The sequence below is a fragment of the Streptococcus sp. 27098_8_66 genome, assembly GCF_041431945.1.
Taxonomy (GTDB): domain Bacteria; phylum Bacillota; class Bacilli; order Lactobacillales; family Streptococcaceae; genus Streptococcus; species Streptococcus dentalis.
The window spans coordinates 57672-102214 of the sequence record NZ_JAPVYS010000006.1 but is presented as its reverse complement, the minus strand read 5'-3'; the positions used below and the strand labels follow the sequence as shown (position 1 = coordinate 102214).

Genomic DNA, 44543 nt, shown 5'->3' with positions numbered 1-44543 from the left:
CAGTGACTGTCACGAAAGATGGCCATACTCTTACAGCGACCAAAGCCCTTCCAACGGATACCGAGTTCAATAATACCTTCACACCGACAGCGACAAGCGCACAATTCAATTTCACTAAGAAATTGGAAGGTAAATCCCTTGAAGCTGATGCCTTTACCTTTGAATTGCTTGAAAACGGCAATGTGATCCAAACGAAGAAAAATAAAGCTGACGGAACGATTCAGTTTGATGCTATTTCATATGATAAAGAAGGGACTCACACCTACACTGTTCGTGAAGTAGCAGGAACAGATACAGACATTGACTATGATAGCATGACTACCACAGTTATAGTAACTGTTACGAAAGACGCTACTACAGGCCTTTTAAGTACTAAGACTGAAATGACTTCAACAGGTGGTGAAGCAACTGGAGCTGATGACACAATTTTCAATAATTACTTTGTAGCTCCAGTTAAAGCACAGTTCAACTTCACCAAGAAATTGGAAGGTCGTGAATTGAAGGCTGGTGAATTCAGCTTTGTTCTTAAGGATGAAAAAGGAAATGTGATCGAAACAGTAACGAATAATGCGGATGGTAAAATCCAATTTTCACCTCTTACATTTAAACGTGGTGAAGAAGGTACTTATGTTTATCATGTAGAAGAAGTGAAAGGTACTGAAGCTGGTGTCATTTTTGATCACATGATCGCTACTGTAAGTATCACAGTGAAGAAAGATGGTAAAGTGTTGACAGCGACGACTCAGTTACCAGAAGATACAGAGTTTAACAATACTGTTATTCCGCCAACACCGCCAACACCGCCAACACCGCCAACACCGCCAACACCGCCAACACCGCCAACACCGCCAACACCGCCAACACCACCAACACCACCAACACCGCCAACATCACCAACATCACCAACATCACCAACGCCACCAGCTCCGGCACTCCCTGAAACTGGTGAAGTACAATCAGCATCTGCTGTATTGTTAGGTGCTGCATTTGGTATGGTTGGTCTTGTGGGGATTGTGAAACGCAAAAAAGTTGAAGATTAAAGTTGATATGATCCCTATAAATTAATTAAAGAGTCAAAAATGGATGTTCATATTTGAAAATCTATATTATACAGTTTTCTAATCTTTGATTAATAGAGATATATCAACGTTTATAGACATTCAAGAGAACTCTCTTGGATGTCTTTTTTTGTTTCGCTTAAACATTTTAAAACGATGGAAAACCACATAATAGCAGTACTTATCAGAGTTTCATCGTGTAGTCGTCAAATATCTAAAGCTGCGATATTACTATTTTTGAGAAGGTTTGTATGCATTCTAAATGCACCAAAAATGGTTCGTTTTTTATGCTATAATAGGAAATAATTAAAGCAGTGCTTTTTTCTTGGAGAGGATATTAAAGTATAACATCAATAGATGATCTAACCAAATTTGGGCCTGCAAAGATTGGTGATATTTTACAAAATCGTCAATTTCGATAGACTGAATAGACTGTATCAGAGAGAAGTGTAAGTTTTTATGCAGTGAGGATTTAAGGTACACAGTAAGGGAAATGTATGAGAAAAATTTTAATTGGGCTAACTCCACCTACCTGTTTGATAGCTGATCTAGTAAGTTACCATATAAGCAAAGATGGACTTCTAAATGTCAGAGTCCTACGTCCATTCAATAGAATAACAAACATGACAAAGAACACCCTTCGGGGGTGTTCTTTTTGTATAACTGAATTTGAAGCAAATAAAAAACCACCCTATCTTCCACGGTCAAACATGACTGTAGAAAATAGAGTGGGTCTAGGATGTTAAAGACTATTTGTCGTCTTTATGAAAGATATTTTTAACGCCCTTGATCGCTCCTTCAACAGCTTCTTTTGCATCTTCAGCAACTTCTTTTGCTTTTGAAGCAACTTTTTCAGCAGTGCCTTCAGCTTCTGTTTTTGTATCGCCGGTTAATTTACCAAAGCCTTCTTTAACAGAGCCTTTTACTTGGTTCAATTTTTCTTCTAATGACATAGCGTCACCTCCATGAAGTTAGTCGTTTATTTCTCTGAATACAATACAGTTGATTTAAAAAAATGAAAAATATTCGTCTCAGACTAGAATGAGTATATTCTTTTAAAAATTGAAAGTCAAATTTTTGCTACGGTATTTTGAAAGCAGAATCGCTTTCCGGTCACGAATAATGATCGACTAATAGGTCACGATATTTCGTTTTTCCAGCAAAGATTTGAAACGAAAGCAGCAAAAACTTTTCTGTCTCCATTGAATTAAATGGTATAATGGTCGTGAATGGAGACATCGTAACGCTGTTTTTTGAAAAAGAGAAGATAAATATGAAAAGAATCCTTACAACCTACCCTGTTATCAGTACTTTAGCTCTAATCTGTTTGTTGCTCGGCCTATTGACTTCCTTTTGTGGAGATGCTATGTATGACCTATTGGCCTTTCATTCAAAACCGGTCTATACTTGGCAATATGTCAGTGGGACCCTGATGCACGGTAGTAAAGGAGCCCCTATCTGGTTTTTATGGGTTCATTTATGTTTAAATGGACTCATGATCCTACCCTTCGGAGGACTGCTAGAAAGAAAAAGAGGCTCCAGACAAGTCTTGATCGTTTTTGTGACGGCGACAGTCCTCTCTTCCATCGTTTTTCACTTTTTAACACGCGGGCAGGACATTCAGGCAACAGGGATCTCTGCTGTCGGCTACGCCTTTGTAACTGGAGGGGTTATGCTCCTTCCAAACGTGTGGGAAGAGTTCTCACGCACCGTAAAATGGTTTTATCTATTCTTAATTTTTCTATCTGGCCTCATGCTCTTACCAGCCATCACCGGATGGATCTCAACGCTATTGCATCTTTCAGGGATTGTGAGTTATCTATTGGTCTTTATCGGAAGTAAAGGCTTGAAGAGGAGAAGCAAAGGTTCCTGATATAGTAAACGCGAATAGGGTCATTCCTAACAGACACTCAAGAGAAGAATCTTGGGTGTTTTTTGCTAGGAAAAATTTCTCTGTATTCCTTTAGTCGAACCTATCATTGAATCATGGATAGTTGTATGCTATAATAATCTAAAATTGAGTGATCACTCAATTTTGTAATGGAGGTATGTATTGTATGACTGTGAAAGCTATTCAATTTCATAGGTTTGGTAATATAGATGTTTTAGAATTAGCAGAAGTAGAACCAGAACCACTAAAGGAAAATCAAGTGAGGGTCAAGGTAGCTGCCGTAGGATTAAATCCGGTAGATTATAAGATTTTTAAGGGTGTTAAACAGCTTCGAATGCTATCCCTTTTCATGAAACTCAGGCATCCTAGTAGATGGTTTGAGAAAGCTTCTTCTTTATTCCCTAGAGGCGTTGCACGTGATTTTGCTGGGACGATCATTGAAGTAGGTAAGAATGTGACTCAGTTTTCGGTAGGTGATAGAGTCTTTGGGACGATTATAAGTGCACCTGGTCTTGGTTCAAAAAGAGGAGCATTAGCAACTGAGATTTGTGTGAAGGAGACGGAGATCGCTTCTATGCCATCTAATATTGATTTTTTGCATGGCTCAGTCTTGGGGGTTAGTTCCTTAACGGTAGGAGGAGCTTTTCGAAAAATTAATATTGGAACTAAGGATACAATTGTCATTTCAGGTGCATCTGGAGGAATTGGATCGATTGCAGTACAATATGCTGTTTCAAAAGGTGCCAGAGTTATTGGAATAGCTAGTGCTGGTAATGCGGACTACCTCAGATCGATCGGTGCCATCCCGATTTCCTATCATGAATCGATCAAAGAAAAAATTCAAGAACTTTCAGGAGTAACTGTTACCAAGATGTTGGATTGTTATGGGGGAGACTACGTAAAATTAGGATTCCAATTGGGTTTGCGAGGTGATCAAATTGCTACCCTGGTTCCATCTCCTTCTGCTATCTTGAAAGGAGCTCAATTTACAGGCCCACGGCATTCACAATATGATGACTTCCTATCACTTGCAGAGCTTGTTTCCAAAGGGGAAATTTCAGTTCGTTTGGATAAAATCTATCCATTTTCATTACCCGAAATAAAAGAAGCATACAAAGATCTTGAAATAGGGCATACCAGAGGAAAACGTGTGATTGTGATTCAAGAGGAGTGAGGAGGAAAGGAAAATGGTTGATCTAAATCAAGCTTGTGTTCGTCATATTCAACTCATGAGATTGAGTGATAAACAAAAACGTGTTCTAATTGCCAGTTTAACCTTGTTTTCTGAAATCGGTTTTGAAAAAACTACATCGCTTGACATTGCACGCCGAGCGGAAGTATCAGAAGGGACTGTTTTTAGCTATTTTAAAACAAAAGAAGGCATACTCAATACGCTTCTTCTCTTGTTTTTTGATCAGGTCATACCTGAAACAATTGAATTGTTTACTGATCAAAAAGTTCTGTGTAACGATGAAAGTGTTACAGTTTTTTTTCGGAGTATGATCGAAGATCGACTAAATTTTCTGATCAACAATAGAGATATTATTAAAATTCTCTTTTCAAGGTGTTTAATTGATTCATCTTGGTTTGAAAAAACAGAGAGCATTGTTCAGAACAATATTGTAACGCCACTCAATCCTATTTTAGATAACTATAAGGGGAAAGGGGAGCTGGTTAATTGGCCTAACGAACGAATCATTCGTAATATTATCTCCTTAATGCTATCTTATGCTGTGCCATCCATACTAAATAGTAAAGCAATTGATGTGGGAAAAGTTTCAGATGAGATGATTGAAATTCTAGCGAATAGGATAGTCTTGTGATTCCTATTTTATACTAACGATGTTACAGTGAGAGAATTCTGATTTTAGTTCAATAAGGAGCTCAAAAAATGAAATGAACTCCTCTTCCTTGACTCTTCTTCTACCGGGCCGTATAATATTCTATATCAATGAAGAAATCACCTTTTGTCATTGTGCAAAGGGTGATTTTATAACGAAAAAAAGGAGACACAATGGGGTATATCTCTACAATTAAAACAGCTGTTCAGCTCTTTCCTTTCCTGGCATTTTTGCTGACCTTGCCCTACATGATTTTGAATTATCGAAAATATGGTTCGGTCAATAAATTGCGGGTGCTGATTTTCTATTCTTTTATGCTTTACTTGATGACGGTCTATCTGCTGGTGATCTTGCCTCTGCCGGATCCAAGTAAGATTCATACTAGCTACTCGGAAATGGTCAATCTCCATCCCTTTGCTTTTGTAGTGGATTTTTTCAAGGAGAGCCCCTTTGATCTAGCGCAGACTGGTACATGGATTCAAGCCCTTAAGCATCCAACTTTTTATGTGCCTGCCTTTAATGTCCTGATGTTGATTCCTTTTGGGATGTATCTACGCTATTATTTCAAGTGTGGTTTTAAGAAAACGATTCTTCTGACAGCCCTCTTTAGTCTCTTTTTGGAGCTGACCCAGTTATCAGGTCTCTATTTTCTGTATCCGGGTCCTTACCGCCTAGCAGATGTCGATGATATTATTCAAAATACCACTGGTGGTGGAGTGGGTTATCTGCTCGGTTGGTTCCTGGTATGGTTATTGCCAACACGAGACGAAATTGACGAGCATTCTTTCCGAGTAGGGACCAGAGTATCTGGTTTTCGGATGGGTCTTGCCTTCTTGATCGACTTTGTGATGCTTTCCTTGCTTTACGCGGTAATCGAGCGTTTAGAGATGATTCCTTATGTAGCGGTTTTGGCTGTCTATTTTGGCTTGATTCCCTTGTGGCGTGGCAAAACCTTGGGAATGGCTTTGTTGAAATTCCGCTTGCATTTTGACAAGCAAAAATGGCTTCGCACCATCTGGCGGGGGATTCTAGTAGTAGGTTATTTCTATCTGATTCCTCAAGGGTTGTTCTATTTGATTTCGCTCTTGAATAGCGATTTGACGGACAATTCCCTCTTAACCCTGTCTATGATTTTATTGCTCTTCTTTATGCTTTTATTGTACCTGATTCTCACTCTTGCTATCGTCTTGCTCAATCGTCAATTTCCCTTTGACCGTCTAGCTGGAGCTGAGTATGAGAGTACGGTGCGCGTGAAGAAAGAGCTCTTAAAGGATGAAACTGAATCGTCAAAATAGAGAGAGTGGGACAGAAATTGGTAATTCGTTAGAATTCGATTTCGTCGTCTCACCTCCGCACAGTTGAGTAGGGCTGTAAAAGCTGATGAAATCAGCGTAGTAGAGCCCACTCAACCACTGCGTCTTGCTCGACAATCCAAAAACAATTAAGAAGCTAGGACTTTTGTCCCAGCCTCTTTATTTTTTATACACGCGGAAAATATCCGAACGTTCCCAGTTGAGAAGGGTGATTTTAAGGGGATTGTGCTACAATGGAAGTAAATAGATAGAATGGAGCAGTGAAATGAAAGCAATTATTACAGTCGTTGGTAAAGACCAAAAAGGAATCGTAGCGGGTGTTGCAACGAAAGTAGCAGAATTAGGACTCAATATCGATGATATCTCTCAAACTGTATTGGATGAGTACTTCACCATGATGGCGGTCGTATCGTCAGATGAGAAAAAAGATTTCACACAGCTTCGTTCAGAGTTAGAAGAATTCGGTCAGTCTCTGCATGTGAAAATCAATATCCAAAGTGCAGCGATTTTTGATGCTATGCACAATTTGTAAGATAGGGGTTGAGAATTTATGGACATTAGACAGGTAACAGAAACCATTGCCATGATTGAGGAGCAGAACTTCGATGTTCGGACCATCACCATGGGGATCTCCCTTCTAGATTGTATTGATCCGGATATCGATAAGGCAGCGGAAAAAGTCTACAATAAGATTGTGACAAAGGCTAAAGACTTAGTGGCTGTGGGGGATGAGATTGCGGCAGAACTTGGTATTCCCATTGTGAATAAGCGGGTTTCAGTCACTCCAATTTCCATTATCGGGGCAGCAACCAATGCGACAGACTATGTGCCCTTTGCTAAGGCACTGGATCATGCGGCTAAGGAAGTTGGGGTCAACTTTATCGGTGGCTTCTCAGCCCTGGTTCAAAAAGGCTACCAAAAGGGGGATGAAATCCTCATTAATTCCATTCCTCGTGCCCTTGCAGAGACGGATTTTGTCTGCTCTTCAGTCAATATCGGATCGACCAAGACAGGGATCAATATGACAGCTGTTCGAGATATGGGCCGTATCATTAAAGAAGCATCCCAAGCAGATCCAATGGGGCCAGGTAAGCTCGTGGTCTTTGCCAATGCAGTAGAAGATAACCCCTTCATGGCAGGAGCTTTCCACGGTGTTGGTGAAGCGGATGTCGTCATCAACGTTGGGGTTTCAGGACCTGGTGTCGTCCAACGGGCGATCGAAAAAGTTCCAGGCGCTAGCTTTGATGTATTGGCGGAAACAGTCAAGAAGACAGCTTTCAAGATTACCCGTGTTGGCCAATTAGTGGGTCAAATGGCTAGTGAACGTCTCGGTGTTGAGTTTGGGATTGTAGACTTGTCTCTCGCACCAACGCCAGCTGTTGGGGATTCGGTTGCCCGTGTCCTTGAAGCCATGGGGCTTGAAGTAGTAGGAACCCACGGGACAACAGCAGCACTAGCTTTGCTCAATGACCAAGTGAAAAAAGGCGGGATCATGGCTTGTAACCAAGTCGGTGGGTTGTCAGGTGCTTTCATTCCGGTCTCAGAAGATGAAGGGATGATTGCGGCGGTCCAATCAGGCCATATCAACCTGGAAAAATTGGAAGCCATGACAGCCATCTGCTCGGTTGGTCTGGATATGATTGCTATCCCAGCTGATACTCCAGATACGACCATTGCGGCCATGATCGCCGATGAAGCAGCTATCGGGGTGATCAACCAAAAGACAACAGCCGTTCGGATCATTCCTTATGGCAAGGAAGGCGATATGTTAGAGCTTGGTGGACTTCTTGGGTCTGCTCCGGTAATGAAGGTCAACAAGGCTTCGTCAGCTGACTTTATTGCCCGTGGTGGCCAAATTCCAGCTCCAGTTCATAGCTTTAAAAACTAAGAGAAATCTAGTATAATAGAAGAAAATAGAAAAGTCTGTGATAATGAAACTCCAGACTTTTTTCTTGCAAAAGGAGACAAGATGGCTAAAACAAGATTATTTGTGATTCGTCATGGGAGAACCATGTTTAATACCATTGGCCGTGCTCAAGGTTGGTCCGATACGCCCTTGACAGCAGAAGGAGAACGAGGGATTCAAGCTCTAGGAATCGGCTTGCGTGAGTCCGGTTTGGAGTTTACTCGAGCTTATTCCAGTGATTCAGGCCGTGCCATTCAGACCATGGGGATCATTCTTGATGAATTGGGCTTGAAAGACCAGATTCCTTATCGCTTTGACAAACGGATCCGCGAGTGGTGTTTTGGTAGCTTTGATGGGGCCTACGGTGGGGAGCTCTTTCACGGTGTCGTGCCACGCGTGCTAGATGTAGAAGACTATAAGACTTTGACCTTGGAAGACTTGGCCAATGGAATTTGCCAAGTGGACACAGCAAATTGGGCTGAACCATGGGAAGTCTTGAAAAACCGAATCCTAGAAGGTTTTGAAGCCATTGCCAAAGAAGTAGAAGAAAATGGTGGAGGCAATGCCTTGGTGGTCAGCCATAGTTGGACCATTCAGACCTTAGTCTGCTTGGTCGAAGGAAAACCAAATCTCAATCTGCCTCTTTCAAATGGTAGTGTTACCCTTGTAGAATATGAAGATGGAGTATTGACGGTTAAGGGGTTCGGAGATAGCAGTTACCGTGAGGTCGGTGAAAGCTTGCAAGAATCCTAGTCTGCCCTGAAAGGCTGACCCTTTGGTCATGGCCTTTTCTTTTTCTCAAAACTTGTAAGAGCTTTCCTACTTTCTTTTTGCAAAAAATGATATAATGAAAGAGACACATACGGAGGTAATACAATGACAAAAACCAGATTATATATTGCTCGTCATGGAAAAACCATGTTTAATACCATTGGGCGGGCACAGGGCTGGTCAGACACTCCGCTGACAGAAGCAGGAGAGCGTGGAATTCGAGAATTAGGACTTGGTCTCAAGGAAGCTGGGCTTTCTTTTGAAGAGGCTGTTTCGAGTGATTCTGGACGTACCATTCAAACCATGGGAATTATTCTTCAAGAACTTGGTCTGACAGGAAAAATCCCTTATCGTTATGACAAACGGATCCGCGAGTGGTGTTTTGGTAGTTTTGACGGTGCTTATGATGGCGATCTCTTCATGGGGGTCTTACCTCGTGTCTTTAAGGTCGATGATTTCCATCAGTTGAGCCTGATGGAGTTAGCAGAAGGAATCGTCGAAGTGGATACCACGGGTTGGGCTGAATCCTGGGGAACCTTGAGTAGTCGGATAAAAGAAGGTTTTGAAGCCATCGCAAAAGAGGTCGAAGCAGCCGGTGGTGGTAATGCTATTGTAGTCAGCCACGGCATGACGATTACGACCTTGATTTATCTCATCGATCCTAAGGCTGTCGAAGAATTGGTCTTGGATAACGGAAGCGTGACGGTTTTGGCTTATGAAGATGGTGCCTTTCGCATTGAAAAGATTGGGGTTATGTCCTATCGTAAGGTTGGAGCAAAACTTCTAGAGGGTGGCCATGACGAATAAGTATAGACGCGCAAGAAAAAAACGTAAGAAATGGTGGCCTTACCTATTGAGTTTCTTTCTTCTTGTGGTCCTTGGATCAGGAATTGGTGCTTACTTAGCGAAACCAAGCTTGTTTTCAGGACTTCAGTTTTGGAAGGCTAAAAAAACAGCTGTAACGACTCCCTCTTCTTCTAAGAAAAAGAAAGAAAAATCAGATTTACCAGCCGTTTCGACCAAAGACTGGCAGTTGATCTTGGTCAATCGTGACAATGTGAAGCCTGAGCTGAACCCACAATTGACAGATGTGGATGCTATCAAAGTGGATAGTCGGATTGTAGAACCAACTCGTCAATTTTTAGAAGCGGCTCGAAAAATTGCCCCAGAAGAAACCTTGATATCAGGCTATCGAAGTGTGGCCGAGCAAACAGAGCTCTATAATGAACGTGTTGCGCAACTAGAGGCTAGCGGTCTTTCGCACGAAGAAGCTGAAAAGCAGGTACAGACTCAGGTGCAGGTCCCTGGTGCGAGTGAACACCAGACAGGGCTTGCGATTGATATGAGTGTCGAAGCTGGTCAAAGTGATGAGCTGGGCATGCAGCTGGCTGCCATCGCACCGCAATATGGCTTTGTTCTTCGCTACCCAGATGGGAAGAGTAACATCACGGGTGTGAATTTTGAGAATTGGCATTTCCGTTATGTTGGCGTAGAAAATGCTCAGTATATGGCCAAGCATCAGCTAGTATTGGAAGAATATATTCAGCTATTGAAAAAGGCTGGCAAATAAGAGGAGATTCACTTCTCTAGGTCTTGAGAATGATTTTTAGCACTCTTGAAAAAAGAGTGCTAATTTTTTGGATTTTTCTCTTGACTTTCTTTTGGATGGGTGTATAATAGAATCAAGGTTTAGCACTTGAGTGTTTAGAGTGCTAAAAAATGAAAGAGAGGTGAGGTCATGGTTACAGAACGTCAAAATGAGATTCTCAATCTTGTCGTCGATATCTTTACCAAGACCCACGAACCAGTCGGTTCAAAAGCGCTACAAGATGTGATTCAATCCAGTAGCGCGACCATTCGAAACGACATGGCTGCCCTCGAAAAACAAGGCTTACTAGAAAAGGCCCACACTTCGAGTGGCCGCATGCCTAGTCGAGCTGGTTTTCAATATTTTGTTCAGAACTCGCTTGATCTAGAGTTAATTGATGAGCAAGATGTCTACCAGGTGGTGAAAGCCTTTGATTTCGAAGCCTTTAAGTTAGACGATATCTTGGATGCTACAGCTAAGTTACTAGCCCAGATGACGGGTTACACCGCAGTGATTCAGGATGTTGAACCGACACGTCAGCGCTTGACTGGTTTTGAGATTGTTCCATTATCCAATCACGATGCCTTAGCGGTTCTAACCTTGGATGAATCAAAGCCCGTCACCGTCCAGTTTGCCATTCCAAAGAATTTCTTAACCAGTGACTTGGAAATCTTCCATCAGCTGGTTCAAGAGCGTTTCATTGGAAATACAGTCTTGGATATCCACTACCGCTTGCGGACGGAGATTCCACAGATTGTACAGCGCTATTTCAAGACGACAGACAATGTGCTGGATCTCTTTGATTACGTCTTCTCGCAACTGTTTCAAGAACTGGTTTTTGTGGAAGGAAAGGTTTCATCACTAACCTACGCCGATCTTCAGACCTATCAGTTCTTAGACAATCCCCAACATGTGGCCTTGGAGTTGCGAGGGGGAATGCCAGAAGACCAAATGACCCAGATCCTGGTTGCGGAATCCCAAGAGAAGGCCTTGAAAAATGTGACAGTGATTAGTCACAAGTTCTTAGTTCCTTATCGTGGGATGGCCCTCATGCATGTGATCGGTCCCGTAGAGATGGACTACAGGCGTGTGATAAGCCTGGTCAATGTTATCGGCCGAGTACTGGTCATGAAGTTGACGGATTACTACCGTTACCTCAATAGCAACCATTATGAAGTAAATTAAGACCAAATGAAAGGGGTGTATGCCTTGACAGAAGATATCAAAAAAGAAGACGTGAAAGAAGAGGAAGTTGCCCAAACAACTGAAGAAGTTGTAGAGGAAAGCAACCAACCTTCTGAGTTAGAAGAAGCACAAGCGCGTGCCGAAGAATTTGAAAACAAATACCTTCGTGCTCATGCAGAAATGCAAAATATTCAGCGCCGTGCTAATGAAGAACGTCAACAATTACAAAAATACCGTAGCCAAGATTTGGCAAAAGCGATCTTACCATCACTGGACAACCTCGAACGTGCCCTTGCCGTCGAAGGATTGACAGATGATGTGAAGAAGGGCTTAGAAATGGTCCAAGAAAGTTTGGTACATGCTCTGAAAGAAGAAGGAATTGAAGAAATTCCAGCGGACGGAGCCTTTGACCATAACTACCACATGGCCATCCAAACCTTGCCTGCAGATGACGAACATCCAGCAGACACCATCGCACAAGTCTTCCAAAAAGGCTACAAACTCCATGACCGCATCCTTCGCCCAGCCATGGTAGTGGTTTATAACTAGTCTGCCTTGTCCGAAACGACACTAAACTATGAAAGAAAGATAAGATGCAAGCCGGAGGCTTGCAAGGAAGATATTTCCCGCCGTGGTGAAAGTTTCAGTAGCTTGTGCTACTGAAACAGGGGATTTTTGAGACAGTAGGCTCAAAAATAAGTGATGAAATCCCGAAGGGAGTTGCTCACGTCCCCACCACTTAAGGGAAATATCAAAAAGAAAAAAAGAGAAAAAACAACGAGGAGAAAAACATATGTCTAAAATTATCGGTATTGACTTAGGTACAACAAACTCAGCAGTAGCAGTTCTTGAAGGAACTGAATCAAAAATCATCGCAAACCCAGAAGGTAACCGCACAACTCCATCTGTAGTTTCATTCAAAAACGGTGAAATCATCGTTGGTGACGCTGCAAAACGTCAAGCAGTTACAAACCCAGATACCATCATCTCTATCAAATCTAAGATGGGTACTTCTGAAAAAGTTTCTGCTAACGGTAAAGAATACACACCACAAGAGATTTCAGCTATGATTCTTCAATACTTGAAAGGTTATGCTGAAGATTATCTTGGTGAAAAAGTAACCAAAGCTGTTATCACAGTTCCAGCTTACTTCAACGATGCACAACGTCAAGCAACAAAAGACGCTGGTAAAATCGCTGGTCTTGAAGTAGAACGTATCGTCAACGAACCAACAGCAGCAGCCCTTGCTTATGGTTTGGATAAGACTGACAAAGAAGAAAAAATCTTGGTATTCGACCTTGGTGGTGGTACATTCGACGTATCTATCCTTGAATTGGGTGATGGTGTCTTTGATGTATTGGCAACTGCAGGGGATAACAAACTCGGTGGTGACGACTTTGACCAAAAAATCATCGACTACATGGTTGAAGAATTCAAGAAAGAAAATGGTATTGACTTGTCAACAGACAAGATGGCGCTTCAACGTTTGAAAGACGCAGCTGAAAAAGCGAAGAAAGACCTTTCTGGTGTGACTTCAACTCAAATCAGCTTGCCATTCATCACTGCAGGCGCTGCTGGACCTCTTCACTTGGAAATGACCTTGACTCGTGCAAAATTCGACGATTTGACTCGTGACCTTGTAGAACGTACGAAAACTCCAGTTCGCCAAGCCCTTTCAGATGCAGGTTTGAGCTTGTCAGATATCGACGAAGTGATCCTTGTCGGTGGTTCAACTCGTATTCCTGCCGTTGTTGAAGCAGTTAAGGCTGAAACTGGTAAAGAACCAAACAAATCAGTGAACCCTGACGAAGTTGTGGCTATGGGTGCTGCGATCCAAGGTGGTGTGATCACTGGTGATGTGAAAGACGTTGTCCTTCTTGACGTAACACCATTGTCACTTGGTATCGAAACAATGGGTGGAGTCTTCACAAAACTCATCGACCGCAACACAACCATTCCAACATCTAAATCACAAGTCTTCTCAACTGCAGCAGACAACCAACCAGCCGTTGATATCCACGTTCTTCAAGGGGAACGCCCAATGGCAGCAGATAACAAGACTCTTGGACGCTTCCAATTGACTGATATCCCAGCTGCACCTCGTGGTATCCCACAAATCGAAGTAACATTCGACATCGACAAGAACGGTATCGTATCTGTTAAGGCGAAAGATCTTGGAACTCAAAAAGAACAAACAATTGTTATCCAATCAAACTCAGGTTTGACAGACGAAGAAATCGATCGCATGATGAAAGATGCAGAAGCAAACGCTGAAGCAGATAAGAAACGTAAAGAAGAAGTTGACCTTCGTAACGAAGTAGACCAAGCTATCTTTGCGACTGAAAAGACAATCAAAGAAACTGAAGGCAAAGGCTTTGATGCAGAACGTGACGCAGCTCAAGCAGGACTTGATGATCTTAAGAAAGCTCAAGAATCAGGTAACCTTGAAGAAATGAAAGCAAAACTTGAAGCCTTGAACGAAAAAGCACAAGCATTGGCTGTTAAACTCTACGAACAAGCCGCAGCAGCGCAACAAGCCCAAGCAGGAGCAGAAGGCGCACAAGCATCAGGAAACGCAGGTGATGACGTCGTAGACGGAGAGTTTACGGAAAAGTAAAACAATCCAGTGGATTGTTTTAGCGGAACCTCCTGAAATAAAGAAAGGTTCCGAGATTTGAGGATTCCTTTAAGCCGAAACTCAATTCAGCCTAACTAGTAAATGATAAAAAGAAATCCAGAGGTTGCAACCCAGCCTCTGTTTTTCGGTAAAATAGAGGATGTTGCCTATGAAAAAAGTACTTTGTATCATTTATCCTAATTTTTCTCTTTATGAGATAACCGCTTTAACAAGTACTTTAGCTCTGTCTTTTGATAGTACGATTGATTATGCCGCTTCAGATCATTCGATGGTGGTCTCTGAGGATGGCTTGCCCTGTCAACCGACCAAAACACTAGATCAAATCTGTATAGAAGAGTATTCTTGTGTGATTTTGCCAGGAATGGTCAATATAGGGCCTGCCCTACAAGATGAGAAATTGATTTCGTTCTTGAGGGACCTTGGTGAGCAAGATATCCTCATTGCAGCCATTTCTTCAGCACCTCTTTTATTAGCGAAAGCAGGTCTGTTGAAGGACACGAAATTTACAGGTGGAATTTGGCAAAACTTCTTTGACTATTTTGAATTTCTTCCACGTGAGAATTTCCAACCGAAAGTGCTTGTGCAAGATAAACAGATCATTACGGCTATCGGTTTTGCCCATCAAGAGTTTGCAAGAAGAGTGATTCTAAGTTTAGGCTTGGAAGAGAATACGGACAACTATTTTAAAGAACAAAACGACTACTCAGAAGAGGATTTGATATTTACTCTATCGGACAAAGAGTTTGATCAAGTAAAGCGAAGCATAGAAAATGCCCTCTAAAGATTACATGAAAATTATAGAAAGGAACAAAGAGTGTTCGGGGAATTGAACCCGAGCGGAAAGCTTGGAAATTAGATAAACCGCCTAAGAAATCAGGATTTCTTGTCGGTTTCCTAAATTTCAGTCGCTTTCTGTTCGCTCTTAGTATCTTGTATGAACAATACTGAATTTTATGACCGTTTGGGCGTTTCAAAGAATGCATCTCAAGATGAGATCAAGAAAGCCTATCGGAAATTATCTAAAAAATATCACCCAGATATCAACAAGGAGCCTGGTGCTGAGGTAAAGTACAAGGAAGTTCAAGAAGCTTATGAGACTTTGAGTGACGAGCAAAAACGGGCTGCTTATGACCAATATGGTGCTGCGGGTGCCAATGGTGGCTTCGGTGGCGGAGCAGGTGGTTTTGGTGGCTTTGATGGTGCTGGTTTTGGTGGCTTTGAAGATATCTTCTCTAGTTTCTTTGGAGGTGGTGCAAGTCGTAATCCGAATGCACCTCGTCAAGGGGATGACCTCCAATACCGCGTCAATCTCAAGTTTGAAGAAGCGATTTTTGGTGCAGAAAAAGAAGTCAAGTACCATCGGGAAGCTAGCTGTCATACCTGTCATGGTTCTGGGGCTAAGCCAGGGACTAGTCCGGTAACCTGTGGACGCTGTCATGGTTCTGGGGTCATCAATGTGGATACGCAAACCCCTCTTGGGATGATGCGCCGTCAAGTGACCTGTGATGTCTGTCATGGTCGTGGTCAAGAAATCAAAGATCCATGTACGACTTGTCGTGGAACAGGTCATGAAAAACAAGCCCATAGCGTGAACGTCAAGATTCCTGCAGGAGTTGAAACGGGTCAACAAATCCGCTTAGCTGGTCAAGGAGAAGCTGGCTTTAACGGTGGACCATACGGGGACTTGTATGTTGTTGTCAATGTTGAGCCGAGCGACCGCTTCGAACGAGATGGCTCAACCATCTACTATAAGTTAGATTTGAACTTTGTCCAAGCAGCTCTTGGAGATACGGTCCATGTGCCAACTGTTCATGGAGATGTCGATTTGGTCATTCCTGAAGGAACCCAAACCGGTAAGAAATTCCGCCTCCGTGGAAAAGGGGCTCCAAGCTTACGTGGTGGTGCCATGGGAGATCAATATGTATCTGTCAATGTCGTCACCCCAACTGGTTTAAATGACAAGCAAAAAGAAGCCCTTCAAGCCTTTGCGGAAGCAAGTGATTTGAAGGTCAACCCAAAGAAAAAAGGGTTCTTTGACAAGGTCAAAGATGCTTTAGATGATTTATAAAAATGAACGAGTTTCCTTTTGAGTAAGGAGCTCGTTTTATTTTGGATCGAATCCAAGGACTTCCTCTCCTAATTAAAGAATAATGAGAAGCCTCATTGAATTTATTAAGATATCGTGGTAAATTTAAGAAAACGATTACAATGACAATTTAGGAGGTCCTGATGAAATCACATCAACCACGTTATGCGATCCGCAAGTATGCAGTAGGAGCAGCTTCGGTGCTCATAGGATTTTTTGCTGGTGCTCAGGTTGTAGCGGCCGATACGCCGACGACTACTGAAAGTCCTGCAACGACAGTTCCAACTCAGCCAAACGAGGGTGAGTCAACTATTTCCCTTAATGAGGAAGCTTCTCAGCCAACAGTAGAAAAACCAACGGCTCCTGCCCCAATCGTCGATCAAAGTCAACAGACACTGCCTGATCGTGAATTTCGGGTATCAGATCTTGACCGTTTGATTCGCGAAGAAGCAAGTTCTGTCGCAGAGTCGGATGTGGCAGCTCAACCAGCGACGGAAACGCCTGCTAAAGATCCTGATCAGGAAGAAAAATTAGCCAAGAAAAAGATTGTTTCGATCGATGCCGGTCGCAAGTACTTCTCACCAGACCAAATCAAGGAAATCATTGATGAAGCAAGTAAGACGGGTTATACAGACTTGCATCTTCTAGTTGGAAATGATGGTTTGCGCTTTGTGCTGGATGATATGTCTTTGAAAGTGGGAGATACTTCTTATTCTAGCCAAGCCGTGACAGATGCGGTTGAAAAAGGGACAAAAGCTTATTACGATGATCCGAACGGGACAGCCTTGACCCAGGCTCAAATGGATGATATTTTGACCTACGCCAAATCGAAGAAAGTGGGCGTCATCCCAACCATTAATAGTCCAGGTCACATGGATGCGATTCTGACAGCCATGGAACAATTGGGGATCAAAAATCCTCACTTTAATTATTTTGGTACAAAGAAATCAGCTCGGACAGTTGATTTGGACAACCAAAAAGCCTTAGACTTTACCAAAGCCTTGGTAGACAAGTATGCGGCTTATTTCAGCGGCAAGGCAGATATTTTCAATATTGGTTTGGATGAATATGCTAACGATGCCACAGATGCCCATGGTTGGCAGGTTCTCCAAGCCAGCAAGCATTGGCCAGGTGAAGGGTACCCAGAAAAAGGCTATGAAAAATTCATCCAATATGCTAATGATCTAGCAGCTATTGTGAAAAAACACAAGATGAAACCAATGGCCTTCAATGATGGAATCTACTACAATGGCGATACTTCCTATGGCACTTTTGATAAGGATATCATTGTCTCCTACTGGACAGGTGGCTGGAATGGCTATGATGTCGCTTCTTCAAAACTCTTGTCTGAACTAGGTCATCAGATTCTTAATACCAATGATGCTTGGTATTATGTGCTTGGACGGGACAAGGCTGGATCTGGTTGGTACAACCTTGATCAAGGTCTCGAAGGAATTTCCAAGTCAGCGATTGATGTGGTTCAAAAAAATGATGGAGCTAAGGTACCTTTCATCGGTGGCATGGTAGCTGCCTGGGCAGATACGCCATCTGCAACCTACAAAAAAGACCTTCTCTTTAAGCTCATGCATGCCTTCGCGGACAAGAATGCGGACTACTTTGTAGCAGATCCTGAAGTGGTCGAAAAAGCTCTTTCGGAAGCTCCAACTGATTTGGATCACTATACACCGGAATCTCTAGTAGCCTTTACGGCAGCTAAAAAAGCTTTAGAAGGGGCAGGAGCAAATACCACTCGAGCAGAGGCCAAAACCTTGATCGATCATCTCAAAGCAGCTCAAGATGCTTTGGTGTATACGGAAAGCTACGCGAAAGAAGTTGCTGCAAAAGAAGCAGCAGAAAAACTAGCCATGAAGAAGGTCATCTCGATCGATGCAGGCCGCAAATACTTCTCACTGGATCAGTTGAAACGAATCGTAGATAAGGCCAGTGAGTTGGGTTATTCTGACTTGCACCTCCTTGTCGGAAATGATGGCATGCGCTTCGTCCTCGATGATATGACGGTGGAAGCCAATGGCAAGACTTATGCTAGTGACGATGTGAAAAAGGCCATTTTAGAAGGTACCAAGGCCTATTACGATGATCCAAATGGCCAAGCCTTGACCCAAGCGGAAATGGATGAACTCCATGCTTATGCGACTGCTAAAGGAATCGGCTTGATTGCGGCAGTCAATAGTCCTGGACACATGGATGCTTTGTTGGTAGCCATGGAAAAATTGGGCATTGAAAATCCACAAGCCAGCTTTGATACGGTTTCAAAAACAACCATGGATTTGACCAATGAAGCAGCAGTCAACTTTACCAAAGCCTTGATTGGCAAGTACATGGACTACTTCAAAGACAAGTCTAAGATCTTTAACTACGGAACAGATGAATATGCCAATGACGCTACCAGTGCGCAAGGCTGGTACTACCTCAAGTGGTATGACCTCTATGGTAAATTTGCGGAGTATTCCAATAGTCTTGCAGCTATGGCGCGTGAAAAAGGCTTGCAGCCAATGGCCTTTAACGATGGCTTCTATTATGGAGATGAAGATGATGTTGCCTTTGACAAGGACGTCTTGATTTCATACTGGTCTAAAGGATGGTGGGGCTATAACCTTGCGTCACCACAGTATTTGGCAGATAAGGGGTATAAATTCCTTAATACCAACGGGGACTGGTACTATGTTTTGGGCCACAAAGGTGACCAAAGTTATCCGCTCGAAAAAGCTATTCAAAATACAGAAACTGTTCCGTTTGAACAGTTAGCTTCAACCAAGTACCCTGATGTCAAATTACCGACATCCGGAAGTATGTTGGGAATTTGGGCTGATGAGCCGGCCAATGAATACAAGGAAGAAGAAGTCTTCCAGGTCATGGAAGCTTTTGCCAACCATAACAAGGACTATTTCAAGGCGGACTTCACTGCTCTTAGAAAAGCAGTTGCTACGGTACCAACAGATCTAGCCATTTACACACCAGAATCGCGCGCAGCCCTTGCGAAAGTCTTAGATAGCTTGAATTGGAATGTGAGCCGTGCTCATCAAGATCAGGTGGATCAAGAAGTGGTTGCTCTGACTCAAGCCCTTGCGGGGCTCAAGCCAATTACGCAAGTAGGTAGCTTGGCTGAAAATGACGTCAAAGCCCTAGTGGAAGACAAACCAAGTCTTGAAATCGTAGAAAAAGAACTTGATTTTGACCTTGTGGAACGGACCAATCCAGATCTCGCTAAAGGAGAACGCAGAGTGATCCAGGCTGGGGTTAAAGGGCAAGGTCTTGAGTATGTAGAGGTTTCAGCGCTTGATCAAAGTCGAAAAGTGATTGCTACAGAAGTTGCAACAGAGCCTGTTGCAGAAATTGTTGAAGTCGGTACCAAAGAAGTCGTGATCCCAACAAGCCCTTCAGTAGAAGCACCAGTGAAACCAGACGTGCTTGTAAACAAAATGGTTTCAGATCCTTCAACACCTCAAGTGATCTCGAAGAATCAGCCAGTAGCACCAGAAAATACCCCAACGCCAATTCCAGCAGCTGTGGAAGAAACGGTTCGTTCAGAAGCAGTATCTTCTAACAAGCAACTTCCAGAAACAGGAGTGGAATCTGCTCTGGGGCTCTCTTTACTAGGAGCGATCTTAGGAGCAGCAGGAATGGACTTGAAAAATAAAAAAAGAGACTAAGACCTAGTAGATTTGTAACAGGTCGAAGTTAGGAGAGTGGGACAGAAATCGGTCATTCGTTAGAATTCGATTTCGTCGTCCCACCTCCGCACAGTTGAGTAGGGCTGTAAAAGCTGATGAAATCAGCGTAGTAGAGCCCACTCAACCACTGCGTCTTGCTCGACAATCCAAAAATAATTGAGAGGCTAGGACTTTTGTCCCAGTCTCTTTTTGTGCTCGTAAAACTGTACCCGGACAGTTTGATTTTTTCACTCTTGTAACCCCTTCTATATCCTGCTAAAATAAAACCATGACACGATACAAAGCAACCATTTCATATGACGGGACCTTGTTTGCAGGGTTTCAACGCCAACCTCATGCCCGTAGTGTGCAAGAGGAAATCGAGAAGACCTTGACGCGCCTCAATCAAGGAACCCCTGTTACCGTTCATGGAGCGGGGCGAACGGATTCCGGTGTCCATGCTCTTGGCCAGGTGATTCATTTTGATCTCCCCCAAGCGCGGGACGAGGAAAAGCTCCGCTTTGCCCTCGATACCCAAACCCCAGAGGATATTGATTTCATCCGAGTAGAGCAAGTAGCAGATGACTTTCACTCACGCTACAAGAAGCACAGCAAGACCTATGAATTTATTGTGGATTATGGTCGTCCCAAGAACCCCATGATGCGCCACTATGCCACCCACTATCCTTATCCTTTGGATGTGGAAAAGATGCAAGCAGCCATCCAAAAGTTGGAGGGAACCCATGATTTCACCGGTTTTACGGCTTCAGGAACCAGTGTGGAAGATAAGGTTCGTACGATTACAGAGGCTCGCTTGGTCGAGGATGCAGAGCATCATCGCCTGGTCTTTACCTTTTCGGGCAATGGTTTTCTCTACAAGCAAATCCGCAATATGGTGGGAACTTTGTTGAAGATCGGAAATGATCGGATGCCGATCGAGCAGATCGATCTGATTTTGGATAAGAAGGACCGCAATTTAGCAGGTCCTACAGCAGCGCCAAATGGCTTATATTTAAAGGAGATCCGTTATGAGTAATGAATTGATTCTAGCTATTTCAGGAAATGATATTTTTAGTGGAGGAGGTCTTCATGCAGACCTTGCAACTTATACGACTAATAAACAGCATGGCTTTGTAGCGGTGACTTGTTTGACGGCTATGACGGAGCACGGTTTCGAAGTGATTCCGGTGGATCCGACGACCTTTGCTCAACAGCTCAACTCTCTCAAGGATGTTCCTTTCTCTGCTATTAAACTCGGCCTCTTGCCAAATGTTGAAGTGGCAGACTTAGCCTTGGACTATGTCAAAGCCCATGCGGAGATCCCTGTGGTACTAGATCCTGTTTTGGTCTGCAAGGAAAGCCATGATGTGGAAGTTTCAGTTCTTCGAGACGAATTGATCAAGTTCTTCCCTTATGTGACGATCATTACGCCAAACTTACCAGAAGCTGAGATCTTGACCCAAAGCAAGATTCAATCGCTCGACGATATGAAGGAGGCAGCACGCAAGCTCCACGGATTAGGAGCAGCGAATGTCGTGGTCAAAGGGGGCAATCGTCTCAATAAAGAAAAGGCCATCGATGTCTTTTATGATGGGACAGACTTCACCGTCATTGAAGAGCCAGTCTTAGAAAAGAACAATACAGGAGCAGGTTGTACCTTTGCGTCTAGTATTTCCAGCCAGTTGGTGAAAGGGAAATCACCGCTTGAAGCTGTTAAAGCCTCTAAAGACTTTGTTTTCCAAGCGATTCAACATTCAGACCAGTATGGAGTAGTACAATATGACATCTAATCGAACTCAACTCATTGCCCGCCTCTCTATTTTGACAGCCTTGACAGTTGTACTTGGCTACTATACCAAACTTCCAACTCCTACAGGGATCGTCACCCTGCTAGATCTTGGTGCCTATTTCACAGCCTTCTATTTTGGACGCAAGGAAGGTGCAATTGTAGGCGGTGTCGGAGCCTTCTTATTGGATCTGATTTCAGGCTATCCTCAGTGGATGTTCTTTAGCCTCCTCTTTCACGGGGGACAAGGCTATTTCGCTGGCTTCAAGGGCAAAGCTCGTTACCTAGGCTTGCTCCTTGCGACAGTCGTGATGGTAGGCGGTTACGCACTAGCGTCTGCTCTCTTTTTAGGCAATGGTTGGGGTGCTGCTATCTCGGACATTCCGAATAACCTTGCTCAGAATTTTGTTGGAATGGCTTTAGGCTATGTGGTCTATTATGCATTTCAAAAGAAAGGAAGCTAATTCATGGATCTGGAGCAACTGAAGAAGGATACAAAAGAAATCCTGGTAGATGTCTTGGAAAAAAGCCGTCTCCGCCAAGGACAAATCCTCGTCCTCGGGATGTCTTCAAGTGAAGTTGCAGGAGGGCAAATTGGAAAGGCCTCCAACATCGACATTGCTGAAGCTATTGTCCAGACCTTGCTAGATGAGTTGAATCCAAGAGGGATTTATCTGGCGGTACAAGGATGTGAGCATCTCAATCGCGCCTTGGTGGTTGAAAGAGAATTGGCAGACAAGAAGGAGCTAGAAATCGTCAATGTCCTTCCGAGTCTCCATGCAGGAGGTGCTGGACAACTCGCAGCTTTCAAGTATTTTAAGGATCCTGTTGAAGTGGAATTCATCACAGCTCAAGCAGGGTTAGACATCGGAGATACCTCGGTGGGGATGCACGTCAAACATGTGCAAGTTCCAATTCGCCCTATCTTGCGTGAACTAGGTGGAGCCCATGTCACAGCCCTCGCCAGTCGGCCAAAATTGATCGGCGGTGCCCGTGCTCTCTACCTCGATGATCCCATCCGAAAATCATAATCAGAACTAGCTTTTAAGGGCTAGTTTTTTTGGATGAAAAGAGAGGCAAAAACGTTTTAAAACTTGCAATTTCAAAGTTTTGTGGTAAAATTATAAGGAATGACTATATTATTTTAAGGAGAGACAGAATGTCTGTATCATTTGAAAACAAAGAAACTAACCACGGTGTATTGACTTTCACAATCAGCCAAGAGCAAATCAAACCTGCTTTGGACCGTGTGTTTGAGTCAGTTAAGAAAACTTTGAACGTACCTGGATTCCGTAAAGGTCATATTCCACGTCCAATCTTCAACCAACGTTTTGGTGAAGAAGCTCTTTACCAAGATGCTTTGAACGATCTTCTTCCAGCAACATACGAAGCAGCTGTTAAAGAAGCTGGAATCGAAGTTGTTGCACAACCAACTTTCGATGTTGTATCTATGGAAAAAGGTCAAGACTGGACATTGACAGCAGCTGTTGTCACAAAACCTGAAGTAAAATTGGGTGCTTACAAAGACCTTGAAGTATCAGTAGAAGTTTCTAAAGAAGTAACAGACGCTGATGTGGATGCTCGTATCGAACGCGAACGCAACAACTTGGCTGAATTGGTTGTTAAAGAAGGTGCTGCAGCAGAAGGTGACACAGTTGTGATCGACTTCGTAGGTTCTATCGACGGTGTTGAATTCGACGGTGGTAAAGGTGACAACTTCTCACTTGGACTTGGTTCAGGTCAATTCATCCCAGGTTTCGAAGACCAATTGGTTGGACACTCTGCTGGTGAAACAGTTGATGTGATCGTAACATTCCCAGAAGACTACCAAGCAGCTGACCTTGCAGGTAAAGAAGCGAAATTCGTGACAACGATCCACGAAGTAAAAGCAAAAGAAGTACCAGCTCTTGACGATGAATTGGCAAAAGACATCGACGAAGAAGTTGAAACTCTTGACGAATTGAAAGAAAAATACCGCAAAGAATTGGCAGCAGCTAAAGAAGAAGCATACAACGATGCAGTAGAAGCAGCAGCAATCGATCTTGCCGTTGAAAACGCTGAAATCGTTGACCTTCCAGAAGAAATGATCCACGAAGAAGTATACCGTTCAATCAACGAGTTCCTTGGAAACATGCAACGTCAAGGTATCTCACCTGAAATGTACTTCCAAATCACTGGAACAACTCAAGAAGATCTTCACAAACAATACGAAGCAGAAGCTGAAAGCCGTACGAAGACAAACCTTGTGGTTGAAGCAGTAGCGAAAGCAGAAGGCTTCGAAGCAACTGAAGAAGAAATCAACGCTGAAATCGAACAATTGGCAGCAGATTACAACATGCCAGTTGAACAAGTTCGCAACCTTCTTTCACCAGAAATGTTGAAACATGACATCACAGTGAAGAAAGCAGTGAACGTAATCACAAGCACAGCAAAAGTAAAATAATTGAGATAAAAAAGAAGAGCCGTGAGGCTCTTCTTTTTTTTGATTTCATGGAGAATCCTGGAATTTTCCTTTGACGAAAGGGGAAATTTATCGTACAATAGAGTGTAATGATAAAATGCGTGATAGATTTAGTGACGAGAAGTTTCCAATCTATCATTGAGGATAGGATGAGGTTGAAGACCGGATCCTTCTCCATTTAGGAAATGAAACATAAGGAGATTTACCCTTGGAATTAGAAGTATTTGCTGGACAAGAAAAAAGTGAACTTTCTATGATTGAAGTGGCGCGTGCGATTTTGGAATTACGCGGACGTGACCATGAAATGTACTTTAGCGATCTTGTAAATGAAATTCAAAATTACCTTGAAAAATCAAACAGCGAGATCTGTGAAGCTCTTCCATTGTTCTACACAGAATTGAATGTAGATGGAAGCTTTATCCCACTTGGAGATAACAAATGGGGTCTTCGTTCATGGTATGCCATCGATGAAGTTGACGAAGAAATCATCGCTATTGAAGAAACAGACGAAGATGAAACTCCTAAGAAACGGAAGAAAAAACGTGTCAATGCCTTCATGGATGGAGACGAAGATGCGATCGACTACAACGACGATGATCCAGAAGATGAAGAAGTTTACGAAGCAGATCCAGCTCTTTCATACGATGAAGAAAATCCAGATGATGAAAAGAGTGAAGTCGAAGCTTACGATGCTGAAATCAATGAAATCGTACCAGATGATTTGGGTGAGGAAGTTGAATTAAGCGAAGAAGACGACGAAGAAGAGGATTCTGAAGACGAGGAAGAAGAATAAATCATAAGAAGAGGCTGGGACAAAAGTCCTAGCCTCTCAATTGTTTTTGGATTGTCGAGCAAGACGCAGTGGTTGAGTGGGCTCTACTACGCTGATTTCATCAGCTTTTACAGCCCTACTCAACTGTGCGGAGGTGGGACGACGAAATCGAATTCTAACGAATTACCGATTTCTGTCCCACTCTCTTTTTATTTGCATTGAAAAAAGTGGCGAAATGGCGTATGATAAACGTGTAAGGTTTCCCAATAGGAGGTGTTCAGATGGACTTTCGTTTAGATCAAAGTTTAGTAGCTCTTGGTATTGATACAGTTGTGGTCGGAATTGCTAGAAATGTGGATCCTCAAGCAGTTTTGCCCCCTTCTTTTCTTGAAAAGAAGAAAGAGCTTGAACAATGGGCGCTCCAGTGTCAGACAGAAGAAGTAGTGGCATCTTCTGTCATTAAAGGGTATACAGACCTCTTGCAAAAAGTAGGGCGTAGCATCAAGAAAAATCCACCAACAGTCCTAGCTCTTATCCGAAACATCCAGCATCGAGGAGCTCTTCCTCAGATCAATAGCATCATCGATATCTATAATGCCGAATCGCTGAAGTCTTTTCTCGCGATCGGAGGACATGACCTAGATAAGATTGAGGGACCGATTGAATTTACAGTGAGCCAAAGAGAAGATCTCTTCCTCCCGATCCTTTCTAGTGAAAAACATGTAGCACCGACAGATCCTGTCTACCGGGATCAAAATGGAGTTCTGGCTTGGTTGGATGTACGCGATAGTGACCATTACAAATTTGAGGAGACTACGCAAAACGCCCTCTTTGTCATCCAAGGAAATGCTGAGACGTCAGTCGAGATGCGTTTAGAAGCGCTGGAACGAATCCACAAGGACCTTGCTTCTTGCATGCCTGGGCTTCAATTTGAGAAATTTCTCGTTACACAAAATGGAGTGGAAAAGGTTGTGTAAACAGCGAACATCATTTTCATGAAATTTTCAATTTGACAAAGTAGACCATTTGCGGTAAGATATTGTTCGGGCACCTCATTTTGAGGTCGGAGCTCCCTAAGGATTAGGGAGCTATTTTTGTTTTTTCTGCAAAGAGGAATGGCCTCTACAACATTAGAAGAAGAGGAAAGCACATGTCAACAAAATATATTTTTGTCACGGGTGGTGTCGTATCATCCATCGGGAAAGGGATTGTCGCAGCAAGTCTTGGTCGCTTGCTCAAAAATCGTGGATTGAAAGTGACGATCCAAAAATTTGACCCTTATATCAATATCGACCCAGGGACGATGAGTCCTTACCAACACGGGGAAGTATTTGTCACAGACGATGGCGCAGAGACAGACTTGGACCTTGGTCACTATGAACGCTTCATTGATATCAATCTGAATAAGTACTCAAATGTGACAACAGGGAAAATTTATAGCGAAGTCCTTCGAAAGGAACGTCGTGGAGAATACTTGGGCGCGACTGTACAGGTGATTCCTCATATTACAGATGCCTTGAAAGAAAAGATCAAACGAGCAGCGACGACGACGGATTCAGATGTCATCATCACAGAAGTCGGAGGAACAGTTGGAGACATTGAATCCCTTCCATTCCTTGAAGCTCTTCGTCAAATGAAGGCAGATGTTGGTGCTGAAAACGTTATGTACATCCACACCACTCTTCTACCTTACTTGAAGGCTGCGGGAGAAATGAAAACCAAGCCGACCCAACACTCTGTGAAAGAATTGCGTGGTCTTGGAATTCAACCAAATATGTTGGTCATCCGTACAGAAAAACCAGCTGGTCAAGGAATTAAGAACAAGTTGGCTCAATTCTGTGATGTGGCACCAGAAGCTGTCATCGAATCACTTGATGTGGAACATTTGTACCAAATCCCATTGAACTTGCAAGCACAAAATATGGACCAAATCGTTTGTGACCATTTGAAATTGGATATTCCTGCAGCAGATATGACAGAATGGTCTGCGATGGTCGACAAGGTCATGAACCTCAAGAAGCAGGTCAAGATTTCCTTAGTTGGAAAATATGTAGAATTGCAAGATGCCTACATTTCTGTCGTTGAGGCCTTGAAGCACTCAGGTTATGCCAACGATGCAGAAGTCAAGATTAATTGGGTCAATGCCAATGATGTGACAGCTGAAAATGTGGCAGAACTCCTTGGAGATGCGGATGGAATCATCGTCCCAGGTGGTTTTGGTCAACGGGGAACAGAAGGAAAAATTCAAGCCATCAAGTATGCGCGTGAACAAGACGTACCAATGTTGGGTGTCTGCTTGGGTATGCAGTTAACCTGTATCGAATTTGCCCGTCACGTTTTAGGATTGGAAGGGGCCAATTCATCCGAATTGGATCCAGAAACCAAGTATCCGATTATCGATATCATGCGGGACCAAATCGATGTGGAAGACATGGGAGGAACGCTCCGCCTCGGTCTTTACCCATCTAAACTCAAACGAGGATCAAAAGCAGCCGCTGCCTATGACAATCAAGAAGTGGTACAACGTCGCCACCGTCACCGTTATGAGTTTAACAATGCTTTCCGTGAACAATTCGAAGAAGCAGGATTTGTCTTCTCAGGCGTTTCACCAGACAACCGTTTGGTCGAAATCGTTGAAATCCCAGAAAACAAATTCTTTGTCGCTTGCCAATACCACCCAGAATTGTCAAGCCGTCCAAACCGCCCAGAAGGACTTTACACAGCCTTTATCACAGCGGCAGTTGAAAACCACGATAGCAAATAAAAATCAAGGCTGGGCAATAAGTGTCCAGCCTTTGGACTATAATAGTAATAACTACATGACGCAGTGGTTGATTGGCATCTTTGTTCGCTTTTCAAGCTCCAAAGATGACCTAATCAACTGTGCGGGGGTGGGAAGACGAACTCTTTTTAATTAGTCGGAGTTCTTTCCCACTCCCTTTTGTGAAAAAATGACAAACTCTGAAAAAAGTTTGAAAAAAATCTTGACAAAAAAGTCGTTGATTGATATACTAGTAAAGTACTCAATCGCGGGGATGGCGGAATTGGCAGACGCGCAGGACTAAGGATCCTGTGACCGCTTTAGGTCGTGAGGGTTCAAGTCCCTCTCTCCGCATCGGATCAAGATAGCTTCGGCTATCTTTTTTTGTTTTCAAATTTCTTTGTGGTAGAATAGGTGTGAGATGAGGTGAGAACATGAAGAAGAAGTATCTGGTTTTGGCCGATGGCCTCTTTGCACTATTGGGAAGTGCCATTAATTTTTTCGGTCCTATCCTGATTTTAGCTATGGCGATAGGCGCATACAAGGATACTTTTAGATATTTTATCGCCTTAAACATATGGAATGTTTTCATTTTTTTAGTGACGATTGCTTCTAAGTATCTGCTCAGAGATGAAAAAAGGCTGAAAAGATGGATTCCCAATCTCTTTCTGATAGCAGGCTTTATTCTCTTTCTTGCCTCAATCCTTGCTGTGTGTGAGAATATTCCCTTTCTTGAGGGATTGGTGAACGGACTTCTTGGGAAAATGTTTACTGACAGTCAGTTATTTGCTGCTTATTTCTATTCTCAATGGGTTGCAGCGGTATCCTTTGTGATTTGCGGGATTGCTTTTCTCCTTTCGTTAAAAAATTTTAAAGAGAAAGATTGAAAGGGGCTTAAGCTCCTTTTTTGCTTTTTGAATAGGATGGAAGTCTTAGGAGATAGGAGATTCCGTCCTATTTATCGGAAGAAATCGCTTAAAGCTACAGGAAAAGCTAGCAATTTCATCTAAAAAGTGATAAAATAAACAATGTAAGTGGGATTAACCCCACAAAAATTTATAGGAGGCCTATAACAAATGGCAATCGTTTCAGCAGAAAAATTTGTCCAAGCAGCTCGTGACAATGGTTATGCAGTTGGTGGATTTAACACAAACAACCTTGAGTGGACTCAAGCTATCTTGCGTGCAGCAGAAGCTAAGAAAGCTCCAGTACTTATCCAAACTTCTATGGGTGCTGCTAAATACATGGGTGGTTACAAAGTATGTAAAGCCCTTATTGAAAACCTTGTAGAATCAATGGGTATTACTGTACCAGTTGCTATTCACCTTGACCATGGTCACTACGACGATGCTCTTGAATGTATCGAAGCTGGTTACACTTCAATCATGTTTGACGGTTCACACCTTCCAGTTGAAGAAAACCTTAAATTGGCGAAAGATGTCGTTGAAAAAGCTCATGCTAAAGGTATCTCAGTAGAAGCTGAAGTTGGTACTATCGGTGGTGAAGAAGACGGTATCATCGGTGACGGTGAATTGGCACCAATCGAAGACGCTAAAGCAATGGTTGCTACAGGAATCGACTTCTTGGCGGCAGGTATCGGTAACATCCACGGTCCTTACCCAGCAAACTGGAAAGGTCTTCACCTTGACCACTTGCAAAAATTGACTGAAGCTGTTCCAGGATTCCCAATCGTATTGCACGGTGGATCAGGTATCCCTGATGATCAAATCCAAGCAGCTATCAAACTTGGTGTTGCAAAAGTTAACGTGAACACTGAATGCCAAATCGCATTTGCAAATGCTACTCGTCAATTCGTACGTGAATACGATGCAAACGAAGCAGAATACGACAAGAAGAAACTCTTCGACCCACGTAAATTCTTGAAACCAGGTTTCGAAGCAATTACTGCAGCTGTTGAAGAACGTATCGACGTATTCGGTTCAGAAGGCAAAGCTTAATTAAAAACAGGAAAGCAAGGTCCCATGTGGATCTTGTTTTTTTGTTTGGGAAAGGTTGCTTCCAGGGGTTAATTTTTGTACAATATGCCTATGAAAAAATTCAAACTGTGGAGCTGGATCGTTTGTGGATTTCTCCTGCTCTTTTTAGGTGCTACATTTGTTTTTCATCAATTTAGTTTACGAAATGAAAGTAAGCTTCTCACACCCATTGGTAAACAAGTTACAGTCAATGGACATCGAATGAATGTCTCTGTTAAAGGAGAAGGACCTCAAACAATCGTTTTTCTTTCCGGTGCAGGTATCGCCTCTCCTATCCTAGACTTTAAGAATCTATCAGATCCCCTATCCAAAAAATACAAGGTTGTTGTCGTGGAGCGAGCAGGATATGGTTTTAGTGAAGATAGTGATCGTTCAAGAGATGTGATGGAGGTCCTTTCTGAGACCCGTCAAGCTTTGGCGCAAGCTCATGTTTCAGGTCCTTATGTGATTATTTCGCATTCTATGGCTAGTTTAGAGAGTCTTGCTTGGCAGGAGAAGTTTCCTGATGAAGTGAAAGCTTTGATTGGTTTAGATTGGGCATTGCCATCAAGTTATGAAGATTTAAAGGAGAATCAGACCTTGCTCACTGTGGCATATTGGAGCAGCAAGATTGGCTTATTACGCTACTTTCCTGAGTCCTTATATATAAAAAATCAAACTCTGATCGAAAGTGAACGAAAACAATATAAACTTCTAGCTTATAAGCAGTTGATGTCACAAGCTATGTTTCATGAATCGCGTTTGGCAAAGGAAAATGCCAAGAAAGTTCCATCTAGCATTAATCCGAAAATTCCAGCCTTACTCCTGGTTTCTAACGGTGAAGGCACGACCTTTAGCCAATCAGAGTGGCAACGTTATGCAGAGAGATTTGCAAGCGACCAGTCTAATGTTCAAGTCGACTATATGGATGCGCCTCACGACCTCTATCATTATCAAAGCGATGCTATTGTTTCTCGCATTAAAGAATTTTTAGAGAATAATTGAGGGCTTAAAAATCCATTGAGACTGATGATAATAATTGAAAGGTAATGACTTATGAATAATTCTTATATTTTACTTAGACATGCTCATTCAAGATTTTCAAGTGATGATTTTAATAGAACTTTGTCAGAAAAAGGATTTTCATCTCTTAATCAGTTAGATTTTTTGAATTCTTTTAATATTGATTATTATTTTTCTAGTCCTTATAAACGAGCATTTGAAACGATTAATAGCTCGCCAATTCAATTTGATAAAATAGTTCTTGATAATCGGTTACGAGAGCGAAAATTATCCTCAAGATTTATTGAAGATACTGAGTTTGAAAAAACAATTCAATATTTATGGCAAAATCCAGATAAATCTCTTATTGGAGGAGAGTCCAATCGAGAAGCATTAAATAGAATTTTAGATTTATTTGAGGACTTGGAAGAAAGGTACTCAGATAAAACCATTTTACTGAGTTCTCATGGAAATTTGCTAGGAATCTTAATCAATCATTTTGATTCAAGTTTTGATTATAAAAAATGGGGACAGATGACTTTTCCAGATTGCTTTCTAGTTGACAAAGATAAGAGTGTGAAAAGAATTATGAAAGTTACATCTAGGTAATCATTTAGTTCAATCTATGTGATTTTATTTTCTGTTATTACAAATAGAATTGAAGGAAAAATAGCCATGATATTCGATCAGTCCTTGCAAGCCTACCTACATGAAGTAGATGATGTTCTTGTAGCTTGGGAAGAAAAACCAAGTGGAAACTTTGAGATGGAAGCTCAGTTGCTTGCAGCCAATTACCATAAAAATCTTTACCGTATTCTTGCATTTATACTGCCTCATTTACAAGAATTTTATGGGTATTTCACAGATGAAGAAGCTACTGAAAAATTGGGTAAACCCATCATCGAGCCAGAAAGACAAACCGTTACTTTCTGCGATCAAACTTTTGATGATATTCATATCTTTTCTTTTGACTATCAGGGGCAGGCATTTGAGAGTCTGGAGAATTTTGCCATTGATGGTTAAGGTCTGTTTTCAGTTTTAAAAAGAAGGAGAGAGACTGATGAGTACTGCTGATTTTGTCTTTATTGAGAGTAAAGACCCCATATTCCTAGATTTACAAGCCTTTTGTACTGCTTTGAGAGAAAAATTTCCAGGTATTTTGATCAGAGAAAGGACGAATCCTGAAAAAGCTTACTCGCTTTCTTGGGATTATCAAAGTCCTCAGCTTACTTTGGAAAGTTCACTGAGTAGCAAGAAAAATGTTTTTGTGATTGATTACTTTGATTCAACGAACAGGTTACAAGATTATGCCTCCTATATCATCTGGCTTCGGAAATGGTTTCCACCTGAAGAGAAAGTTTCCTTTTGTGATGAAGGTTATGAGTATGTGTTTGAACTTCCTAGTGATTTATCCCAAAAGGAGTTGGAAAACTACTTACGAACAAGGTTTGATGAGTGAAGAAGAAGTTCAAAAACGAATAATGATATGGAAAAGTTGAAAAGGAGAATCAGATGCTTACTAAAGATGATATGTTAGTTGCTTTGCATGATGCAATTACTGAAGACCAAGAATTTGAGTTGGCAGACGAGATTGTAGATGCCATGGAGGCTTACCCTCAACCCTTTGATTTGGTTGACCCCGTCTTAGACTTTATTTCCAAGCATCCAGAAGTAGATTTTGGAGCTCCAGGTGAGTTGGTTCACTTTGTGGAGCGATTTTATCATCAAGGCTATGAGGAATTATTGATGGAGTCAGTTCTAAAAAGTCCAACTGTGCATAACATCTGGATGCTTCATCGATGCTATAATGACAATGATCCAAATCTAGTCCGGCAGATTCAGACTTTGGTTGGAGAACTGAAGAAGGATAAGACTCTTGATTCACAAGTAAGAAGCATGATTGAAGACTTAACTTGGTAGAGGGAGGTAATGCAGCATCACCTTTTTATCTTTTCTTAGGGATAAAAATTTTCGATATAAATTAACACTTGTTTTCCGTAGACATTTGCACTATAAAAGGGTGTTATTAGGGCTTTCTTTCCTTATGTTGAAAAAGAAGGCAGTTTTTTTGGTATTTTAAGGAAACGATGAAACCAGAATTTTTGCTTAAAAGTATTATTTTAAGAGAAAAATTTCTCATTTCATAATCAATAAGCAAACGCTTGCATTCCTTTTTTTATTGGATTATAATAGGTTGGTATAAAGCCTTCTGTAATAATATTGAGAAGGTGTAGAAAGTAAGGATTTAGAATTTTTGTAATCAAAAATACAATGTTGCTTCTTACGATAGGGAGATAGATATGGCAATGATAGAAGTGGAACATCTTCAGAAAAATTTTGTAAAGACAGTTAAGGAGCCGGGATTAAAGGGAGCTTTGCGCTCCTTTATTCATCCTGAAAAGCAGACCTTTGAAGCGGTCAAGGATTTAACTTTTGAAGTTCCAAAAGGGCAGATTTTAGGATTTATCGGGGCAAATGGTGCTGGGAAGTCAACCACCATCAAAATGCTGACAGGGATTTTAAAACCGACATCTGGTTTTTGTCGGATTAACGGCAAGATTCCGCAGGACAATCGCCAAGATTATGTCAAGGATATTGGAGTCGTTTTCGGACAACGCACCCAGCTATGGTGGGATTTGGCACTGCAAGAGACCTACACGGTCTTGAAGGAGATTTACGATGTGCCAGACTCGCTTTTCCATAAGCGCATGGACTTTTTGAATGAAGTTTTGGATTTGAAGGAATTTATCAAGGATCCTGTGCGGACTCTTTCACTTGGGCAACGGATGCGGGCGGATATTGCGGCTTCCTTGCTTCACAATCCCAAAGTTCTCTTTTTAGATGAACCGACTATTGGTTTGGATGTGTCGGTCAAGGACAACATTCGCCGTGCTATCACCCAGATCAATCAGGAGGAAGAGACAACTATTCTCTTGACTACTCATGATTTGAGTGATATTGAGCAACTCTGTGATCGGATTTTTATGATTGATAAGGGGCAAGAGATTTTTGATGGAACGGTTAGCCAGCTCAAGGAGACCTTTGGCAAGATGAAGACTCTTTCCTTTGAACTGGTGCCAGGTCAAAGTCATCTCCTTTCTCACTATGAAGGCCTGCCTGATATGTCCATTGATAGACAAGGAAATACTCTCAATATTGAATTCGATAGTTCCCGCTACCAGTCGGCCGATATTATCAAGCAAACCTTATCTGATTTTGAAGTCCGTGATTTGAAGATGGTAGATACAGATATTGAAGATATTATCCGTCGCTTCTATCGAAAGGAGCTCTAAGATGGTCAAATTGTGGAGACGTTATAAACCCTTTATCAATGCAGGAATTCAGGAGTTGATTTCCTATCGAGTCAACTTTATTCTCTATCGGATTGGTGATGTCATGGGGGCTTTTGTGGCCTTTTATCTCTGGAAGGCAGTCTTTGACTCCTCCCAGGAGCCTTTGATTCAGGGCTTCAGTATGGCAGATATCACTTTCTACATCATCATGAGTTTTGTGACCAATCTTTTGACCAGGTCTGATAGCTCCTTTATGATTGGAGATGAGGTTAAGGATGGCTCCATTATCATGCGTTTGCTGAGACCAGTACATTTTGCGGCCTCTTACCTTTTCACCGAACTTGGCTCCAAGTGGTTGATTTTTATCTCTGTTGGACTGCCATTTTTAAGTGTCATTGTTTTGATGAAAATCTTATCTGGGCAAGATATTGTAGAAGTGCTGGGATTAACTGTCCTTTATCTCTTTAGCTTAACTCTGGCTTATCTGATTAATTTTTTCTTTAATATCTGCTTTGGATTTTCAGCATTTGTCTTTAAAAATCTTTGGGGTTCCAATCTACTCAAGACTTCCATAGTGGCCTTTATGTCTGGAAGTTTGATTCCCTTGGCTTTCTTTCCAAAGGTCATTTCAGATATTCTGTCCTTCTTACCTTTCTCATCCTTAATTTACACTCCGGTCATGATTATTGTTGGGAAATACGATGCTAGTCAGATTCTTCAAGCACTTTTGCTTCAGCTTTTCTGGCTTATAGTGATGGTGGGCTTGTCTCAGTTGATTTGGAAACGAGTCCAGTCATTTATCACCATTCAGGGAGGTTAGTATGAAAAAATATCAACGCATGCATCTGATTTTTATCAGACAGTACATCAAGCAAATCATGGAATACAAGGTAGATTTTGTGGTTGGTGTGTTGGGAGTCTTTCTGACTCAAGGCCTGAACCTCTTGTTTCTCAATGTCATCTTTCAACACATTCCCTCCCTAGAAGGTTGGACTTTTCAAGAAATTGCCTTTATCTATGGATTTTCCTTAATTCCAAAGGGACTAGATCATCTCTTTTTTGACAATCTCTGGGCTTTAGGTCAACGACTAGTTCGAAAAGGGGAGTTTGACAAGTATCTGACTCGTCCTATCAATCCTCTCTTTCACATCCTCGTTGAGACCTTTCAGATTGATGCCTTGGGTGAACTTTTGGTCGGTGGAATTTTACTAGCGACAACGGCGACTAGCATTGCTTGGACTCTTCCAAAATTCCTGATTTTTCTAGTTTGTATTCCTTTTGCGACCTTGATTTATACTTCCTTGAAAATTGCTACAGCCAGCATCGCTTTTTGGACCAAGCAGTCAGGTGCCATGATTTACATTTTCTATATGTTTAATGATTTTGCCAAGTATCCTATTTCTATTTACAATTCGCTCCTTCGTTGGTTAATTAGCTTTATTGTACCTTTCGCCTTTACGGCCTACTATCCTGCCAGCTATTTCTTGCAGGACAAGGATGGACTCTTTAATATTGGTGGTTTGATTCTGATTTCCCTTGTTTTCTTTGTTATTTCCCTCAAACTTTGGGACAGGGGATTGGATGCCTACGAAAGTGCTGGTTCGTAAGAGGTAAAGTAAGACTAAAATCAAGAAAGGAACTTATGATGTTTGTAATTAAAGAAGTCAAGGGTGAAGATCAAAAAATGGCAGTTGTCGCTGAGATTTTAAGGGATTTGCCAGAATGGTTTGGAATACCAGAAAGCACGCAAGCCTACATTGAAGGAGCTAAGGATTTACGAGTTTGAGCTGCTTATCAAGAAAGTGATGTAGTAGGGTTTATAAGTTTATCATATTCGAGTGAAGATTGTGCTGAAATTGACTGTCTAGGCGTGAAAAAATCATTCCAAGGTCAAGGAATTGGAAGGGAATTAGTTACGACTATAGAAAGAGAAGCAGTCAAACAAGTGGCCTACCTACAGGTCAAAACAGTCGCAGAAGGTTCAAATAAAGATTATGACCGAACAAATGTCTTTTATCGCAGTCTTGGTTTTAAAAAATTAGAGATTTTTCCGCAACTATGGGATCCACAGAATCCATGTCAGATTCTGATTAAAAAGATCAACTAAAAGTGCTTGACATCCGCTATCAGAGTGCTATACTAAGAAGGTAATCGCCGATTTAGCTCAGTTGGTAGAGCAACGCACTCGTAACGCGTAGGTCACAGGTTCGATCCCTGCAATCGGCATCAAATGATACATTAAAAAGCCTGTTGTGACGGGCTTTTTTTGATGTTGAATTACTTTTTGTACCAAAATTTGTACCAAATTATTATAAAAGTTTTCGGATATTATCAAATTCATCGTTAATTTTTTCTTGTAACGTATGACCATATACTTCAACTAACATGGAAATGTCTTTATGACCCAAGATTTTAGCAATTACACCTAAATCGATTTGACTATGCCATAAGTAACTGCCGTAGGTATGACGTGCCCCTTTGGTAGTAATGATAGGTGAGATATTTAGTCTCATTAAAACATTCTTTAATTCTTTGTTAACAGTAGCATTATTTGGAATATCCTGGACATACCCATAATGTTGAAAAATAAAGTTGTTCTTGTTAATAATTCCAAGTTCTTTATTCAATCTCATTTGTGATTTTTTTATATTCATCAGTATATCTATTTCTTCGTCAGAAATAGGAATAGTTCGTATCGATGTTTTATTCTTTGGTGGAACAAATTGACGAGTCGATGTGTTGTATCTTCTATATGTCTTAATTACTTTTTCTTCAAAATTCACATCTTCCCAAGTTAAAGCAATTAGCTCACCGAAGCGCATTCCAGTTTTGAAAAGCGAATAAATGACATAGGGTACAACAGATTTTCTATAATCCATCTTTTGTTTTATATGTTCGAGGATATCATTTAAATCCTTTTCGCTATGAATATATTTTTCTTCAACAGGTTGAGAATCTTTTGAAGAAAATAACTCAGCAAAAAAAGTAAAATCATCAATAAAAACTTTATCTGCTTGAGCTGTTTTAATACATTCTTTAATACTTGTATGTAGCCTTGATAATGTATCCCTGGTTACTGTTTTACCATAATCGTTCATTATTCGCTGATATTTACTTGGTTTTATTTGAGATACAGGTGTGTCTCCAAATAATTTTTTAATGACCTTCTTTCTAATAATGTACTTATTTTTTGTGGTTTGACTGCGCTTGCTTGGAAATATTTTTAGATTAAGCCACTCTTGATATAGTTGGTGTAACGTCATTTTGCCATCAATTGAAAAACCTCTATTCAATTTTCTTAACAATTTTTCTGCTTCGATTTGAGCTTTTTTCTTAGTCTCAAAACCACTTTTATAAGCTAGTGTTTTGCTCGTTTCATCTCGTATAGTATAAGTCCAAAGATTTTTCTTACCCCTTTTTAAGTATCTTACGCTTGCCATTTTATAACTCCATTCCTAGAACTTCCGAGACAGCACTTTTAGGTACAACCATAAGTCGTTTTCGATCGTAGAAGCTATACCCTTTATTCACCATTAGTTCTCTTGCTTGGTGGATAATTTGAATAGCAGTATATTGTTTATAACCCATGTTGACTAAATCTTTTTGTGATATCGTATTATTTGTCATTTTTGATTATCCTTTCTAATGTCCTAAAACATATGTAAATTGTTTTGCGGTTTCCGCATCAAATGTACGGTAACTAATGATCCCTAATCCTTTCACATTACATTCTGAGACGAGAATTGAGCCGTCTGATTTAACTTGCTCCACAAATGAAATATGTCCGTATATTGGATCAGCTCCAGCTTGTCCAGGGCTGAATGATAGAGCAGAGTGTTCTGTTGGTGTATGGGTTGTTGTGAATCCTGGCTTATTCATCCATTGACCACCATTTCCCATAAATGGATCAAAGTTGACCCCGACTTGTTTTCCTCGGTTGAAGACATACCAGGTACATTGTCCCCAAGGATAGGTACTAGTGATATATCCTGTGGTATCAATAGCAGTTGTCAGACTGTAACCTAACGGTATATCATTTGAAGTGACTCCTCCACCATCTCTAGTTTTTCCTGTAGTTTGTTCAGGAGCTTTTGGTGTTCCTCCATGTTCATCAATGAAGACATCCAGTTTTTGCATGGTTTCTGCACGTCTTTTCCCTGTTCCTGTAGTATCTGTGAAATAGACTCCACCATCAGTTGCTGGATTGAGTGTTCCATTCGCAAACTTTTTAGCTTTGTCATCTTGAATTTTGAAGGTTTGGTTTTTATTTCCAATGATGGTTTGTTGGGTTAGCCCGACAACAGCAACCTCATCATTAAAGTTATTGGCATATTCTGGATTGGAGTCATAAGCTCCAAAACCAAACATATTAGCTCCAGGATTGGTGGCTACCCCAGCAGTTCCAAGGGAACTTTCATTCAGTGCGATCGCAACGATTCCACGGACATCAAGATTAGATTTAGCTTCCCATTCGAGGAGTTTCTTTCCATTAATTCGATTCTTATCATAGGAGATTCCTAACGTATCTAAAAAGCCGTCTAATTGCTCTGCTGTGATACCGAAGCGATGAACCAGTAGATTGTGAGTATAGGGATCTCCATCTGACCAGTGATCCGCATAAATCACTCCATTTTGGGATTGGGGTGAGCCATTCGTTCCACCACCTCCGACAGCCCCCATAAGGATAATGATAATGAGGACCGGTAGAAAGAGAGGAATGAGACCAGCTAATAGAAACCAATTTAGTTTTTTCATCGAATCTCCTTTCTAGTTAATGTCTTATATAAGCAGTGAACAAAACAGTCCCAAAACGCCATTTTGCATCTAAAACGACTGAATAGGACTTAGTTTGTAGGATGATTTGGTCTCTTTCTTGTTCTGAGACTGGAAACAAAAGAAGGAAATCGACTGAGCGTTTTCCTTCTTGGTAGGCTTGATAAAGAGTTTCTTCAAGAACTCTTGGAAAAGAAGTTCTTGAGCGTATCTTGGTATTCATATCATTCTCCTCTAAGTTGTTTTAAGCGTTCTGTTAATCGGTCTCTTCGTTCAATATTGGCTCTCAATTTATCGTCTCGTGTCATAGTCTTTCTATAAGCACGAGTGAAGGCATTCGATCCTTGAGCTTTGTACATAGCTTGAGGGTCTTTATATCCCTCTAATTTGCGCTCAATACTATTCATGCGGAGTTGTTTAAATGGAGAAATCCATTCTTCTTTAAGAGTTTGGAATTCCTCGTTTGAACTTGGTGTTGACTCCGCTGTGATTGGGGATTCCATTGAAGGAGTTGGTGTTTTTTCTTCAACTGGTTTAATCTTCTTAGGAGTTTCCTTTGTTTTCGGAATGTTTGGTTCTGGAGTATCTGGACTTGTTGGCGTCTCAAGCGTTTCTGTTGGGAGCACTTCATCGGTTTGGTGCTCTGATTCCTTATTGGTAAAGAAAGAACCAACATTTTGGAAGTGACTCTTAGCATTCATCATCATTCCAGCTCCAAAACCAGCACCTGCTAGGGCAAAGTTTCCAAGGTGTTGAGCAGATGAAAGACTTCTTGATGGTACTTGTGAAGCCACCTCTCTAGTCTTTGTGACCCCTTTTTCAACTTTGTTTCCAATATCACTCGCCACCATTCGTGCTTTAGAGCCAAGAATGAATTGAATCAGCTCAGCTTTGTATTTCCATAGAAGGAAATATACGAGTCCTTTTGAGACAACTGAAATGAGTAGTTTGAAGACAAGACCAAAGATGATCAAGGATGGAAGAGTTTTAAGGATACCATCAAAGCCAGTAATGACGATATTTTCAATCATTTTCTCAATGTAGAAGACCAAAAGAGTTAATAGACTCGTGATAGCTGGGAAAAGCAGCCCTCCAAACATAACTTTCAAGACTCCAAAAATCAGATCCTGCATTCTTGGTACAAAGGACATCAATAGCACAATTGGAAAAAGCAGGATCATCATCAGGACGAGTGTCTGAGCAATAACGTTTAACATTTGAATCAAAATAACCGGTATGGCTAATACGAAGGCTTCACAGATTTTGAAGATGACGTAAAACATACGGGTAAAGATGAAGTCAGGCATAGCTGAAACCCACCGGTTCTTTTCACCATCATCATTGGCCCCATTTCCTAGTTCATCTAGATATTTATTGCGATCTTTCGATTTAACTGCTTTAAAGTTTCCATTTTTATCGCCTGTTCCTAGTACCTTACTATCGTCAAAAGTTTCTTGTTTCCCATCTTGGCTATTCTTATATTTCCCATTTTCTTGTCCCGTATTGACGAAGACGTAAGCTTTATAAGAGGTTTCTGCAATATAGCTATCTGCCATGGAATCGCCAATTTTAATGGATTTATTATTTCCATACTCCACCTTGATATTCGTGATATTTTTAGTGACATCTTGAGAGACATGGTTGATAGTATCAAGTAGATATAGACCACCTGATGTTCCAGCGATTGTTCCAAAATAACCAAAACCAAGGATGAGAACTAGAAAGACATGAAGGAGTGTTCTTGAAAAAGCTCCTTTCGAAAAGAAAAACTGATAAAAGAGATAAAACGCTAGAATCAGAAGCAACATTGAAACGAGTGATTGCTTTGCGACTCCACCAGAACTTGAACCGATGAATCCTTTCCAGATATTCATCGCTCCATTAAATACATAGTTCTTGTAGTTAGAGTAGAGATCAATCTTTTCAAGAATTCGTATCAGCAAAGAAAAGAAGCCCACCACTGCGTTTAGAATGAAAAAGAAGAAGTTGACGAAAAGCTCATTAATCAGAACCCAAGCCCCGTTAAAGGAAGCGAATCCAGTTGGCTCCATGTAGGACTTGAGAGAGAAGATATCGACTCCCCTTAGTTTGTCAAAAGCTTCTTGCATGGATTCACCTCCTAACTAGCGTATTTATTTTCAAGGCTTGATGATACTGTAGCTTTCATTGGTTTTAGAAGCATATCAATATCTTCAAAGATGTTGTGTACAGAGATCATATTGAGATTGCCATACACGTCATAGTACAGGCATTGACCAGAGATCATATTGTCAATCCATTCAAGATTACTTTCAGTGACTTCTAGATTGACGTGTTTTAGGATATCTTCTCGTTCAGATTTTTCATAAAAGGCAAAGATGGTCCCGAACCCAGTTGTATCATCGTCATTTTCTGCATCATGTACAGATTGAGTAATCAGTGCCAAGGTATTGTTTTTGGAGCGTCCAATCCGACGCATATTTTTGATAACGGCTTTTCCTTCTGCCGACTTCATAAGAATCCATGCTTCATCAAAGAACTCAATGGTATCTTCATTTTCATTTCGTTCTCCAAAGTGGGTACAGAAGGCACCAAGCGCAAACATGAGGGCAATAGAGTTGCGTTCATGATCTGAAATTTTTGTGGAATCGTCCTTTGGTAGTTTGAGGTTATTGACCTCTAGGATGGTCACCCGTGATTCATAGTTAAGTCCTTGAGTGGTTCCATCTGAAAAGGCTAGTTCCAAGATAGAGTTTGTGACAATTGAAGTCAGATAACGACCAACCGAAGCAATTTCAGAGGAAGTAGAGTCTCTCAGAACTTTTAGGACGTGTTTAAATCCGACCTTCTCACCAGCGACTCGTTTCTCCACAATCGCATTAATAGCTTCTGTGATCGCTGTTTTTTGATCCATCGTGACATCATCTACAGCTTGTAGTAGAAACTCAAGCATGTTTTTTGCGACCTCTACAGCTTGTTCTTTATCTAGAACGACAATAGGATCTAAAACTCCGTGGTTGGATGGTAGTGAGCTGTCCAGTGTTACAAAGTTAAAGTTCTCAATCTGTTTCTTGCGTTCAGGATAGAGCCGTGCAAATTCAGGTGAGTTGATCACTTCTTGATAGTGATTTCTAAGTTCACGTTTAGGGTCGATATAAAGGGTTTTAACATTTTGTAAAGCTACACTTAAAAAGATGATCTGAGCAAGGAAAGATTTTCCTTGACCTGTTGCCCCCGTAATAATGATGTGTGGGTTCTTGGTGATCTTTCCAGCGATATCTTCTTTATTTCCGACTGTCGCATTATAGAGGACGATGTTCTTTGAGGAATCAATAGCTTTCGCAATATTGTCCCAACGACCTGTCCAGTTATCTACTCGACCGATATACCAACCGATACGGTTTCCAGAAGAGGTATTGGTGAAGGGCATGAGTTCTGAAAATCCGCGAGCTGTGACCATATGCGTCCAGGTGCGAGTTTTCTTTTGAAGATTTTCTCCATAGAGTAGCGCTTGAAAGAGATAAGGTCCGTCTTGAGAGGCTTCACTAATTTCAACCCCCATATCGTCAAAGTAGTTTAAAACCACTTGCCGTCTTTGTCGGAGTTGGTTTACGCTAGAAGCAGAGACGATCAGATAGGCTCCGTATTCGATGATATCCTCCTTGTTTCCGACTTTCTTCATTAAGTCTTTTAGGGAGATGGAACCCATGATGATCTCGTCTTGTTGGACAGTATCGGTATTTTCTGCCTCTTCCATAATGTTTCTGTAACGTGTATTCGAACGTCCCATTCGACCCTTAATTTTACCAGTATCAATAAATTCTGCTTTGATTCGTAGCTCAACAGGAAAGTTCAAACGTTGGATAAATTCTCCCAAGTGAAAACCATTGAATTGAACAGGAAATTTACCTACAGGAAGAATTGTCACAAAAGAAGATCCATAAGGGCTTTCTAGCTTGAGAAAGCCACCTTTTAGTACTTTGATCAAGGTGTCTGTGATATTGAATTGAGCACGATTGGCGAGTACCTCCTTCTTGTAGTGAGGGATATAGCGGAGGTATTGCATACGCTGGTAATAAAAGAGTTCTTCATTGGATAACCGTTTTGCCCGAAGGACGGAGAAGGCTTGAAAAATAGTGAATTCATCACTTTTATAGTCTTCATACCAAGTGGGACTTAATTCATATTCATAGCCAAGACCCTTTGCGATCTTTTCAGTGAACTCATTAAAGCTCTCATAGGCCAAGTCTTTTACTGTAGCTCCATGATTTTGTTTGCGTAAGGTTACTCCGACGACCCAATCAAACTGATAAGGAATTTCCATTTCATCTGTTAGACGATCTACTGTGTAAAGAAGCAGTTCTTCTCCTAGTTCACGACTATCATCTGCTAGAGCATCTGAAAAGTCCCGCATTTTCTCTTCTAAGAGATAGTCTTTAGGAATCAGAGATATTTCAAAGAACTTGTTTTTCTGGAGCTTCTTCATCATTTGAGCAACCGTAATTTTGTGTTTGCCCTTTTTTTCATCATCCGTAATCGTGATAGGAGTGTTTGGAATACGATAATAAGCAACGACTGTTTGATCTTTTTTGAGAGCTAGATTTTCATGTGTTTCCCTAATAGGATAGGTTAAAGTAATACTCATAGTTCCTCCTTTTCTATAGATTTGTTTTTTCAAAGACAATTTCTTCTACAGGCTCTATTCGATCTTCATGGTAGATTGATTTTTTATTGAGCTTGAAATCCCAGAAGTAAATCAGGTAATCTCCAATAAAAACGTGCATCTTTTTTCCATGAGGCTCATATTCAGTATAGAACTTGGCCAATTTGTAAGGGAGATACCAATAGAGTAGCAATGAAATTGAGTGAGTGATTTTTGCGAGTGGCACAAAGATAAATCCTCCAAAGAGTAACATGGCCACAAAGACGATGATAAAAACAATGAAAAAGGACAACTGCATCGGTGTCGCAAAGTACCATAGTCGAGTGCCCTTTTTTGTCTTGATTTCTTGGATCCAATAAGGAGCATTTAGGCCCTTACTGTAATCATAAAGTCTTTCTTCATTCATACTTAGAGTCCTGATTCAATACCGAAGAGTCGCAGGAACCAGCCGACTGCTTTTAGGATATCTTGTCCTTTCGCAATAGAAACAATAACGGCATAGAAACCAACGACAGAGAAGAGTTGAAGCCAGGAGCTGTTCCGCCAAGCCTTGATCGCTAAGAGCACGGCAATAGCTGTCAGGATCCAAATTCCATCGCCCTGGAGGAAGGTTCGTAGATTGTCTGTATTCATAGAGTTCTCCTATTCTTTATCATTTGCATAGTTTAGTGGAATGGTGTGTTCTAGTTTTGTGACATAGTAGGTCTTTTCTTTTTCTGAGAGGGTAAAGGTGAAGTTTTCGGAGTGAGTGGTTCCTCCGACCTCAAAGGTTGCTTGGACATAAGCGATTAGATTCTGACCATCTTTTTTAAGATAAGTATAATCAATTGTTTTGAAGGTGGTATTGGCTATAATATCCACATCCTTAGCAATCAGATTAAGATTATCTTGGCTTGTGGTGTAGTTGGTAAAGAAGACCTTGAGGAATTTCTCTACTTTCTTTCGCTCACTGTCTGAAAAATGATCATTGGCAGTGAGTTGGAGCTTATCATCTTCGCTAAAGTGTCCAGCTTGTGAGGATTCAATGGCAGAAAACCAAGGAAGGCCAGAAATATAATATTTCCCATCTTTTTCATCAAATGGAATATTGAAACCTGTCACAATTTCTTTTTCTTCCGTGTTATTATCC

The 44543-nt window shown here is 41.4% G+C and carries 44 protein-coding genes, 2 tRNA genes and 1 pseudogene (1 of these 47 only partly in view); 37 read left to right on the top strand and 10 right to left on the bottom strand.

The genetic code is table 11. The annotated features are described in order from the left end of the window. Positions 1–1040: Spy0128 family protein (locus O3642_RS06330; RefSeq protein WP_371605620.1), on the top strand; the 1040-nt coding region annotated here is incomplete at its 5' end. Between the two features lie 767 nt (positions 1041–1807). Here O3642_RS06330 and O3642_RS06325 read toward each other — a convergent pair. Further along, positions 1808–2011: a CsbD family protein gene (locus tag O3642_RS06325; RefSeq protein WP_003014014.1), complete on the bottom strand. Its 204-nt coding sequence runs from the start codon at positions 2009–2011 to the stop codon at positions 1808–1810. Positions 2012–2331: 320 nt separating this feature from the next. On the opposite strand from O3642_RS06325, the gene O3642_RS06320 reads away from it, so the two are divergent. From O3642_RS06320 to O3642_RS06145, 36 genes and pseudogenes are all read left to right on the top strand, one after another. Further along, entirely contained in the window at positions 2332–2931 is a 600-nt protein-coding gene (locus O3642_RS06320; protein WP_371605619.1) for a rhomboid family intramembrane serine protease, read from the top strand. Between the two features lie 184 nt (positions 2932–3115). After that, a complete protein-coding gene (locus O3642_RS06315; protein ID WP_003004264.1) occupies positions 3116–4123 on the top strand; it encodes an NADP-dependent oxidoreductase in 1008 nt (335 codons plus the stop codon). A 13-nt stretch (positions 4124–4136) separates the two neighbouring features. After that, positions 4137–4772 carry a TetR/AcrR family transcriptional regulator gene (locus O3642_RS06310; RefSeq protein ID WP_003004505.1) on the top strand — a complete coding sequence of 212 codons (636 nt, stop codon included), beginning with the start codon at positions 4137–4139 and terminating at the stop codon, positions 4770–4772. A gap of 191 nt (positions 4773–4963) precedes the next feature. Further along, positions 4964–6085, top strand: a complete 1122-nt coding sequence (locus O3642_RS06305) for a VanZ family protein (RefSeq protein WP_342987040.1) — start codon at positions 4964–4966, stop codon at positions 6083–6085. 283 nt (positions 6086–6368) lie between these two features. Beyond that, positions 6369–6635: an ACT domain-containing protein gene (locus tag O3642_RS06300; RefSeq protein WP_003004214.1), complete on the top strand. Its 267-nt coding sequence runs from the start codon at positions 6369–6371 to the stop codon at positions 6633–6635. 18 nt (positions 6636–6653) lie between these two features. Further along, on the top strand, positions 6654–7991 hold the full coding sequence (locus O3642_RS06295; RefSeq protein WP_003004489.1) for a PFL family protein: 1338 nt from the start codon (positions 6654–6656) through the stop codon (positions 7989–7991). 81 nt (positions 7992–8072) lie between these two features. Continuing rightward, complete coding sequence (locus tag O3642_RS06290; RefSeq protein ID WP_003004248.1) at positions 8073–8762, top strand: histidine phosphatase family protein; 690 nt, start codon at positions 8073–8075, stop codon at positions 8760–8762. A gap of 123 nt (positions 8763–8885) precedes the next feature. Then, positions 8886–9587: a histidine phosphatase family protein gene (locus O3642_RS06285; protein ID WP_003004407.1), complete on the top strand. Its 702-nt coding sequence runs from the start codon at positions 8886–8888 to the stop codon at positions 9585–9587. After that, positions 9577–10350, top strand: coding sequence for a M15 family metallopeptidase (locus O3642_RS06280; RefSeq protein ID WP_037607303.1), 774 nt, complete (start codon positions 9577–9579; stop codon positions 10348–10350). The genes O3642_RS06285 and O3642_RS06280 overlap by 11 nt, the downstream gene beginning before the upstream one ends. A 168-nt stretch (positions 10351–10518) precedes the next feature. Next, positions 10519–11553 carry a heat-inducible transcriptional repressor HrcA gene (gene hrcA, locus O3642_RS06275; protein ID WP_003004578.1) on the top strand — a complete coding sequence of 345 codons (1035 nt, stop codon included), beginning with the start codon at positions 10519–10521 and terminating at the stop codon, positions 11551–11553. Positions 11554–11577: 24 nt separating this feature from the next. Continuing rightward, positions 11578–12102, top strand: coding sequence for a nucleotide exchange factor GrpE (gene grpE / locus O3642_RS06270; RefSeq protein ID WP_301355021.1), 525 nt, complete (start codon positions 11578–11580; stop codon positions 12100–12102). Positions 12103–12346: 244 nt separating this feature from the next. Further along, a complete protein-coding gene (dnaK, locus tag O3642_RS06265; protein ID WP_003014055.1) occupies positions 12347–14170 on the top strand; it encodes a molecular chaperone DnaK in 1824 nt (607 codons plus the stop codon). 169 nt (positions 14171–14339) lie between these two features. Then, positions 14340–14972 (top strand): DJ-1/PfpI family protein, encoded by a 633-nt coding sequence (locus O3642_RS06260; RefSeq protein ID WP_303470137.1) that lies wholly within the window; start codon positions 14340–14342, stop codon positions 14970–14972. A gap of 153 nt (positions 14973–15125) precedes the next feature. Continuing rightward, entirely contained in the window at positions 15126–16259 is a 1134-nt protein-coding gene (gene dnaJ, locus O3642_RS06255) for a molecular chaperone DnaJ (protein WP_320910931.1), read from the top strand. 161 nt (positions 16260–16420) lie between these two features. Beyond that, on the top strand, positions 16421–19948 hold the full coding sequence (locus O3642_RS06250) for a family 20 glycosylhydrolase (RefSeq protein WP_371605618.1): 3528 nt from the start codon (positions 16421–16423) through the stop codon (positions 19946–19948). Between the two features lie 289 nt (positions 19949–20237). Then, a complete protein-coding gene (gene truA / locus O3642_RS06245) occupies positions 20238–20984 on the top strand; it encodes a tRNA pseudouridine(38-40) synthase TruA (RefSeq protein ID WP_320910929.1) in 747 nt (248 codons plus the stop codon). Beyond that, positions 20977–21738 (top strand): bifunctional hydroxymethylpyrimidine kinase/phosphomethylpyrimidine kinase, encoded by a 762-nt coding sequence (locus O3642_RS06240; RefSeq protein ID WP_371605617.1) that lies wholly within the window; start codon positions 20977–20979, stop codon positions 21736–21738. Before truA ends, O3642_RS06240 begins: the two co-directional genes overlap by 8 nt. Then, complete coding sequence (locus O3642_RS06235; RefSeq protein ID WP_003017988.1) at positions 21728–22198, top strand: ECF transporter S component; 471 nt, start codon at positions 21728–21730, stop codon at positions 22196–22198. The genes O3642_RS06240 and O3642_RS06235 overlap by 11 nt, the downstream gene beginning before the upstream one ends. A 3-nt stretch (positions 22199–22201) precedes the next feature. Further along, positions 22202–22765 (top strand): TIGR01440 family protein, encoded by a 564-nt coding sequence (locus O3642_RS06230; protein WP_049497648.1) that lies wholly within the window; start codon positions 22202–22204, stop codon positions 22763–22765. Positions 22766–22893: 128 nt separating this feature from the next. Further along, the gene (gene tig / locus O3642_RS06225; protein WP_371605616.1) at positions 22894–24177 is read left to right on the top strand and encodes a trigger factor; all 1284 of its coding nucleotides are present in this window, start codon (positions 22894–22896) and stop codon (positions 24175–24177) included. 226 nt (positions 24178–24403) lie between these two features. Continuing rightward, complete coding sequence (gene rpoE, locus O3642_RS06220; protein WP_371605615.1) at positions 24404–24988, top strand: DNA-directed RNA polymerase subunit delta; 585 nt, start codon at positions 24404–24406, stop codon at positions 24986–24988. Between the two features lie 260 nt (positions 24989–25248). Then, positions 25249–25944 (top strand): B3/4 domain-containing protein, encoded by a 696-nt coding sequence (locus tag O3642_RS06215; protein ID WP_371605614.1) that lies wholly within the window; start codon positions 25249–25251, stop codon positions 25942–25944. Between the two features lie 173 nt (positions 25945–26117). After that, positions 26118–27731, top strand: coding sequence for a CTP synthase (locus tag O3642_RS06210; protein ID WP_155127024.1), 1614 nt, complete (start codon positions 26118–26120; stop codon positions 27729–27731). Between the two features lie 265 nt (positions 27732–27996). After that, positions 27997–28082, top strand: a tRNA-Leu gene (locus tag O3642_RS06205). Between the two features lie 80 nt (positions 28083–28162). Further along, a complete protein-coding gene (locus O3642_RS06200; RefSeq protein WP_155127027.1) occupies positions 28163–28615 on the top strand; it encodes a hypothetical protein in 453 nt (150 codons plus the stop codon). A gap of 189 nt (positions 28616–28804) precedes the next feature. Continuing rightward, positions 28805–29686, top strand: a complete 882-nt coding sequence (locus O3642_RS06195) for a class II fructose-bisphosphate aldolase (RefSeq protein ID WP_003004573.1) — start codon at positions 28805–28807, stop codon at positions 29684–29686. Positions 29687–29770: 84 nt separating this feature from the next. After that, positions 29771–30709: an alpha/beta fold hydrolase gene (locus O3642_RS06190; protein ID WP_049486083.1), complete on the top strand. Its 939-nt coding sequence runs from the start codon at positions 29771–29773 to the stop codon at positions 30707–30709. 51 nt (positions 30710–30760) lie between these two features. Beyond that, positions 30761–31315, top strand: coding sequence for a histidine phosphatase family protein (locus tag O3642_RS06185; RefSeq protein ID WP_024055415.1), 555 nt, complete (start codon positions 30761–30763; stop codon positions 31313–31315). 66 nt (positions 31316–31381) lie between these two features. Then, complete coding sequence (locus O3642_RS06180; RefSeq protein WP_024055414.1) at positions 31382–31729, top strand: hypothetical protein; 348 nt, start codon at positions 31382–31384, stop codon at positions 31727–31729. A 37-nt stretch (positions 31730–31766) separates the two neighbouring features. Next, positions 31767–32165 carry a hypothetical protein gene (locus tag O3642_RS06175; protein WP_021154464.1) on the top strand — a complete coding sequence of 133 codons (399 nt, stop codon included), beginning with the start codon at positions 31767–31769 and terminating at the stop codon, positions 32163–32165. Between the two features lie 53 nt (positions 32166–32218). Further along, positions 32219–32626, top strand: coding sequence for a hypothetical protein (locus tag O3642_RS06170; protein WP_014712923.1), 408 nt, complete (start codon positions 32219–32221; stop codon positions 32624–32626). A gap of 380 nt (positions 32627–33006) precedes the next feature. Beyond that, positions 33007–33999, top strand: coding sequence for an ATP-binding cassette domain-containing protein (locus O3642_RS06165; RefSeq protein ID WP_155127030.1), 993 nt, complete (start codon positions 33007–33009; stop codon positions 33997–33999). A gap of 1 nt (position 34000) precedes the next feature. Then, the gene (locus O3642_RS06160; RefSeq protein WP_070587478.1) at positions 34001–34819 is read left to right on the top strand and encodes an ABC-2 family transporter protein; all 819 of its coding nucleotides are present in this window, start codon (positions 34001–34003) and stop codon (positions 34817–34819) included. 1 nt (position 34820) lies between these two features. Then, on the top strand, positions 34821–35606 hold the full coding sequence (locus O3642_RS06155) for an ABC transporter permease (protein WP_003017328.1): 786 nt from the start codon (positions 34821–34823) through the stop codon (positions 35604–35606). 38 nt (positions 35607–35644) lie between these two features. Continuing rightward, positions 35645–36106, top strand: a pseudogene (locus tag O3642_RS06150) (GNAT family N-acetyltransferase). 46 nt (positions 36107–36152) lie between these two features. Further along, a tRNA-Thr gene (locus O3642_RS06145) sits at positions 36153–36225 on the top strand. A gap of 83 nt (positions 36226–36308) precedes the next feature. Here the strand turns inward: O3642_RS06145 and O3642_RS06140 are convergent. The 9 genes in view from O3642_RS06140 to O3642_RS06100 are tightly spaced (at most 16 nt apart) and all read right to left on the bottom strand, a layout consistent with a single transcriptional unit that may run on beyond the window. Beyond that, positions 36309–37439, bottom strand: coding sequence for a site-specific integrase (locus tag O3642_RS06140; RefSeq protein WP_371605613.1), 1131 nt, complete (start codon positions 37437–37439; stop codon positions 36309–36311). A 1-nt stretch (position 37440) separates the two neighbouring features. Further along, entirely contained in the window at positions 37441–37626 is a 186-nt protein-coding gene (locus O3642_RS06135; RefSeq protein WP_049522773.1) for a DUF3173 domain-containing protein, read from the bottom strand. Positions 37627–37641: 15 nt separating this feature from the next. Beyond that, on the bottom strand, positions 37642–38754 hold the full coding sequence (locus tag O3642_RS06130) for a CHAP domain-containing protein (RefSeq protein ID WP_371605612.1): 1113 nt from the start codon (positions 38752–38754) through the stop codon (positions 37642–37644). A 16-nt stretch (positions 38755–38770) separates the two neighbouring features. Then, positions 38771–38995 carry a hypothetical protein gene (locus O3642_RS06125; RefSeq protein WP_070659392.1) on the bottom strand — a complete coding sequence of 75 codons (225 nt, stop codon included), beginning with the start codon at positions 38993–38995 and terminating at the stop codon, positions 38771–38773. Between the two features lies 1 nt (position 38996). After that, positions 38997–40880, bottom strand: a complete 1884-nt coding sequence (locus O3642_RS06120) for a conjugal transfer protein (RefSeq protein ID WP_371605611.1) — start codon at positions 40878–40880, stop codon at positions 38997–38999. A gap of 11 nt (positions 40881–40891) precedes the next feature. Next, complete coding sequence (locus tag O3642_RS06115) at positions 40892–43396, bottom strand: ATP-binding protein (RefSeq protein WP_075565686.1); 2505 nt, start codon at positions 43394–43396, stop codon at positions 40892–40894. Positions 43397–43409: 13 nt separating this feature from the next. Then, on the bottom strand, positions 43410–43820 hold the full coding sequence (locus tag O3642_RS06110) for a conjugal transfer protein (protein WP_371605610.1): 411 nt from the start codon (positions 43818–43820) through the stop codon (positions 43410–43412). A gap of 2 nt (positions 43821–43822) precedes the next feature. After that, a complete protein-coding gene (locus O3642_RS06105) occupies positions 43823–44047 on the bottom strand; it encodes a TcpD family membrane protein (RefSeq protein WP_003005585.1) in 225 nt (74 codons plus the stop codon). A gap of 9 nt (positions 44048–44056) precedes the next feature. After that, positions 44057–44543 carry the 3' portion of a conjugal transfer protein gene (locus tag O3642_RS06100; protein ID WP_371605609.1) on the bottom strand. Its footprint extends 509 nt past the window's final position, so the window shows 487 of its 996 coding nt (coding positions 510–996); the start codon falls outside the window, past its right edge — the gene reads right to left on this strand; its stop codon occupies positions 44057–44059.

Coding starts and splice junctions, on each gene's coding strand:
- O3642_RS06325 (WP_003014014.1), bottom strand. CDS start 2,011: ATGTCATTAGAAGAAAAATTGAACCAAGTAAAAGGCTCTGTTAAAGAA.
- O3642_RS06320 (WP_371605619.1), top strand. CDS start 2,332: ATGAAAAGAATCCTTACAACCTACCCTGTTATCAGTACTTTAGCTCTA.
- O3642_RS06315 (WP_003004264.1), top strand. CDS start 3,116: ATGACTGTGAAAGCTATTCAATTTCATAGGTTTGGTAATATAGATGTT.
- O3642_RS06310 (WP_003004505.1), top strand. CDS start 4,137: ATGGTTGATCTAAATCAAGCTTGTGTTCGTCATATTCAACTCATGAGA.
- O3642_RS06305 (WP_342987040.1), top strand. CDS start 4,964: ATGGGGTATATCTCTACAATTAAAACAGCTGTTCAGCTCTTTCCTTTC.
- O3642_RS06300 (WP_003004214.1), top strand. CDS start 6,369: ATGAAAGCAATTATTACAGTCGTTGGTAAAGACCAAAAAGGAATCGTA.
- O3642_RS06295 (WP_003004489.1), top strand. CDS start 6,654: ATGGACATTAGACAGGTAACAGAAACCATTGCCATGATTGAGGAGCAG.
- O3642_RS06290 (WP_003004248.1), top strand. CDS start 8,073: ATGGCTAAAACAAGATTATTTGTGATTCGTCATGGGAGAACCATGTTT.
- O3642_RS06285 (WP_003004407.1), top strand. CDS start 8,886: ATGACAAAAACCAGATTATATATTGCTCGTCATGGAAAAACCATGTTT.
- O3642_RS06280 (WP_037607303.1), top strand. CDS start 9,577: ATGACGAATAAGTATAGACGCGCAAGAAAAAAACGTAAGAAATGGTGG.
- hrcA (WP_003004578.1), top strand. CDS start 10,519: ATGGTTACAGAACGTCAAAATGAGATTCTCAATCTTGTCGTCGATATC.
- dnaK (WP_003014055.1), top strand. CDS start 12,347: ATGTCTAAAATTATCGGTATTGACTTAGGTACAACAAACTCAGCAGTA.
- O3642_RS06260 (WP_303470137.1), top strand. CDS start 14,340: ATGAAAAAAGTACTTTGTATCATTTATCCTAATTTTTCTCTTTATGAG.
- dnaJ (WP_320910931.1), top strand. CDS start 15,126: ATGAACAATACTGAATTTTATGACCGTTTGGGCGTTTCAAAGAATGCA.
- O3642_RS06250 (WP_371605618.1), top strand. CDS start 16,421: ATGAAATCACATCAACCACGTTATGCGATCCGCAAGTATGCAGTAGGA.
- truA (WP_320910929.1), top strand. CDS start 20,238: ATGACACGATACAAAGCAACCATTTCATATGACGGGACCTTGTTTGCA.
- O3642_RS06240 (WP_371605617.1), top strand. CDS start 20,977: ATGAGTAATGAATTGATTCTAGCTATTTCAGGAAATGATATTTTTAGT.
- O3642_RS06235 (WP_003017988.1), top strand. CDS start 21,728: ATGACATCTAATCGAACTCAACTCATTGCCCGCCTCTCTATTTTGACA.
- O3642_RS06230 (WP_049497648.1), top strand. CDS start 22,202: ATGGATCTGGAGCAACTGAAGAAGGATACAAAAGAAATCCTGGTAGAT.
- tig (WP_371605616.1), top strand. CDS start 22,894: ATGTCTGTATCATTTGAAAACAAAGAAACTAACCACGGTGTATTGACT.
- O3642_RS06215 (WP_371605614.1), top strand. CDS start 25,249: ATGGACTTTCGTTTAGATCAAAGTTTAGTAGCTCTTGGTATTGATACA.
- O3642_RS06210 (WP_155127024.1), top strand. CDS start 26,118: ATGTCAACAAAATATATTTTTGTCACGGGTGGTGTCGTATCATCCATC.
- O3642_RS06200 (WP_155127027.1), top strand. CDS start 28,163: ATGAAGAAGAAGTATCTGGTTTTGGCCGATGGCCTCTTTGCACTATTG.
- O3642_RS06195 (WP_003004573.1), top strand. CDS start 28,805: ATGGCAATCGTTTCAGCAGAAAAATTTGTCCAAGCAGCTCGTGACAAT.
- O3642_RS06190 (WP_049486083.1), top strand. CDS start 29,771: ATGCCTATGAAAAAATTCAAACTGTGGAGCTGGATCGTTTGTGGATTT.
- O3642_RS06185 (WP_024055415.1), top strand. CDS start 30,761: ATGAATAATTCTTATATTTTACTTAGACATGCTCATTCAAGATTTTCA.
- O3642_RS06180 (WP_024055414.1), top strand. CDS start 31,382: ATGATATTCGATCAGTCCTTGCAAGCCTACCTACATGAAGTAGATGAT.
- O3642_RS06175 (WP_021154464.1), top strand. CDS start 31,767: ATGAGTACTGCTGATTTTGTCTTTATTGAGAGTAAAGACCCCATATTC.
- O3642_RS06170 (WP_014712923.1), top strand. CDS start 32,219: ATGCTTACTAAAGATGATATGTTAGTTGCTTTGCATGATGCAATTACT.
- O3642_RS06165 (WP_155127030.1), top strand. CDS start 33,007: ATGGCAATGATAGAAGTGGAACATCTTCAGAAAAATTTTGTAAAGACA.
- O3642_RS06160 (WP_070587478.1), top strand. CDS start 34,001: ATGGTCAAATTGTGGAGACGTTATAAACCCTTTATCAATGCAGGAATT.
- O3642_RS06155 (WP_003017328.1), top strand. CDS start 34,821: ATGAAAAAATATCAACGCATGCATCTGATTTTTATCAGACAGTACATC.
- O3642_RS06140 (WP_371605613.1), bottom strand. CDS start 37,439: ATGGCAAGCGTAAGATACTTAAAAAGGGGTAAGAAAAATCTTTGGACT.
- O3642_RS06135 (WP_049522773.1), bottom strand. CDS start 37,626: ATGACAAATAATACGATATCACAAAAAGATTTAGTCAACATGGGTTAT.
- O3642_RS06130 (WP_371605612.1), bottom strand. CDS start 38,754: ATGAAAAAACTAAATTGGTTTCTATTAGCTGGTCTCATTCCTCTCTTT.
- O3642_RS06125 (WP_070659392.1), bottom strand. CDS start 38,995: ATGAATACCAAGATACGCTCAAGAACTTCTTTTCCAAGAGTTCTTGAA.
- O3642_RS06120 (WP_371605611.1), bottom strand. CDS start 40,880: ATGCAAGAAGCTTTTGACAAACTAAGGGGAGTCGATATCTTCTCTCTC.
- O3642_RS06115 (WP_075565686.1), bottom strand. CDS start 43,396: ATGAGTATTACTTTAACCTATCCTATTAGGGAAACACATGAAAATCTA.
- O3642_RS06110 (WP_371605610.1), bottom strand. CDS start 43,820: ATGAATGAAGAAAGACTTTATGATTACAGTAAGGGCCTAAATGCTCCT.
- O3642_RS06105 (WP_003005585.1), bottom strand. CDS start 44,047: ATGAATACAGACAATCTACGAACCTTCCTCCAGGGCGATGGAATTTGG.